General features: G+C 71.3%; 53 protein-coding genes and 1 pseudogene (2 of these 54 running past the window's edge). 17 read left to right on the top strand and 37 right to left on the bottom strand.

The annotated features are described in order from the left end of the window. The 5 genes from ftsH to dacB all read right to left on the bottom strand — a co-directional run. Positions 1–706 carry the 5' portion of an ATP-dependent zinc metalloprotease FtsH gene (ftsH, locus tag ACZ7DL_RS27835; RefSeq protein WP_470778128.1) on the bottom strand. The gene continues 1,334 nt to the left of window position 1, outside the view, so only the first 706 of its 2,040 coding nucleotides appear in the window; its start codon is at positions 704–706; the stop codon falls past the left edge of the window. 195 nt (positions 707–901) lie between these two features. Continuing rightward, entirely contained in the window at positions 902–1,462 is a 561-nt protein-coding gene (gene hpt / locus ACZ7DL_RS27830; protein ID WP_451387580.1) for a hypoxanthine phosphoribosyltransferase, read from the bottom strand. Between the two features lie 87 nt (positions 1,463–1,549). Next, the gene (gene tilS / locus ACZ7DL_RS27825; RefSeq protein WP_470778127.1) at positions 1,550–2,632 is read right to left on the bottom strand and encodes a tRNA lysidine(34) synthetase TilS; all 1,083 of its coding nucleotides are present in this window, start codon (positions 2,630–2,632) and stop codon (positions 1,550–1,552) included. Positions 2,633–2,823: 191 nt separating this feature from the next. Further along, positions 2,824–3,957, bottom strand: a complete 1,134-nt coding sequence (locus tag ACZ7DL_RS27820; protein WP_470778125.1) for a zinc-dependent metalloprotease — start codon at positions 3,955–3,957, stop codon at positions 2,824–2,826. Positions 3,958–4,052: 95 nt separating this feature from the next. Next, a complete protein-coding gene (gene dacB / locus ACZ7DL_RS27815; RefSeq protein WP_470778123.1) occupies positions 4,053–5,618 on the bottom strand; it encodes a D-alanyl-D-alanine carboxypeptidase/D-alanyl-D-alanine endopeptidase in 1,566 nt (521 codons plus the stop codon). 124 nt (positions 5,619–5,742) lie between these two features. On the opposite strand from dacB, the gene ACZ7DL_RS27810 reads away from it, so the two are divergent. Together ACZ7DL_RS27810 and ACZ7DL_RS27805 are read left to right on the top strand one after the other, a co-directional pair. Then, complete coding sequence (locus ACZ7DL_RS27810; protein ID WP_030342671.1) at positions 5,743–6,234, top strand: inorganic diphosphatase; 492 nt, start codon at positions 5,743–5,745, stop codon at positions 6,232–6,234. A gap of 155 nt (positions 6,235–6,389) precedes the next feature. After that, on the top strand, positions 6,390–8,042 hold the full coding sequence (locus tag ACZ7DL_RS27805; protein ID WP_470778238.1) for a threonine/serine exporter family protein: 1,653 nt from the start codon (positions 6,390–6,392) through the stop codon (positions 8,040–8,042). 19 nt (positions 8,043–8,061) lie between these two features. Here the strand turns inward: ACZ7DL_RS27805 and ACZ7DL_RS27800 are convergent, their stop codons facing one another. Beyond that, the gene (locus ACZ7DL_RS27800; RefSeq protein ID WP_470778121.1) at positions 8,062–9,090 is read right to left on the bottom strand and encodes a DedA family protein; all 1,029 of its coding nucleotides are present in this window, start codon (positions 9,088–9,090) and stop codon (positions 8,062–8,064) included. A gap of 142 nt (positions 9,091–9,232) precedes the next feature. On the opposite strand from ACZ7DL_RS27800, the gene ACZ7DL_RS27795 reads away from it, so the two are divergent. Continuing rightward, positions 9,233–9,598, top strand: coding sequence for a YbjQ family protein (locus ACZ7DL_RS27795; protein WP_470778120.1), 366 nt, complete (start codon positions 9,233–9,235; stop codon positions 9,596–9,598). Positions 9,599–9,613: 15 nt separating this feature from the next. On the opposite strand, the gene ACZ7DL_RS27790 is transcribed toward ACZ7DL_RS27795, so the two are convergent. Then, entirely contained in the window at positions 9,614–10,378 is a 765-nt protein-coding gene (locus ACZ7DL_RS27790) for a MerR family transcriptional regulator (RefSeq protein ID WP_470778118.1), read from the bottom strand. 112 nt (positions 10,379–10,490) lie between these two features. Between ACZ7DL_RS27790 and ACZ7DL_RS27785 the strand changes: the two genes are divergently transcribed. Beyond that, a complete protein-coding gene (locus tag ACZ7DL_RS27785) occupies positions 10,491–11,777 on the top strand; it encodes an ion channel protein (protein ID WP_470778116.1) in 1,287 nt (428 codons plus the stop codon). Between the two features lie 25 nt (positions 11,778–11,802). Beyond that, a complete protein-coding gene (locus ACZ7DL_RS27780; RefSeq protein WP_470778114.1) occupies positions 11,803–13,209 on the top strand; it encodes a glutamate decarboxylase in 1,407 nt (468 codons plus the stop codon). A 22-nt stretch (positions 13,210–13,231) separates the two neighbouring features. Here ACZ7DL_RS27780 and ACZ7DL_RS27775 read toward each other — a convergent pair whose 3' ends face one another. From ACZ7DL_RS27775 to ACZ7DL_RS27765, 3 genes are all read right to left on the bottom strand, one after another. Beyond that, positions 13,232–13,780, bottom strand: coding sequence for a DinB family protein (locus ACZ7DL_RS27775; protein WP_470778112.1), 549 nt, complete (start codon positions 13,778–13,780; stop codon positions 13,232–13,234). Positions 13,781–13,902: 122 nt separating this feature from the next. Further along, the gene (locus tag ACZ7DL_RS27770; protein WP_470778110.1) at positions 13,903–15,363 is read right to left on the bottom strand and encodes an aldehyde dehydrogenase family protein; all 1,461 of its coding nucleotides are present in this window, start codon (positions 15,361–15,363) and stop codon (positions 13,903–13,905) included. A gap of 83 nt (positions 15,364–15,446) precedes the next feature. Next, positions 15,447–16,271, bottom strand: a complete 825-nt coding sequence (locus ACZ7DL_RS27765) for a helix-turn-helix domain-containing protein (RefSeq protein WP_470778236.1) — start codon at positions 16,269–16,271, stop codon at positions 15,447–15,449. A 343-nt stretch (positions 16,272–16,614) separates the two neighbouring features. Between ACZ7DL_RS27765 and ACZ7DL_RS27760 the strand changes: the two genes are divergently transcribed. Next, complete coding sequence (locus tag ACZ7DL_RS27760) at positions 16,615–17,112, top strand: ATP-binding protein (RefSeq protein WP_470778108.1); 498 nt, start codon at positions 16,615–16,617, stop codon at positions 17,110–17,112. Positions 17,113–17,225: 113 nt separating this feature from the next. Here ACZ7DL_RS27760 and ACZ7DL_RS27755 read toward each other — a convergent pair whose 3' ends face one another. The 8 genes from ACZ7DL_RS27755 to rpmG all read right to left on the bottom strand — a co-directional run bounded on the left by ACZ7DL_RS27755 (position 17,226) and on the right by rpmG (position 20,757). Further along, positions 17,226–17,495, bottom strand: a complete 270-nt coding sequence (locus ACZ7DL_RS27755) for a DUF397 domain-containing protein (RefSeq protein WP_030781778.1) — start codon at positions 17,493–17,495, stop codon at positions 17,226–17,228. Positions 17,496–17,641: 146 nt separating this feature from the next. Further along, positions 17,642–18,115: an SRPBCC family protein gene (locus ACZ7DL_RS27750; RefSeq protein ID WP_470778105.1), complete on the bottom strand. Its 474-nt coding sequence runs from the start codon at positions 18,113–18,115 to the stop codon at positions 17,642–17,644. Further along, entirely contained in the window at positions 18,112–18,459 is a 348-nt protein-coding gene (locus ACZ7DL_RS27745) for an ArsR/SmtB family transcription factor (RefSeq protein ID WP_470778103.1), read from the bottom strand. Before ACZ7DL_RS27745 ends, ACZ7DL_RS27750 begins: the two co-directional genes overlap by 4 nt. A gap of 7 nt (positions 18,460–18,466) precedes the next feature. Then, positions 18,467–18,841: a VOC family protein gene (locus tag ACZ7DL_RS27740; protein ID WP_470778101.1), complete on the bottom strand. Its 375-nt coding sequence runs from the start codon at positions 18,839–18,841 to the stop codon at positions 18,467–18,469. 64 nt (positions 18,842–18,905) lie between these two features. After that, positions 18,906–19,178, bottom strand: a complete 273-nt coding sequence (rpsR, locus tag ACZ7DL_RS27735; protein ID WP_470778099.1) for a 30S ribosomal protein S18 — start codon at positions 19,176–19,178, stop codon at positions 18,906–18,908. Next, positions 19,178–20,338 (bottom strand): CobW family GTP-binding protein, encoded by a 1,161-nt coding sequence (locus tag ACZ7DL_RS27730; protein WP_470778097.1) that lies wholly within the window; start codon positions 20,336–20,338, stop codon positions 19,178–19,180. The genes rpsR and ACZ7DL_RS27730 overlap by 1 nt, the downstream gene beginning before the upstream one ends. After that, positions 20,338–20,586 (bottom strand): type B 50S ribosomal protein L31, encoded by a 249-nt coding sequence (locus ACZ7DL_RS27725; RefSeq protein WP_470778095.1) that lies wholly within the window; start codon positions 20,584–20,586, stop codon positions 20,338–20,340. Before ACZ7DL_RS27725 ends, ACZ7DL_RS27730 begins: the two co-directional genes overlap by 1 nt. A gap of 6 nt (positions 20,587–20,592) precedes the next feature. Next, complete coding sequence (rpmG, locus tag ACZ7DL_RS27720; protein WP_383267870.1) at positions 20,593–20,757, bottom strand: 50S ribosomal protein L33; 165 nt, start codon at positions 20,755–20,757, stop codon at positions 20,593–20,595. A gap of 61 nt (positions 20,758–20,818) precedes the next feature. Between rpmG and rpmB the strand changes: the two genes are divergently transcribed. From rpmB to ACZ7DL_RS27700, 4 genes are all read left to right on the top strand, one after another. Beyond that, positions 20,819–21,055 carry a 50S ribosomal protein L28 gene (rpmB, locus tag ACZ7DL_RS27715; protein ID WP_470778092.1) on the top strand — a complete coding sequence of 79 codons (237 nt, stop codon included), beginning with the start codon at positions 20,819–20,821 and terminating at the stop codon, positions 21,053–21,055. Then, a complete protein-coding gene (gene rpsN, locus ACZ7DL_RS27710) occupies positions 21,055–21,360 on the top strand; it encodes a 30S ribosomal protein S14 (RefSeq protein ID WP_470778090.1) in 306 nt (101 codons plus the stop codon). The genes rpmB and rpsN overlap by 1 nt, the downstream gene beginning before the upstream one ends. Positions 21,361–21,524: 164 nt before the next feature. Beyond that, positions 21,525–21,977, top strand: coding sequence for a hypothetical protein (locus ACZ7DL_RS27705; RefSeq protein ID WP_470778234.1), 453 nt, complete (start codon positions 21,525–21,527; stop codon positions 21,975–21,977). Positions 21,978–22,084: 107 nt separating this feature from the next. After that, positions 22,085–22,597, top strand: coding sequence for a DUF4232 domain-containing protein (locus ACZ7DL_RS27700; RefSeq protein WP_470778232.1), 513 nt, complete (start codon positions 22,085–22,087; stop codon positions 22,595–22,597). A 34-nt stretch (positions 22,598–22,631) separates the two neighbouring features. On the opposite strand, the gene ACZ7DL_RS27695 is transcribed toward ACZ7DL_RS27700, so the two are convergent. Next, positions 22,632–23,738: a DUF2786 domain-containing protein gene (locus ACZ7DL_RS27695; protein ID WP_470778088.1), complete on the bottom strand. Its 1,107-nt coding sequence runs from the start codon at positions 23,736–23,738 to the stop codon at positions 22,632–22,634. 73 nt (positions 23,739–23,811) lie between these two features. After that, positions 23,812–24,726 (bottom strand): S41 family peptidase, encoded by a 915-nt coding sequence (locus ACZ7DL_RS27690; protein WP_470778086.1) that lies wholly within the window; start codon positions 24,724–24,726, stop codon positions 23,812–23,814. Positions 24,727–24,860: 134 nt separating this feature from the next. Between ACZ7DL_RS27690 and ACZ7DL_RS27685 the strand changes: the two genes are divergently transcribed. Next, complete coding sequence (locus ACZ7DL_RS27685) at positions 24,861–25,607, top strand: Clp protease N-terminal domain-containing protein (protein ID WP_470778084.1); 747 nt, start codon at positions 24,861–24,863, stop codon at positions 25,605–25,607. A 48-nt stretch (positions 25,608–25,655) separates the two neighbouring features. Next, a complete protein-coding gene (locus ACZ7DL_RS27680; protein ID WP_470778082.1) occupies positions 25,656–27,344 on the top strand; it encodes a bifunctional 3'-5' exonuclease/DNA polymerase in 1,689 nt (562 codons plus the stop codon). Positions 27,345–27,383: 39 nt separating this feature from the next. Here the strand turns inward: ACZ7DL_RS27680 and ACZ7DL_RS27675 are convergent, their stop codons facing one another. Together ACZ7DL_RS27675 and ACZ7DL_RS27670 are read right to left on the bottom strand one after the other, a co-directional pair. After that, the gene (locus tag ACZ7DL_RS27675; protein ID WP_470778079.1) at positions 27,384–30,764 is read right to left on the bottom strand and encodes an AfsR/SARP family transcriptional regulator; all 3,381 of its coding nucleotides are present in this window, start codon (positions 30,762–30,764) and stop codon (positions 27,384–27,386) included. Positions 30,765–31,222: 458 nt separating this feature from the next. Continuing rightward, a pseudogene (locus tag ACZ7DL_RS27670) lies at positions 31,223–31,378 on the bottom strand (glycosyltransferase family 2 protein); the annotation flags it as partial. A 284-nt stretch (positions 31,379–31,662) separates the two neighbouring features. Here ACZ7DL_RS27670 and ACZ7DL_RS27665 point away from each other — a divergent pair. After that, positions 31,663–33,387, top strand: a complete 1,725-nt coding sequence (locus ACZ7DL_RS27665; protein ID WP_470778077.1) for a SpoIIE family protein phosphatase — start codon at positions 31,663–31,665, stop codon at positions 33,385–33,387. Here the strand turns inward: ACZ7DL_RS27665 and ACZ7DL_RS27660 are convergent. From ACZ7DL_RS27660 to ACZ7DL_RS27625, 8 genes are all read right to left on the bottom strand, one after another. Further along, entirely contained in the window at positions 33,378–34,256 is an 879-nt protein-coding gene (locus tag ACZ7DL_RS27660; protein WP_470778075.1) for an NAD(P)-dependent oxidoreductase, read from the bottom strand. The genes ACZ7DL_RS27665 and ACZ7DL_RS27660 overlap by 10 nt on opposite strands. Continuing rightward, positions 34,253–34,978, bottom strand: coding sequence for a hypothetical protein (locus tag ACZ7DL_RS27655; protein ID WP_470778073.1), 726 nt, complete (start codon positions 34,976–34,978; stop codon positions 34,253–34,255). The genes ACZ7DL_RS27660 and ACZ7DL_RS27655 overlap by 4 nt, the downstream gene beginning before the upstream one ends. Before the next feature lie 88 nt (positions 34,979–35,066). Further along, a complete protein-coding gene (locus tag ACZ7DL_RS27650; RefSeq protein ID WP_470778071.1) occupies positions 35,067–36,281 on the bottom strand; it encodes an ATP-grasp domain-containing protein in 1,215 nt (404 codons plus the stop codon). Continuing rightward, positions 36,278–37,750: a CysS/YqeB C-terminal domain-containing protein gene (locus ACZ7DL_RS27645; RefSeq protein WP_470778069.1), complete on the bottom strand. Its 1,473-nt coding sequence runs from the start codon at positions 37,748–37,750 to the stop codon at positions 36,278–36,280. Before ACZ7DL_RS27645 ends, ACZ7DL_RS27650 begins: the two co-directional genes overlap by 4 nt. After that, positions 37,747–39,369, bottom strand: coding sequence for a class I adenylate-forming enzyme family protein (locus tag ACZ7DL_RS27640; RefSeq protein WP_470778067.1), 1,623 nt, complete (start codon positions 39,367–39,369; stop codon positions 37,747–37,749). The genes ACZ7DL_RS27645 and ACZ7DL_RS27640 overlap by 4 nt, the downstream gene beginning before the upstream one ends. Beyond that, entirely contained in the window at positions 39,366–39,647 is a 282-nt protein-coding gene (locus ACZ7DL_RS27635) for an acyl carrier protein (protein ID WP_470778065.1), read from the bottom strand. The genes ACZ7DL_RS27640 and ACZ7DL_RS27635 overlap by 4 nt, the downstream gene beginning before the upstream one ends. A 162-nt stretch (positions 39,648–39,809) precedes the next feature. Then, positions 39,810–41,375, bottom strand: a complete 1,566-nt coding sequence (locus tag ACZ7DL_RS27630; protein ID WP_470778063.1) for a pyridoxal phosphate-dependent aminotransferase — start codon at positions 41,373–41,375, stop codon at positions 39,810–39,812. Positions 41,376–41,404: 29 nt separating this feature from the next. Further along, complete coding sequence (locus tag ACZ7DL_RS27625; RefSeq protein WP_470778061.1) at positions 41,405–42,298, bottom strand: TauD/TfdA family dioxygenase; 894 nt, start codon at positions 42,296–42,298, stop codon at positions 41,405–41,407. A 309-nt stretch (positions 42,299–42,607) separates the two neighbouring features. Here ACZ7DL_RS27625 and ACZ7DL_RS27620 point away from each other — a divergent pair, with 309 nt between their 5' ends. Beyond that, positions 42,608–43,534, top strand: coding sequence for a 2OG-Fe(II) oxygenase family protein (locus ACZ7DL_RS27620; RefSeq protein ID WP_470778059.1), 927 nt, complete (start codon positions 42,608–42,610; stop codon positions 43,532–43,534). On the opposite strand, the gene ACZ7DL_RS27615 is transcribed toward ACZ7DL_RS27620, so the two are convergent. Beyond that, on the bottom strand, positions 43,531–44,487 hold the full coding sequence (locus ACZ7DL_RS27615; protein ID WP_470778056.1) for an LLM class flavin-dependent oxidoreductase: 957 nt from the start codon (positions 44,485–44,487) through the stop codon (positions 43,531–43,533). The genes ACZ7DL_RS27620 and ACZ7DL_RS27615 overlap by 4 nt on opposite strands. Positions 44,488–44,552: 65 nt before the next feature. On the opposite strand from ACZ7DL_RS27615, the gene ACZ7DL_RS27610 reads away from it, so the two are divergent. Then, a complete protein-coding gene (locus tag ACZ7DL_RS27610; RefSeq protein ID WP_470778054.1) occupies positions 44,553–45,551 on the top strand; it encodes an aldose epimerase family protein in 999 nt (332 codons plus the stop codon). A gap of 6 nt (positions 45,552–45,557) precedes the next feature. On the opposite strand, the gene ACZ7DL_RS27605 is transcribed toward ACZ7DL_RS27610, so the two are convergent. Further along, on the bottom strand, positions 45,558–46,115 hold the full coding sequence (locus ACZ7DL_RS27605; protein WP_470778052.1) for a Type 1 glutamine amidotransferase-like domain-containing protein: 558 nt from the start codon (positions 46,113–46,115) through the stop codon (positions 45,558–45,560). A gap of 127 nt (positions 46,116–46,242) precedes the next feature. Here ACZ7DL_RS27605 and ACZ7DL_RS27600 point away from each other — a divergent pair, with 127 nt between their 5' ends. Continuing rightward, positions 46,243–47,052, top strand: a complete 810-nt coding sequence (locus ACZ7DL_RS27600) for a BtpA/SgcQ family protein (RefSeq protein ID WP_470778051.1) — start codon at positions 46,243–46,245, stop codon at positions 47,050–47,052. Further along, entirely contained in the window at positions 47,049–48,113 is a 1,065-nt protein-coding gene (locus ACZ7DL_RS27595; protein WP_470778050.1) for an SIS domain-containing protein, read from the top strand. Before ACZ7DL_RS27600 ends, ACZ7DL_RS27595 begins: the two co-directional genes overlap by 4 nt. Positions 48,114–48,186: 73 nt before the next feature. On the opposite strand, the gene ACZ7DL_RS27590 is transcribed toward ACZ7DL_RS27595, so the two are convergent. The 5 genes in view from ACZ7DL_RS27590 to ACZ7DL_RS27570 are tightly spaced (at most 51 nt apart) and all read right to left on the bottom strand, a layout consistent with a single transcriptional unit that may run on beyond the window. After that, positions 48,187–49,449, bottom strand: a complete 1,263-nt coding sequence (locus tag ACZ7DL_RS27590) for an ATP-grasp domain-containing protein (RefSeq protein WP_470778049.1) — start codon at positions 49,447–49,449, stop codon at positions 48,187–48,189. Then, positions 49,446–50,408: an NAD(P)/FAD-dependent oxidoreductase gene (locus ACZ7DL_RS27585; RefSeq protein WP_470778048.1), complete on the bottom strand. Its 963-nt coding sequence runs from the start codon at positions 50,406–50,408 to the stop codon at positions 49,446–49,448. Before ACZ7DL_RS27585 ends, ACZ7DL_RS27590 begins: the two co-directional genes overlap by 4 nt. A 51-nt stretch (positions 50,409–50,459) precedes the next feature. Then, entirely contained in the window at positions 50,460–52,244 is a 1,785-nt protein-coding gene (locus tag ACZ7DL_RS27580) for an ABC transporter ATP-binding protein (RefSeq protein WP_470778047.1), read from the bottom strand. Continuing rightward, entirely contained in the window at positions 52,241–54,205 is a 1,965-nt protein-coding gene (locus tag ACZ7DL_RS27575; protein WP_470778045.1) for an ABC transporter ATP-binding protein, read from the bottom strand. The genes ACZ7DL_RS27580 and ACZ7DL_RS27575 overlap by 4 nt, the downstream gene beginning before the upstream one ends. A 2-nt stretch (positions 54,206–54,207) precedes the next feature. Then, on the bottom strand, positions 54,208–54,627 hold the 3' portion of the coding sequence (locus ACZ7DL_RS27570; RefSeq protein ID WP_470778043.1) for a GNAT family N-acetyltransferase. 108 nt of this gene lie beyond the right edge of the window; 420 of the gene's 528 nt are visible here — the last part of the coding sequence; its start codon lies off the right edge, out of view — the gene reads right to left on this strand; its stop codon occupies positions 54,208–54,210.

Below are 54,627 nucleotides of genomic sequence, written 5' to 3'. Positions count from 1 at the left end.
AGATCGAGTAGAACGGGACGCCCGCCTCGCCCGCGACGGCACGCGCGAGCAGGGTCTTGCCCGTACCCGGGCGGCCGTAGAGGAGCACGCCCTTGGGGATCTTGGCGCCGACGGCCTGGAACTTGGCGGGCTCCTGGAGGAACTCCTTGATCTCCTGGAGCTCTTCGACGGCCTCGTCGCAGCCCGCGACGTCGGAGAAGGTCGTCTTCGGGGTGTCCTTGGTGATGAGCTTCGCCTTGGACTTGCCGAAGTTCATGACCCGGGAGCCGCCGCCCTGCATCTGATTCATCAGGAACAGGAAGACGACCACGATCAGAACGAAGGGAAGCAGCGAGAGCAGGACACCGACGAACGGGTTCTGCTTGGACGGCGAGACTGTGTAGCCGTCCGGGATCTGCTTCTCCTGGTACTTGGTCTGGAGCGTGGCGGCGAGGGCCACGCCCTGGTCGCCGATGTAGCTCGCCTGGATCTTCGAGCTGCCCTCGACCTTGCTGCCGTCCTTGAGCGTGACCTTGATGCTCTGTTCGTCACCGGTGGTGAGCTTGGCCGACTCGACCTTGTTGTCGTTGATCGCCGCCACGACCTGGCCGGTGTCCACCGTCTTGTAGCCGCCGGACGAGCCGACGACCTGCATCAACACGACCACGGCAAGGACGGCCAGCACGATCCACATGACCGGCCCACGGAAGTATCGCTTCACGTCCATCCATACGGAGCGGTGCCGCCCCGTCCCTCCTGCCATAGTGAGTTTGATAAGACAGTTCTTCTGACGGTACCCCAGCATTGTTGCCCGAAGCCGCACGGAGCCGGTTCGACGGCTGGGAAACCCGTCTCTGCTTGCTTCAACGGCACGGAACCCGCTGGGGTTCCCGATCGTCCTACCGGGCTTGGGCCGACTGGCTCAGCCGCCGTAGACGTGAGGCGCGAGCGTACCGACGAACGGCAGGTTGCGGTACTTCTCGGCGTAGTCGAGGCCGTAGCCGACGACGAACTCGTTCGGGATGTCGAAGCCGACCCATTCCACCTCGATGGCGACCTTGGCGGCGTCCGGCTTGCGCAGCAGCGTGCACACCTTCAGGGAGGCGGGCTCGCGGGAGCCGAGGTTGTTGATCAGCCAGGACAGGGTCAGGCCGGAGTCGATGATGTCCTCGACGATCAGGACGTGCTTGCCCTTGATGTCGGTGTCGAGGTCCTTGAGGATGCGGACGACACCGGAGGACTGGGTGCCCGCGCCGTAGGAGGACACGGCCATCCAGTCCATGGTGACGGGGGTGGACAGCGCCCGGGCGAGGTCTGCCATGACCATCACCGCGCCCTTGAGGACGCCGACGATCAGCAGGTCCTTGCCCGCGTATTCCGCATCGATCTTCGCGGCCAGCTCGGCCAGCTTCGCGTCGATCTCTTCCTTGGTGATGAGTACCTGCTGAAGGTCGGCACCCATGTCTTTCGCGTCCACCCGCATCACTTTCGGTCGTCCCGCACTTACGGCCGTCATCACGGCCTCCGGCCGCCCGGCCCGCCGGAGGGTCGCTCCGGGAAGGGTCGGGAATCAGCCTTGCCGAATCACCAGTCTGCCACCCTGACGCTGGGCGACGACTTTGCCCGGGAGATTGATGGCTCCCTGGCCGCGCCAGCCGGTGATCAGGCGGTCGACTTCCTCGATGTGGCGGGCGAAGAGTGCGCCGGCCGGCGCCCCGGCCTCGATGGCCGCGCGGCGCAGGATCCGGCGGCGCACGGCGGGCGGGAGGGCGTACAGCTTGGCGCACTCCAGCAGGCCGGCGGCGTCCCGTACGGCGGCCTCGGCCTGCCTGGCCCAGGCGTCCAGGGCGTCGGCGTCGTCGCGGGAGAGCTGGGCGGTGCGGGCGAGCGCCTCCACGACGCCTTTGCCGAGTGCCTTCTCCAGGGCGGGCAGGCCCTCGTGCCGGAGCCGGGAGCGGGTGTAGGCGGGGTCGGCGTTGTGGGGGTCGTCCCAGACGGGCAGGGACTGCACCATGCAGGCCTTGCGGGCGGTCTGCCGGTCCAGGTGCAGGAAGGGCCGCCGGTAGCGGCCGCCGGCCCCCGAGACCGCGGCCATGCCGGACAGGGAGCGGATGCCGGAGCCGCGGGCGAGGCCCAGCAGGACGGTTTCGGCCTGGTCGTCGCGAGTGTGGCCGAGCAGGACCGCGGCGGCGCCGTGACGTTCGGCGGCGGCGTCCAGGGCGGTGTAGCGGGCGTCGCGGGCGGCGGCTTCGGGGCCGCCCGCGCGGCCGACGGTCACGGCGACGGACTCGACCGGGTCGAGGCCGAGTTGGCGCAGCCGCAAGGCGACTTCGTCGGCGCGGAGGTCGGAGCCGGGCTGGAGCCCGTGGTCGACGGTGACTCCGCCGGCGCGGATGCCGAGTTTGGGGGCCTCGAAGGCGAGGGCCGAGGCGAGGGCCATGGAGTCGGCGCCGCCGGAGCATGCGACGAGGACGAGCGGGGAGGGGGGCCGCTCGACCGTCTGGTCCGGGTGCCGGTCCGGGTGCGCGCGGGAGGCGTCGCGGCCGAGGTGTTCGTGGCCGGTCTGGTGGCCGGTCTGATGGTCGTTCAGGATGTCGTGGAGGACGCGGCGGACCGCCAGGCGTATCGCCGCGACCGCAGGATGGGGACCCATGTCCGGTTCCCTTCATGAAGTTTTCGGGGGGTGAACCCGAGACGGTCACTCAGAGTGTGTAGATGGTGACAGAAGCGGGCCGTTCCCCGAGCATTGCACGCCTACGCATGGCTCACGGTCCCTCGGACGGGTGATTGGAGGGGCGTTCGCCTGCCGTCGGCCGGATTCGTTTCACGACTGGCCGGCGGGGTTCACGACTCCGTCCTGCGGTGCACCCGTGCGATCCAGTCCGCCGGTTTGCCGATCTCCGCTTTGGTGGGCAGGGTGTTGGGCGAGGTCCACACGCGGTTGAAGCCGTCGATGCCGACCTCGTCCACGACGGCCCGCACGAAGCGTTCGCCGTCCCGGTACTGCCGCAGCTTGGCGTCCAGGCCGAGCAGCTTGCGCAGGGCGAGGTCCAGGCGGGAGGCGCCCTTCGCGCGACGCTGCTGGAACTTCTCGCGGATCTCGGCGACGGTCGGTACGACGCTCGGGCCGACGCCGTCCATGACGTAGTCGGCGTGGCCTTCCAGCAGGGACATCACGGCGGTGAGGCGGCCGAGGATCTCCCGTTGGGCGGGGGTCTGCACGAGTTCCACGAAGGAGCGTCCGCCGTCCTCCTCCTCGCCTTCGGGGCGGCCGCCGACGAGGGACTGGGCGGCTTCCCGCATGCGCTCCAGGAAGGTCATGGGGTCCACGTCGGTCTCCGCCAAGAACGACTGGATCTCGCCCTCCAGGTGGTCCCGCAGCCAGGGCACGGCGGTGAACTGCGTGCGGTGGGTCTCCTCGTGCAGGCAGACCCACAGGCGGAAGTCGTGGGGCTCGACGTCGAGTTCGCGCTCGACGTGGACGATGTTGGGCGCGACGAGCAGCAGCCGGCCGCCGCCGTTCTCGCCGGCGGGGAGGTCGCGGGTGACGGGGGCGAAGGTCTCGTACTGGCCGAGGACGCGGGAGGACAGGAACGACAGCAGCATGCCGAGTTCCACGCCGGTGACCTTGCCGCCTACGGCGCCGAGGACCGCGCTGCCCGGGTTGTTGCCGCGGCGTTCCTGCATCTTCTGCAGGAGCGGTTTGAGGATCTCCCGGAAGCCGGCGACGTTGGCGCGGACCCAGCCGGGGCGGTCGACCACGAGGACGGGGGTGTCGTGGATCTCCTCGGTGCCCATACGAGTGAAGCCCCGGACGTGTCCCTCCGAGGCCTTGGCGTGCCGGCGCAGCTCGGCGACGACCGCCCTGGCCTCGTCGCGGCTGACGTCGGGGCCGGGTCGCACGAGCCGTGTCGCGGTTGCCACCGCGAGGTTCCAGTCGACCATCCCGGGAGATGCGGTGCCACCGAAGCTCGTCATGTTGTCAACCGTACGTGAGCGTTCCCCGCAGGGGCAGGCCGTGGGGGCGGGCGGGGGCCGGTCGGTGTTTCCCGGTAGACCGTACGGCGGGGCGGTTACCGGCAGCCGCATCCCGCCAGCGCCGTCGCCGCTTCGTCCAGGGTCGACTGGGCCTCCAGGGGGTTCGTCGTGTCGGAGGCGAGGAAGGCGAAGGCGAGGAGGTGGCCGTCCTGGTCGACGACTGTGCCGGCGAGGGTGTTCACACCGGTCAGGGTGCCTGTCTTGGCGCGTACGAGGCCGGAGGCGCCGTCGGTGTAGCGGGTGCTCAGGGTGCCGGTGAAGCCGGCCACGGGGAGGCCGGTGAGGACGGGGCGGAGGCCGGGGCGATCGGGGTCGCCGGCCTTGGCCAGGAGAACGGTGAGCAGGTCGGCCGTCAGCCGGTCGGCGCGGTCGAGGCCGCTGCCGTCGTGGAAGGAGGCGCCGGACATCGGTACGCCGAGCTTGCGCAGCTGCGTGCCGATCGCCCGGGCGCCGCCGGCGAAGCTCGCGGGTTCGCCGCTCGCCAGGGCCGTGTGCCGGGCGAGGGCCTCCGCGATGTCGTTGTCGCTGTTGGTCAGCATCCGCTCGACCAGGGCGGACAGCGGAGGCGAGGAGACGGTGGCGAGGGTCTGCGCGCGCGTGCCGGCCTTGGAGGGGCCCGGGGAGGTGGTCGTGATGCCGGCGTCCTCCAGGAAGCCCGCGAATCTGGCCGCCGCGTCCGCGGCCGGGTCGCTCACGCGGGTCGCGGGGCCGCCGGCGGAGTCGTCGGTGCGGCCCTCGTCGGCCATCAGGGCGCCGACCGGTGCGAGGTTGTCGTTGACGCCGATGGGGTGCAGGGCGGGGCCGGTGAACAGGCTGGCGTCGTAGGAGAGGGTGATCGTGCGGATGCCGCGTTTTTTCAGGGCCCGCGCGGTGTCGGTGGCCAGGGTGCGCAGGCTGGCCCAGCCCTCGGCCTGGGCGTGTGCGGTGAGGGTGGGGTCGCCGCCGCCGACCAGGACGAGTTCGCGGGTGTCGGGTTCGAGGGCGGCGCGGGTGGTGAGCCGGTGGTCGGGGCCGAGGGCGGACAGGGCGGCGACGGCGGTGGCGATCTTGGTGGTGGAGGCGGGGGTGAGGGCCTCGCCGGCGTTGTTGTCGTACAGGCGTTCGCCGGTCGTGACGTCGACGACGGCCGCCGCGTGGCGGTCGCCCAGCGCCGAGGCGTCCAGAAGGGGTTCCAGGACGTCCGAGAGCGTCTTTTCGTCCGGGGAGGTCTTCCTGGTGCCGACGGCGCCCGTGGTGCCGCCCAGGCCCGCGAGGACCGGCGGGGCGCTCGGCGCGGCCCGGGACGCCTCCGCGGACGTACCGGAGCGACCGTGATCTGCGCCACCCGGCCGCTCCAGGGCGGCCGCCCGGTCCCGCTCGGCCGTACGCTGACCGTTGGCGTCCCAGGGACCGGCCACGGTCACCACGCCGGCGGCCAGCGCCAGGCCGGCGGTGGCGGCGCCCGCGGTGTACTGCCAGGTCCTGACGGTCCGCGAACGGGGGAGCCGGGGGAGGTGCGCAGGCCCGACCCGCACGGCCTTCGCCAGCCGCGCGATCCGCGGCCCGGCGGCCGTCACGGCGCCCGCCAGACGCGGTCGTACGGCGTTCGCGAGCCGCGCCACCTGCGGTCTCGCGGCTCGCCAAGGCCTCAGCTCTGGCACGACCACCAGCCCCTTTCGCGATCACACACCTGCGTGAGGGACACTTAACCACCAGAACTATGTGCTGATCATGGAGGAGCCACCGGTGGAGTTCGACGTCACGATCGAGATCCCGAAGGGTTCGCGGAACAAGTACGAGGTGGACCACGAGACCGGTCGGATCCGCCTGGACCGTCGTCTCTTCACCTCGACCGCCTACCCGACCGACTACGGATTCGTCGAGAACACCCTCGGCGAGGACGGCGACCCGCTGGACGCGCTGGTCATCCTGGACGAGCCGACCTTCCCGGGCTGCCTGATCCGCTGCCGCGCGATCGGCATGTTCCGGATGACGGACGAGGCCGGCGGCGACGACAAGCTGCTGTGCGTTCCGGCCACCGACCCGCGTGTGGAGCACCTGCGCGACATCCACCACGTGTCGGAGTTCGACCGCCTGGAGATCCAGCACTTCTTCGAGGTGTACAAGGACCTGGAGCCCGGCAAGTCGGTCGAGGGTGCCAACTGGGTGGGCCGCACGGACGCCGAGGTGGAGATCGAGCGGTCGTACAAGCGCTTCAAGGAGCAGGGCGGTCACTGAACCCTGATTCCGTGACGGGCCGCACGCATGCGCGTGCGGCCCGTTCGCGTACTCCGCCGATCCGCCACTCCACTACTCCGCACGGGTGCGGCTCGTCGGGGTACGTGTGCGCATACTGATGCTTGCGGAAGGTGTCGTTCAGGAAGCGGTGCGAGGTGACGGAGGCGGAGGACCGCAAGCCCCGGTCGGACGAGGCGCGGTACGACCCGGAGATCACGTCCGAGTTCGCCATTCCGGTGGGTCTCGACGTCCCCAAGGGCGGGGAGCAGGAGACGACCTCCGAGTTCGCGGTGCCGGAGGGGCTGCCGACGCCGCAGCCGCCGAGCGTCGAGCCGGAGGTGTCGGCGTTCAGCACACCGAGCACCTATAGCGCCAAGGAGGCACCGGCGGCGTTCACGCCGGCCGCCGGGGTGCCGCTGGTGAGCCTGGTCAAGGACGCGCCCTGGCAGGACCGGATGCGCACGATGCTGCGCATGCCGGTGACCGAGCGGCCGGCGCCGGAGCCGGTGCAGCGCGTGGAGGAGGGCGGCCCGGCCGTCCCGCGCGTGCTGGACCTGACCCTGCGTATCGGCGAGCTGCTGCTGGCCGGCGGTGAGGGCGCGGAGGACGTCGAGGCCGCGATGTTCGCGGTGTGCCGGTCCTACGGCCTGGACCGGTGCGAGCCGAACGTCACCTTCACGCTGCTGTCGATCTCGTACCAGCCGTCCCTGGTGGACGACCCGGTGACGGCCTCCCGGACGGTACGGCGGCGGGGCACCGACTACACGCGGCTGGCGGCCGTGTTCCGGCTCGTGGACGATCTGACCGACCCGGAGGCGCATGTCTCCCTGGAGGAGGCCTACCGGCGCCTGGTGGAGATCCGCCGCAACCGGCACCCCTACCCCGGCTGGGCACTGACCCTGGCGAGCGGGCTGCTGGCCGGCGCGGCCTCGATGCTGGTCGGCGGCGATCTGATCGTGTTCGTGGCGGCCGCGGTGGGCGCGATGCTCGGCGACCGGCTGGCGTGGCTGTGCGCGGGGCGCGGACTGCCGGAGTTCTACCAGTTCACGGTGGCGGCGATGCCGCCCGCGGCGATCGGGGTGGGGTTCGCGCTGGCGCACGTGGACGTGAAGGCGTCCGCCGTGGTCACCGGTGGGCTGTTCGCGCTGCTGCCCGGGCGGGCGCTGGTGGCGGGCGTGCAGGACGGGCTGACGGGTTTCTACATCACCGCGTCGGCACGTCTGCTGGAGGTCCTGTACTTCTTCGTGGGCATCGTCACCGGCGTGCTGATCGTCCTGTATTTCGGCGTGAAGCTCGGCGGCAAGCTCAACCCGGACGCGGCGCTGCACATCACCCAGCGGCCGCTGATCCAGATCGCGGCCTCCATGCTGCTGTCGCTGACGTTCGCGATCCTGCTCCAGCAGGAACGGTCCACCGTGCTGTGGGTGACCCTCAACGGAGGCGTCGCATGGTCGGTGTACGGCGCGATGCGCTATGTCGCCGACATCTCGCCGGTGGCGTCCACGGCGGTGGCGGCGGGGCTGGTGGGGCTGTTCGGACAGCTGCTGTCGCGGTACCGGTTCGCCTCCGCGCTGCCGTACACGACGGCGGCGATCGGTCCGCTGCTGCCTGGTTCCGCCACCTACTTCGGGTTGCTGAGCATGGCCCAGAACGAGGTGGACAAGGGGCTGGTGTCGCTGGCCGGTGCGGCGTCCTTGGCGATGGCCATCGCGATCGGGGTGAATCTGGGGTCGGAGGTCTTCCGGCTCTTCCTGCGGGTCGGCTCGGCCGGCAAGCGCCGCGCCGCCAAGCGGACCAGGGGGTTCTGAGCCGGCCCCGCGCCCCCGCCTACTGCTGGCGGTAGCCGTAGGGGGACTGGTTCGGGTCGTACTGGTTCGGGTCGTACTGGTCCTGGCGGTACTCGTCCTGGCCGTACTGGTTCGGGTCGTACTGCGGCTGCGGCTGCGGCTGGGGGTGCTGCTGCTGGTCGTAGTGCTGACCGTTCCAGTCCTGCTGCTGCGGGTACTGCTGGTAGGGCTGCTCGAACTGGTCGCCGTACTGATTGCCGTGCTGGTCGCCGTACTGGTTGCCGTACTGATTGCCGTACTGCTGTTCGTAGGCCTGCTCGTACGGCTGGTCCGGCTCGATGCGGCGCAGCTGGGTGGTCGAGGTGTCCATGGCCGGCGGGTACGGGTACTGCGCGCTCTGGGGCTGCGGGCTCCGGGGCTGCTGCGCGGAGGCGGGTTCGGCCGGGGCGTTGCGCTGTTCCCTGCGGGCCTTCAGTACCTCGAAGATCACCGGAATGACCGAGATCAGGACGATCAGGACGAGAATCGACTCGACGTTGTTCTTGATGAGGTCGATCTGCCCGAGGAAGTAGCCCGCGACCGTGACGCCGGTCCCCCACAGGGCGCCGCCGAGGATGTTGTAGGTCAGGAAGGTGCGGTACTTCATGCGGCCGGCACCGACGATGATCGGGGCGAACGTGCGCACGATCGGCACGAAGCGGGCCAGCACGATGGCCTTGGGGCCGTACTTCTCGACGAACTCGTGGGCCTTCTCCAGATTCTCCTGCTTGAAGATCTTGGAGTTGGGCCGGTTGAAGAGCTTGGGCCCGAAGAACTTGCCGATCAGGTATCCGACCTGGTCACCGAGGACCGCGGCCGCGACGATCAGCGTGCACACCAGCCACAGGGGCTGGTGGATCCACTTGCCGTCGGCGACCAGCAGGCCCGCCGTGAACAGCAGGGAGTCGCCGGGCAGGAAGGCGAACAGACCCGACTCGGCGAAGACGATGACCAGGATGCCGACCAGACCGAACGTCGAGATCAGATAGTCCGGTGTGAGCCAGGTGGGGCCGAGGGCGAGGGTCATCACGGGTCCGGGCTCCTGAAGGGGGTGAGGGCGGCTACGGCATCCGGGTACGGCCGCACAAAGCTATCAACGTGATGCGACCGCCCCGGGTTCCACCGGCGCCTCCAGGATGCACTGTGGGACGACTGGGAGAAAGCTGTGACGCATGGGACTCGATGACTACGGCGGCGGCCAGGGGCCCCAGCCGGACGTACTGGTCGTGACGACGAACGACGCGCCCGGATACCGGGTGCAGGAGGTGCTCGGCGAGGTGTTCGGGCTGACCGTCCGCTCGCGGCACCTCGGCAGCCAGATCGGCGCCGGGCTCAAGTCGATGATCGGCGGCGAGCTGAAGGGCCTCACCAAGACGCTCGTGCAGACCCGCGGCCAGGCGATGGAGCGCCTGGTGGAGCAGGCACGCGCGCGCGGGGCCAACGCGGTGCTCGCGTTCCGGTTCGACGTGACCGACGCCGCCGACGTGGGCACCGAGGTGTGCGCGTACGGCACGGCGGTGGTCCTGGCCCGGGAGTGACCCCGGGCCAGGACGTCAGGACGAGGTGTGCCGGGCCGTGTTCGCCACGATGGCGTCCCGCAGGTACCCGGCCAGCCCCGGCCGGATGGCCTCGTACGTCGCGGTGAAGCGCGCGTCGGCGACGTACATCTCACCGAGGCAGGAGTGCATCGCGTGCGGGCAGTCGTAGTACGCGCGCGTGATGAACCGGCGGTGCTCCTCGGCGACGTCCATGGCCGCCGCGGAGTCCGCGGGCACGCCCTCGGTGAGCAGCCCCGCCATGCGCTGGTGGAGGGCGTCCATCTCCTCGTTGAGTCGCTTCCAGTCCTCCTTGGTGTACGAGGCGGTCCGGCGCTGCGACTGCCGGTATGCCTCGGTGTCGCCCCAGCGCTCCTGGACCTCGTCCGCGTACTGGTCCGGGTCGAAGTCGCCGAAGACCTCGAACTTCTCCTCGGGCGTGAGGTTGATGCCCATCGTGCGTGCCTCCATGGCGTGCTCCACGGCCGCGGCCATCTTCTGGAGCTTCTCGATCCGGGCGGTCAGCAGTCCGTGCTGACGGCGCAGGTGTGTGCGCGGGTCCGCGTCCGGGTCGTCGAGCAGGACCGCGACCTCGTCGAGCGGGAAGCCGAGCTCCCGGTAGAACAGGATCTGCTGGAGCCGGTCGAGGTCGGCGTCGGTGTAGCGCCGGTGGCCGGCGTGTGTGCGCTCGCCGGGCACCAGCAGGCCGATCTCGTCGTAGTGGTGCAGGGTGCGCACCGTGATTCCGGTGAACCCCGCGACCTGCCCCACGGAGTAGCTCACTTTCCGCTCCTTCGTTCGGTACGCCCTCCACGCTGAGGCCTCACGCCGCGTGAGGTGCAAGCCGGATTCCGCCCGGGATGTTGTATGCGTTTTGTCCGTTTATGGTGAGCGCGTGGCCCAGGAGACGACGCAGCAGGCACCCTCGAGCGCTCCGACCGCCCCCGCACGGGCTCTGCTGCCGTTCATCCTGCCCGCCGTCGCCGTGGGCGTGGCCGCGAGCCTGCTCCTCCTCGGGGTGAGCGCGGCGGCGGAGCGGCTCCAGCACGTGCTGTGGGGGCCGCTGCCGGACGCGCTCGGGGTGGGCCGTTACAGCGTGCTGTGGATGTCCGTGGTGCTCGTGGCGACCGGGATCGCCGTGGGGCTGGTGGTCTGGAAGGTCCCGGGGCATGCCGGGCCGGACCCCGCCACCCTGGGCCTGGACGCGCCGGTCCTGCCGCCGGCCGTGCTGCCGGGGCTGGTGCTGGCGACCGCGCTGATGCTCGCGGGCGGCCCGAGCCTCGGCCCGGAGAACCCGATCATCGCCGTGAACGTCGGTCTCGCGGCCTGGCTCGGCGCGCGCTTGATGCCCCGGGCGCCGGGCGCGCTGTGGCCGGTGCTGGCGGAGGCGGCGACGATCGGCGCGCTGTTCGGCACCCCGGTGGCGGCGGCGCTGGTCATCTCCGAGGCACTGGCCGGGCGGCCGATGCGGGGGCGGCTGTGGGACAACCTGCTCGCGCCGCTGACCGCCGGTGCGTGCGGGGCCATGACGACCACCCTGGTGGCCCGTCCGACCTTCGACCTGGGTCTGCCGCCCATGGGCCACCCGCACGCGAAGGACCTGGTGGCGGCCCTCGTGATCGCCTCGGCGGCCGCGCTGCTCGGCATGTGCGCCGTCTACGCCTTCCCGTACGTCCACGCGGGCTTCCGGCGGCTGCGGCACCCGATGCTGATGCTCCCGGCGGGCGGGGCCGTGCTGGGGGCTCTGGCGGCTCTGGGCGGCCATCTGACGCTCTTCAAGGGGCTGTCGGAGATCGGTGAGCTGGCCCGCGATCCACAGGGCTGGTCGGCGGGGCAGTTCGCGACGATGACGGTGGTGAAACTGGCCGCGCTGCTCGTCGCCGCGTCCTGCGGCTTCCGGGGCGGCCGGATCTTCCCCGCGGTCTTCGTCGGCACCGCCCTCGGCCTGTGCGCCCATGCGCTCGTTCCGGCCGTGCATCCCTCGCTCGGCGTGGCGACAGCCGTCCTGGGCATGCTCCTGGCGATCACCCGGCAGGGCTGGGTGAGCCTGTTCACCGCCGCCGTCCTGGTCGCCTCGCCCGCCCTCCTCGCCCTGCTGTGCGTCGCCTCGCTGCCGGCCTGGCTGCTGGTGACCGGCCGCCCGCAGATGCAGCTGCGCGAGGACGGCACCCCCGCCCGCTGACTCCCGTCCCCCTGGAGGCACGCCCATGGCCCTGCACAAAGGTTCCGCGAAGCACGAGGAGCGGACGGTGTCGGTCAACCCGTTCTTCGGAGCCGCCGACCCGGTCGGCGGCATGACCGAGGCCCCGCCCACCCACCGCCTCCCGGACGCTCCGCTGGCCCCCTCCACGGCCTACCAGCTGGTGCACGACGAGCTGATGCTGGACGGCAACTCCCGGCTGAACCTGGCCACCTTCGTCACCACCTGGATGGAGCCGCAGGCCGGGGTGCTGATGGCGGAGTGCCGGGACAAGAACATGATCGACAAGGACGAGTACCCGCGCACGGCCGAGCTGGAGCGGCGCTGCGTGGCGATGCTGGCCGATCTGTGGAACGCGCCGGACCCGGCGGCCGTGGTGGGCTGTTCGACGACCGGGTCGAGCGAGGCGTGCATGCTCGCCGGGATGGCCCTCAAGCGGCGGTGGGCGAAGCGGAACGCCGACCGGTACCCGGGCGCGCGGCCCAATCTGGTCATGGGCATCAACGTCCAGGTGTGCTGGGAGAAGTTCTGCACCTTCTGGGAGGTGGAGGCCCGGCTGGTCCCGATGGAGGGCGACCGCTTCCACCTGGATCCGCAGGCCGCCGCCGAGCTGTGCGACGAGAACACCATCGGGGTGGTCGGCATCCTCGGCTCCACCTTCGACGGCTCCTACGAGCCGATCGCCGACCTGTGCGCGGCTTTGGACGCCCTCCAGGAGCGCACCGGGCTGGACATCCCGGTGCACGTGGACGGCGCGTCGGGCGGGATGGTGGCGCCCTTCCTGGACGAGGACCTGGTGTGGGACTTCCGCCTGCCGCGCGTGGCCTCGATCAACACCTCCGGGCACAAGTACGGGCTGGTCTACCCGGGCGTCGGCTGGGCCCTGTGGCGGGACAAGGAGGCGCTGCCCGAGGAACTGGTCTTCCGGGTCAACTACCTGGGCGGGGACATGCCGACCTTCGCGCTGAACTTCTCCCGGCCCGGCGCCCAGGTGGTGGCGCAGTACTACACGTTCCTGCGGCTGGGCCGGGCGGGCTATCGCGCGGTGCAGCAGTCCACCCGGGACGTCGCGCGCTCGCTCGCCGACCGGATCGCGGCGCTCGGCGACTTCCGGCTGCTCACGCGCGGGGACCAGCTTCCGGTGTTCGCGCTGACCACCGCCGAGGACGTCACGGCGTACGACGTCTTCGACGTCTCCCGGCGGCTGCGCGAGGGCGGCTGGCTGGTGCCGGCCTACACCTTCCCGGCGAACCGTCAGGACCTGTCCGTGCTGCGGGTCGTGTGCCGCAACGGCTTCTCGCACGACCTGGCCGACCTGTTCCTGGACGACCTGAGCCGGCTGCTGCCGGAGCTGCGCCGGCAGCCGCACCCGCTGACCCGGGACAAGGACGCGGCGACCGGGTTCCACCACTAGCCGGTCGCGCGGGCCCCCGCGATCACCCCCAGGAGCCGCCCTGCTCCAGTGCCACCAGCTCGAACGCCGTCTTGCCGTCCAGCGATTCGCGGATGATGTCGGCGTGGCCGGCGTGCCGGGCCGTCTCGCGGATCAGGTGCAGACACAGCCAGCGCAGCGAGACCCGGCCCTCCGGCGGGAACCAGGGGTCGGGCGGCAGCGGGAAGGTGTCGTCCAGGCTGGGCGCGGAGCGGATGAACTTCTCCGTCTCGGCGGCCACCTGCGCCCAGTACGCCAGCTGCGAGGCGACCGTCTCGCCCCCGACCAGCTGGTGGGTCTCGTGCCAGTTCGACTCGTCGCGCGCGATCGCCGGCGGCTCCTGCTTCGCCCGGGCGAGCCAGCTCTGCTCGACCTCGGCGACGTGCTTGAGCAGCCCGCCCAGGGACAGCTCGCTGGCGCTGGGGCGGGTGCGCGCCTGCTCCTCGGTCAGCCCGAGCAGCGCCCGGCGGATCCCGCCGCGCTGCTCCTCGATGAACGCGAGCAGCGCTCCCCGCTCGTCGCCCTTCGCCTCCGCCGGAACGTGCGTGACCATGGCGTGCCGCCTTTCGTCGGGCCGTGCGCCGGGGCTGTTTCCCCGACACCGACGACGCTACGGCCCATTGCGGTCAGCTTCTGTCCGCAATGGGCCGGGGCGCGCCGGAAAGGGTGAGGAGCCTAGAAGGGGAATCCGCTGCGGCCGTGCTGCACCGAGATCCACTTGACCGTGGTGAACGCCTCCAGGGTGGTCTCGCCGTTGAGGCGGCCGACTCCGGAGTGCTTCTCACCGCCGAAGGGCACGATCGGCTCGTCGTGGACGGTGCCGTCGTTCACGTGGAACATCCCGGAGTCGATCCGCTTGGCGAAGGCCACGCCCCGCTCGATGTCACCGGTGTGGACGGCGCCGCTGAGGCCGTAGGGGGTGTCGTTGACGATCCGGACCGCATCCTCCTCGCCGTCGAACGGGACGAGGAAGACGACCGGGCCGAAGATCTCCTGCTGGAGCAGCGCGGAGTCGGCCGGGACGCCGGTCAGTACGGTGGGCTCCACCAGGTTGTCGGTCGTGGTGCCGTGCACCAGGGCGGTGGCGCCCTCGGCGAGCGCCTGTTCGACGGCGGTCGAGATCGCGCCCGCCTGCGCGGAGTTGATCACCGGGCCGATGACGGTCTGCGGGTCGCGCGGGTCACCGACCTTGAGCGTCCGGACCTTGGCGACGAACTTCTCGGTGAACTCGTCGGCGACCGAGCGGTCCACCAGGACCCGGTTGGCGGCCATGCAGACCTGGCCCTGGTGCACGAACCGGCTGAAGACCGCCGCGTCGACGGCGTAGTCGATGTCGGCGTCGTCCAGGACCACCAGGGCGCTGTTGCCGCCCAGTTCCAGGATCGAGCGCTTGAAGTTCCGGGCGCAGACGGTGGCGACGTGCCGGCCGACCTTGTCGGAGCCGGTGAAGGAGATGACCTTCGGGACCGGGTGCTCGATGAACGCGTCGCCGATCTCGGCGATGTCGGTGACGACCACGTTGAGCAGGCCGCCGGGCAGTCCGGCCTCCTCGAAGATCTTCCCGAGCAGGGTGCCGCCGGCGATCGGGGTGTTCTGGTGCGGCTTGAGGACCACGGCGTTGCCGAGCGCGAGGGCCGGGGCGACCGACTTCAGCGACAGCAGGAACGGGAAGTTGAAGGGGCTGATCACACCGACGACGCCGACCGGCACCCGGTAGACGCGGTTCTCCTTGCCCTCGGTCGGGGAGGGCAGGATCTTCCCCTCGGGGCGCAGCGCCAGGTGGATCGACTCGCGCAGGAACTCCTTGGCGAGGTGCAGCTCGAAGGCGGCCTTCACGCGCGTGCCGCCCAGTTCCGCGATGATCAGGTCGGCTATCTCCTGCTCACGGTCCTCTATCAGGCGCAGCGCCCGCTCGAAGACCGCGCGCCGGGTGTAGGCGTTGGTCTCGGCCCACTTTCTCTGGGCGCGGGCGGCGGCCCGGTAGGCCTGGTCCACCTCGTCGACCGTGGCCACCGTGATCGAGGCCAGCTTCTCGTCGTCGTACGGGTTGAAGTCGATGACGTCCCAGGAGCCGGTGCCCGGACGCCACTCGCCGTCGATGTACTGCTGGGCCAGGTCGGTGAAGTAGGACGACATGTGATCTCTCAATCGCTAGCGGACACCAGATCTGCGCCAGGTCTGATCGAGCGTCATCGTACTTGCGACAAGGGGGAGTTGGGTCAGGAGAGCTGGAGGAGACCGCGGAGCAGGTCCCGGCTTTCGCCAGGGCCGGGGCTGTCCTGCTGGAGCTCCTTCAGCGCCTGCTCGTACTGGGCGACGTCCTCGCGCTTGTCCAGGTAGAGGGCGCTGGTCAGCTGCTCCAGGTAGACCACGTCGGACAGGTCCGCGTCGGGGAAGCTGAGGATGGTGAAGGCGCCGCTCTCGCCGGAGTGCCCGCCGAAGCTGAACGGCATGACCTGAAGCCGTACGTTGGGCCGCTCGGAGATGTCGATCAGGTGCTGGAGCTGTCCGCGCATCACCTGGCGGTCCCCGTAGGGGCGGCGCAGGGCGGCCTCGTCCAGGACGATGTGGAACTCGGGGGCGTTGTCGGACAGCAGGTACTTCTGCCGCTCCAGGCGCAGCGCGACCCGGCGCTCGACGTCGGCGGTGCTCGCGCCCTTCATGCCGCGCCGGACCACCGCGCGGGCGTACTCCTCGGTCTGGAGCAGGCCGTGCACGAACTGCACCTCGTAGACGCGGATCAGCGAGGCGGCGCCCTCCAGGCCCACGTAGGTGGGGAACCAGCTGGGCAGGACGTCGGTGTAACTGTGCCACCAGCCCGCGACGTTGGCCTCCCGGGCGAGGGAGAGCAGCGACTCGCGCTCCGCCTCGTCGGTGATGCCGTAGAGCGTCAGCAGGTCTTCCACGTCCCTCGTCTTGAAGCTCACCCGGCCCAGCTCCATCCGGCTGATCTTCGACTCGGAAGCGCGGATGGAGTACCCCGCAGCCTCGCGCGTGATCCCCCGCGCTTCACGCAGTCGCCTGAGTTGCGAGCCGAGCAGCATGCGCCGCACCACCGATCCGGGCTCTCCCGCGCTCACGTTCGCCAGCCTCCCCAACCGTCCTCAGGGCCCGAAGTCTGCCACTAAAACACTCCGAGCAGTACTCGTGCAGTTACGGAAACGGAAAGAGCCCGGCCGTTTCTGCCGGGTCCGGACGCGAAGAGGTCCGGACCTCTGGCGGGAGTGTCATGAAGATGGCAGAAAAAATGGCCAAGAAGCGGTACGGGCAGTGCCATTTCGGTCGCGTGCACGTGCATCTGCCCTTGCATCTGCTCTGCGCATCCGAAACCATGGTGCCGCGCCACCGCTGCATCGCAACGACCGCGAATTCCCGGGAGTGCCTCGCATGGGGACGAATGGATCGACCATGCTCAAGCCGTTACGGCAGGGCCTTCCGCCGTTGGACCCCGCGGCCGCGTCCGATGCCGCCTCCTGCGCCCTCCCCGCCCGCTACGAGGCGGTGCGCGAGGCTCGGCGCTTCGCCCGGAACACCCTGGAACAGTGGGATGTCGGCGACCGTTTCGACGACATATGTCTCGTCGTCTCCGAACTCGTCACCAACGCGCTGCGCCATGCGGTGCCGGCCGACCAGGGCCACGCCGACGGGCACGCTCCGTGCGTGCGGCTGCATCTGATGCGCTGGACCGAGCGGTTGGTGTGCGCGGTGCGCGACCCGAGCCACGAGACCCCGGTCCCACGCGACTCGGACGACTTCTCCGCCGAGTCGGGCCGGGGGCTGTTTCTGGTCGACTCCTTCGCCGACAGCTGGGGCTGGCATCCGCTCGCCGGCACGCTCCAGGGCAAGGTGGTCTGGGCGCTGTTCCGGCTCAAGACGGCCGGCTGATCAGGGCGGGCACTGACGGGCGGCCGGTTTCTACGCGCGTAAACCGGCCGAGCGCACCGCCACACGGGCGTCCGACATCGTTGCCACCGTCCGCAGCGACCCGCCCCAGCCGGTCAGCTCGCTATCAGATGGTCGAACTCGCCGTCCTTCACGCCGAGGAGCATCGCCTCGATCTCCGCGCGCGTGTAGACGAGCGCCGGGCCGTCCGGGAAGCGCGAGTTGCGGACGGCGACGTCACCGCCCGGCAGCCGCGCGAACTCCACGCAGGAACCCTGCGAGTTGCTGTGCCTGCTCTTCTGCCAGGCCACTCCGTCCAGCTGCGTGGCAGCCATGCCGTTGTACACGTCGTACCCCCCGTACACGCCGTCAACGTCGCGGTCCACAGGTCGCTCCCCGGTGGTGCACTGGCTGATGTGGCCATAGATGCTGTGGTCAACTGACCCGGATCATAACTCTGTTCACGTGCAGATGCGTGAGCAGATGCACGTGCACACGGGGTGGTCCTGCGGTTACAGCTTTGACGACCGCTTTACCCGAGCAGATCGAGCACCTGCCCCAGAGCAGGCAGGACATGTCCCCGCCAGCCCCCGCCCATGACCGTGCGCGCCATCATCTGCGCCGGGTCGTCCGGGTCGAATCCCTCGTGCACTAGGAAGAGACGCGTACCGCGCCCTTCCTGTTCCAGGGTCCAGGTGACGGTCCAGTCCGCGGGGTTGGCCGGATCGGCGTCCGCCCACCGGAGGGACAGCATCCGCTCGATGTCGTAGGCGAGCACCCGCACTTCCACGACTCCGGAGAAACGGGAGTTGGGACGCGGGACGGACGTCATCCGGTACCGGTGGCCGACCTCCAGCCGGAAGTCCTCGGCGCCGGGCATCTGCCAGCGGGCGAGCAGCTCGGGGTCGGTCAGGGCGCGCCAGACCTTGGCGGGCGGATGCGGGAAGAACTGGTCGACGCGGATCGTGGTGAGGTCGTCCGCGTCGCTCTCATGGTCCGGGTTCATGACGGGCCATCGTCGGGCATCCGGTCGAGCAGATCACCGAGCCCCTTCAGCCGCTCGCGCCAGAACCGCTCGTACGGATGGAGCCAGTCCTGCACCTCGGCGAGCGGGGCGGCCTCGAGGCGGTAGATGCGCTGCCGCCCGGAGCGCTGTTCGGAGACGAGACCGGCCTCCCGGAGCACCTTGAGGTGTTCCGAGAGGCTCGGGCGGCGCATGTCGAAGTGGTCGGCCAGGGCCTGCACGGGCTGCGGCCCGCTCTCGCGCAGCAGCCGCAGCACCTCGCGGCGGGTGGCGTTGGCCAGCGCGGCGAAGACGCGGTCCTCGGCGGCGGTACCCGTCCCGTTCATGGAGCGGTCAGAAGCCTTCCTTCTCCGTCAGCAGCATCAGACCGTTGCCGTCGGGATCCGTGAAGGAGGCCATCCGCCCCCAGGGGAGCTCGTCCGGTCCCTGCACGGGGATGCCGGCCGCGGTGAGCCGGGCGCAGTCCGCGTCGACGTCGGTCGTGACCAACATGATCCCCCGGGCCGAACCGGGCCCGAAACCGCCCATCCCCGGGCCGGAGAGCGTGAAGACGGTCTGCGCACCCCTGGGGGCCACCTGGAGCCAGCGGCCCGGGGGCATCTCCCGGTCGGCGGTGACCTCGAAGCCGAGGACCTCCGTGTAGAAGCGCAGGGCGCGGTCCTGGTCGGAGACGGGGAGGGTGACGAAGGAGGCGTGGGTGATGGTCATACCCCCAACATAGGTAGGCAACCTCCTACGCGTCAACCGTAGGAAATTACCTACCTATGCGTCTTCACCTGCTGGAGTACGGCAGCAGCGCCATCTCCCGGGCGTTCTTGACCGCCCGGGCGAGCAGCCGCTGCTGCTGGGCCGTGATCCGGGTGACCCGGCGGCTGCGGATGTTGCCGCGGTCGGAGATGAACTTCCGCAGCAGGTCGGTGTCCTTGTAGTCGATGTAGGTGATCCCGGCCTGGTCGATGGGACCTCTCCTGTTCGAGTGAAGCCGAGAACTCGGGAAAAGGCCGGGGCGGTTCCGGACCGGCTTGCGGTCGCTCTTACGAGGCATCAGACCTCCAGCAGGGTGTCGAAGGCGGGCGGGAGCCGGCGCCAGGACTCCCGCCCGGCGGCGTACTCGGCGTCGGTGAGCAGGCAGGACTCCAGCAGGTGCACGAGCCCGTCGCGGTCGAGGGCGGGCGAGGTGAAGACAAGGTGGTTGCACCGGTCGCCGTGCTCGGGGTGCCAGTCCAGCGCGGCGGCGGCGCGGCGGACGGGCGGGACCATCTCCCAGGCCGCGTCCGGCAGCGCGGCGAGCCAGGGCCCCGCGCTCTCCACGCACAGCGCCCCGCCGGCCGCGTCCCAGTGCAGCAGCGTGTCGGGCTTGTCAGCGAGCCAGAACCGGCCCCGGCTGCGCGCGGCGGCGCAGGTCAGGTCCTCCAGCGCCGCGTAGAGCCGCTCCGGGTGGAAGGGCCGGCGGCGGCGCCAGACCAGGGTGGCGACGCCGTGCCGGTCGGTCTCCTGGGGCAGCAGGGCGCAGGCCGGGTGCTGGGCGGCCGCGGCGGCTTCCACGTCGAAGCCGGCCAGCGCGGCCTCGGCCAGCGGCCCGGGGGCGCCGGAGGTGTCCGCGCCCGCCGGGCCGCCGTGGCCGATCGGGATCCGGCGGGCCGTCGGGTGGAGCTGCGCGAGCAGCTCGCGGTCCTCGTCGTCGGCCTCCGGGGAGTCGGCGACGGCGAGCACGGGGGCGTACTCCAGCTGCCGGGCGAAGGTGTCGGCGACCGTGCGCCGGTCGGTGGCCGCCGCGGCGAGCCCGGCCTCGGCGAGGTCGTCGCCGTTGCCGAGGCAGGGCAGCACCAGCGCCGGGTCGACGGCGGTGATCACGGACGTGACGGTCAGGCCGCCGGCCGCGATCACTTCGGCCATCGCCCTGGGCTCGACCGAGTCCCACAGCTCGACGATCGCGAGCCGGGGCGTGCCGCTCTCGGCGAGCCGGCGCAGCTCGGGCACCAGGTCCTCGCGCAGGGCACAGCAGGCACAGTCGTCGACCAGTGGCGTCTCGCCCGTGGACCGCAGGCCGTGGCGGTCGCGGACCGTCCGCACGACCGTGCCGGCGGCGGCCGTCGCAAGGTCGTGGTGGAGTACGACGCTGCCCGGGACGTCGGCGAGCAGCCGGTCGACGGCCGCCTGGCGGGCGTCGGCGTGCAGCCCGCCGACGATCACGACGGAGAGCATCAGCCCTTCTTTCCGTACCGGCGCTCGAAGCGCTCCACGCGCCCGGCGGCGTCCAGCACGCGCGCGGTACCGGTGTAGAAGGGGTGGCTGACGTTCGAGATCTCGACGTCGACGACGGGGTAGGTGTGGCCGTCCTCCCACTCGATCGTCCGGTCGCTCGTCATCGTCGAACGGGTCAGGAAGGCGTGGTTCGCGGCACGGTCACGGAACACGACGGGCCCGTACGCGGGGTGGATTCCCTGACGCATGGCGGTTCAGCGCTCCTCTCGGAAGTCGACGTGCCGGCCGACGACCGGGTCGTACTTGCGCAGCGTCACGCGGTCCGGGTCGTTACGGCGGTTCTTGCGGGTCACGTAGGTGTAGCCGGTGCCGGCGGTGGACCGGAGCTTGATGACCGGGCGGAGTTCGTTGCGTGCCATGCTGCTACCTTACTGAAAATGAATTCCATTAGCATTAGCGTCTGAGGAGAGCTACGTCACCATGTCCGCGCACTGCATGCTCACCGGGGCCCGGCCGGGCTTCGGCAACCGCATCTCCCACTCCCACCGGCGCACCTCCCGCCGCTTCGACCCGAACATCCAGACCAAGCGCTACTGGCTGCCCGGCGAGGGCCGCTACGTCCGGCTGCGGCTGAGCGCCAAGGCCGTCAGGACGGTGGACGCGATCGGCGTCGAGGCGGCCGTCGCCCGTATCCGCGCGCGGGGGGTGCGGGTCTGATGGCGAAGAAGAGCAAGATCGCGAAGAACGAGCGGCGCAAGGAGACCGTCGCCCGGTACGCCGAGCGCCGCGCGGAGCTGAAGGAGATCGTCCGCCGGCCCTCCAGCACCCCCGCCGAACGGCTCGCCGCCCAGCGGGAGCTGCGCAAACAGCCGCGGGACGCCGGCGCCACCCGCGTCCGCAACCGGGACCGGATCGACGGCCGCCCGCGGGGCTGTCTGCGTGCGTTCGGCCTGTCCCGGCTGAACCTGCGGGCCCAGGCCCACCTCGGACATCTGCCCGGCGTCCGGAAGGCCTCCTGGTAACTGCTGGTAGCTTGCGCTGCGGGCCGTCCGGGGAGGGCGGCCGGCCGCTACCGCATGGGAGCTCGACGGTGACTACTGCGCCTGCTTCGACTGCTTCGGACACCGCGTCCGCCTCGGGTCCGGCTACCGCTCCGGCACCGGGGCGGAGGCGGCGGGCCGCGGCACTGGCCGCCGCCGGGCTGGTGGGCGCGCTGACGCTGACGGCGTGCAGTGGCGGCGGCTCCGAGGACAAGGACGGCTCGTCGTCCGCGCCGGGTGCGGCCCACTCGGCGAGCACCGCCTCCCCGGCCGTGACCGGTGCTTCGGCCAAGCTCCAGGGCAGCTGGATCACCACCGCCGACGGAAAGGTCGTGGCGTTGGTGATCACCGGGAAGGAGGCCGGGATCTTCGCGACCGGCGGGACCGTGTGCGGCGGGACCGCGGGCGCCGAGGACGGCATGCAGATGATCCACCTGACCTGCGCCGACGGCGGCAAGGACCGGACCACCGGCATGGTCGACTCGGTGGACGGCGAGACGCTGAAGGTGACCTGGTCGGGCAAGGCGGGCCAGGAGACCTTCACCAAGGCGGAGGGCGGGAAGCTGCCGTCGGGGCTGCCGACCGGCCTGCGGCAGTGACGCGGGCGGCCGGGAACAGTCGTCCGTCCGGAGGGGCGCGCGAGCGGGTCCGGACCGTTCGGGCCATGATGCTGGAGCACCGTCACGACATCGACAGGAACCAGCCCATGCGCGCCATTCCGCTCACCGTCACCGCCCTCGCCGCCGCCCTCGTCCTGACCGCCTGCACCGACGGCGGCGGAGGCGGGGACAAGAACAGTGCCGCGTGCAGGATCGGCGAGCTCTCGGTGCAGGTGGGCCCGGCGAGCGTGGCCCCGGCCGCCGGTGACACGGGCGAGGTGCCCGTCAGCATCACCAACCAGACCGCGCCGTGCACCCTGGACCAGTTCCCCGGCGTGCTGCTGGAGTCGGGCCACACCGAGACCTCGCTGTCGCCGCAGCAGGGTGCGAAGGCCCAGAAGATCAAGCTCGCCAAGGGCGACTCCGCGTCCTTCACCATCACCTACGTACGCGGCAAGGCGGGCGACAAGGCCAGCCTGGAGGCGACGGCCGTGAGGATCTCCCTCCCCGGCTCCACCGCCACCCGCAGCTACCCGTGGAAGTACGGCCCGGTCGCGGGCAAGGGCACGGTGAACGAGCCGAACGCCTCGGTCAGCGCCTTCCAGCGGGCCGGGGACTGATCCTCTGCCCCAACCGGGGCCGGAGGCCGATCCCCTACCCCAGCCGGGGCCGGGCTCTGACCTGTGCCCGGTCCGCCGCGCGCGCGCCCTCGGTCCAGCCGGCCGCGTCGCTGACCCCGCGCAGCCGGGTGGTGGTGGTCTCCGGGAACATGCGCTCCAGCCGGCCGGTGACGGCTATCGCGCGCGTGGCCAGCACGGGCAGGAGGTCCTGGGTCACCTGTGTCTCGGCGGCGGCCGCGAGCCGGTCGCCCACGCGGTGGGCGTAGGCCGCGAGGAACGACTGCCGGAAGGTCTTGGTGCGCTTGCGCCCGCCGGCTCGCTGAGCTGCCTCGGCCTTGGTCATCGCGTGCGTGGCCTGCACCAGCAGGGAGGTGTAGAGCAGCTCGACCACCTCCAGGTCCGCCTCGAAGCCGACGACCGTGGAGAAGCAGAGCGGTTCGTTCCACACCGCGCGGCAGTGGTTCGCCGTGGCCACCGCGTCCAGCAGGACGGCCTTGGCCTGCTCGTACGGCGGCTCGACCCCGATGCGGCAGGCACCGGGCGCGTCCGGCGCGGGCGCCTCGGCGGCGAGCAGCGCCTCGTCGACGCTGTGCCGGGCCATCAGCTCCTGCGCCTTGGCGCTGAGCGCCTCCGCCTCCTCCGGGTAGCTTGTCGCCTCGGCCTTGGCGAGCAGCGCGCGGATGCGGGTGAGCATGCGTGAGGCGGCCGGACCGTGCTGCCGACGGGGCTCCTCCAGCGGCTCCAGCGGGGGCAGGCGCAGCAGCAGGCGGTACAGCTTCAGGACGGCGGTGGCGTGCGAGAAGCGGTCGCTTCCGCGCGCGGGGTCCTTTGGCAGGGCCTCCAGCTGAGCGGCCCAGCGGCGCCCGCGGGGGCGGTCCCGCCCGGCCTGCGCCCGGATCAGCCCCGCGGCGAGGCGGACGTGGACGTCGTCCAGCTCCCGCCGTACGAGCCGTACGACGTCGGCGGGCTGCCAGCCGCGCTGCCAGCCCGCCGCGAGGAGCTCCTCGCCCCGCCGCCCGAGCTCGGCGTCCACGGCGGGGTCGGCGGCGAGCAGGGAGGCGCCCGTGTCGAGTCCGGTGTCGGTGTCGTCGTACAGGGCGGCCCGGAAGGCTCGCTCGACGGTGCTGGCAGCGCTGGTCACACCCTCGATCGTGCCATGCGGCACTGACACGGGGCGGGGCCGTCCACACCCTGTGGACAGTGGCCCGGCGTGCTCAGGTGCGGGTGGCCAGTTCCAGGGCCCGGTCGAGGGCGTCGGCGGCCGGGCAGGGGACGTCGGGGGTGACGCCTGTGCCCTCCCAGTTGGTGCCGGAGACCGGGTTGACCGAGCGGCCGACGGGGATGGAGGCCTCCAGATGCGGATGGACGGTCCAGCCCCTGCGGGGGTGCGCTCCGCCGCGGGTGGTTTCCCCCACGATCACCGCGCGGCCCAACTGCTGGAGGTTGTAGGCGAGTTCTTCCCCGGCGGAGAAGGTGCGGCCGCTGGTGAGGACGTACACCGGTTTGGTGCCGCCGAACCGGGCGCCGGGGACGTGGGGCAGGGTCCAGAACTGGTCGTACCGGTCGTCCGCGCGCGAGTACTGGGTGTTCAGATGGGTCCGCTCGTCCAGGAGGTAACTGCACACGAACGCCACCGCGTCCGGGTCGCCGCCGGCGTTGTCCCTGAGGTCCAGGATCAGCATGTGCGCACGCGCGACCAGGGTGAGCGCGGCCGAAAGGGGCTCGGCCGACCAGGCGAGCGGGAAGAGATTCGGGGCGAGTTGGAGCAGGGCGGCCCCGCCGTCCAGCAGGCGCACCTGCGGGACTCCGCCCAGGGAGGCGGCGAACTCCCGGCGCATCGCGACGAGAGTTGCCTCGCCCTGCTCCTGCGGGACCTTCTCCGGGTGGAACTTCAGGCGCAGATGTGGATCGCCGTTCTCCGCCTGAAGGTCCGCGGTGACGCGAGCGCCGAGGTCCGCCGGGTCGGCGGTGTCGTAAGCACCCTCGGTCAGCCGGCGGCGCAGCCGGGCGGCGAGCCGGTCCGCCACCTCCGGGAACACGTAGTGCTCGGCGAGGAGCCGGGCGGTTTCCTCGACGACCGCACGAACGTCGGTCTCCGGCAACGAAGTTGGGTGCGTCAGGGTGGTCATGGCACGGAGTACAGCAGCACACGCACGAAAGCGTCAAGAAAGTTAGACACTTGCGGCACGACCGACGGCCTGAAGGCGAGGGCACCGTCAACCGACGGTTGACAGTAAGGGATAGGCAACCTACGGTTGACAGTATGGCGACCAACCCGAACATCTCGGCATCCGTGCGCCTCGACGACCTCATCGAGGCGATCAAGAAAGCCCACAGCGAACCCCTCGAGCAGCTTCAGGACGCGGTGATCGCCGGCGATCACCTCGGTGACGTGGCCGACCACCTGATCGGTCACTTCGTCGACCAGGCCCGCCGGTCGGGTGCGTCCTGGACCGACATCGGGCGGAGCATGGGCGTGACCCGGCAGGCCGCACAGAAGCGGTTCGTGCCCAAGGAGTCCGTCGACCTCGACCCCAGCCAGGGCTTCAGCCGCTACACCCCGCGCGCGCGGCAGGTGGTCATGGCCGCGCACAACGAGGCGCTGGCCGCCCGCAACGCCGAGGGCCGCCCCGAGCACCTGGTGCTCGGCCTGCTGGCCGAGCCGGAGGGCCTGGCCGCGAAGGCGATCGCCGCGCAGGGCGTCCCGCTGGACGCCGTACGCCAGGCCGCGTCCGCCGCGCTTCCGCCCGCCGCCGAGGACGTCCCCGACCTCGTCCCCTACGGCCCCGAGGCCAAGAAGGTCCTGGAACTCACCTTCCGCGAAGCCCTCCGGCTCGGCCACAACTACATCGGCACCGAGCACCTCCTGCTGGCCCTGCTGGAGCACGAGAACGGCCAGGGCCTCCTCAACGGCCTCGGCATCACCAAGCCGGCCACCGAGGAGTACGTCGCCGAGGTGCTGGCGCTGCTGCTGGAGCAGAAGCCCGAGGCAGGCGGCGCACAGGAGTAGAGCAGCAGGTCAGGGCGATTGTCAGACCCCCCTGCCACACTCGCACTCATGACCGACCGGTGGGCGCTCGCACCGGCCGAGGACGGTGGCGTGGACGTCGCCCCCCTCGGCCCGGACGGGCTGCCCGCCGGACCGGTGCGGCGGGAGAGCGATCTCGCCGGGGCGGTCCGGAGCCGCCCGGAGGTGACACGCTGGGTGTGGCGGTCGACCCCCGAGGTCTATCCGCGTCTGCTCGCCACGGGGGTGCGAGTGGAGCGGTGCTACGACATCGAGGACGCCGAAACACTCCTGCTGGGCCACGAGGGCCGGTACGGCGAGCCACGCTCGGCCGCCGCCGCCCTGGCCCGCCTCCGCGGCGGCCCCGTACCACCCGATCCACCGCAGCGCGCCGCCCAGCCGGGCGCCCAGTCCCCCCTGTTCGAGCCGTCCGGCACCCACCTGGCCCTGCCGGACCTGCTCGCGGTCTACGCCGACCAGCTGCGGCGGCACGAGAAGACCGCCCGCCCCGACCGGATGCGTCTGCTGACCGCCGCCGAGTCGGCCGGGATGCTGGTGGCCGCCGAGATGAACCACGCCGGCCTGCCCTGGAGCGCCGAGGTCCACCGCGAGCTGCTGCACGACCTGCTCGGCGAGCGGTACGCGGGCGGTGGCGAGCCGCGCCGCCTGGCCGAGCTGGCCGACGAGGTGTCCGCGGCCTTCGGGCGCCGGGTGCGGCCGGACCTGCCCGCCGATGTGATCAAGGCTTTCGCGCAGGCCGGGATCAAGGTGAAGTCCACCCGCCGCTGGGAGATCCAGTCCGTCGACCACCCGGCCGTGGAGCCCCTGCTGGCGTACAAGAAGCTGTACCGCATCTGGGTGGCGCACGGCTGGTCCTGGCTTCAGGACTGGGTGCGCGACGGCCGCTTCCGCCCCGAGTTCCTCGCCGGCGGCACGGTCACCGGCCGCTGGGTGACGAACGGCGGGGGTGGCCTCCAGATCCCCAAGGTGATCCGCCGGGCCGTGGTCGCCGACCCCGGCTGGCGGCTGGTGGTGGCCGACGCCGATCAGATGGAGCCGCGCGTGCTGGCCGCGATCTCCCGCGACCCCGGCCTGATGGAGGTGGCGGGCCGGGAGAGCGACCTCTACCAGTCCGTCTCCGACCGCGCTTTCTCCGGCGACCGGAACCAGGCCAAGCTCGCCGTGCTCGGCGCGATCTACGGCCAGACCTCCGGTGACGGCCTGAAGAACCTCGCCGCACTCCGCCGCCGCTTCCCGAAGGCCGTCGCCTATGTCGACGAGGCCGCCCGCGCGGGCGAGGAGGGCCGGCTGGTGCGCACCTGGCTGGGCCGCACCTGTCCGCCGGCCGCCGGGGTGGGCGAGGACGCGTCGGAGGAGGCGGGCATCCCGGTCGGCGAGGAGGAGCCGGAGGGCCAGACCGGCTGGGTCCCCGGATACGCCTCCGGCAACTCCCGCGCGCGCGGCCGCTTCGCGCGGAACTTCGTCGTCCAGGGCAGCGCCGCCGACTGGGCCCTGCTGCTGCTCGCCGCGCTGCGCCGGGCCTGCGCGGAGCTGAAGGCCGAGCTGGTCTTCTTCCAGCACGACGAGGTGATCGTGCACTGCCCGGCCGAGGAGGCCGACACCGTCGCCCGGGCCATCCGCGAGTCCGCCGCGCTCGCCGGCCGGCTGACCTTCGGGGAGACACCGGTGCGGTTCCCGTTCACGACAGCGGTGGTGGAGTGCTATGCCGACGCCAAGTGAGCGGCTCGAAGCGGCGGTTCACCCGTTCCTGTCGGCGGCTCATGAAGCGGCCGAACCGCCGTCCAGCAGAGTGCGCAGCTCCGCCAGGACCGCCTGCTCGTCCGTGCCGTCCAGCGCCGTGCACGCCCGGCGCCAGGCGTCGTACGCCTCCGCTTCCCGCCCCCGCTCGCGCAGCAGCAGCCCGTGCTGGTGCAGAGCCAGCCCGCCCATGTAGCGGTCGGCGCGGGCGTCGGCCCGGCGCAGCAGCTCGGCGCACTCGCCGCCCGCCCGCTCGGTCTCCCCGAGTCGGCGCAGCGCGCGGACCAGGCCGAGCCGGGTCTGGGACTCGCCGTGCCAGTCGCCGTGGCCGCCGAGGATGCGCAGGCTCTCCTCGAAGTGCCGGGCGGCGGCGGCCGGTTCGCCGAGGGCGAGATGGGCGTAGCCGATGTTGCAGTGCGCCGAGTGCTGCACGATGACCGCGCCGATCGCGTCCCCGATCGCCAGCGAGCGCCGGTGCTGCTCGATGGCGGCGCGCGGGTCGGTGTGCTCGTAGAGGTTGCCGAGGTGGCTGTGGGTGACGGCCTCGCCGTAGGGGTCGTTCAGCAGCCGCGAGTAGGCGAGGCTCTGCCGCAGCGCCTCCCCCGACTCCTCGAACCGGCCGAGCCCCTCCAGCAGCAGCCCGCGGTTGTTCAGACAGCGCCGGATCCGGGAGGCCGTACCCAGCCGCCCCCAGATCTCCAGGGCCCGGTCGGTCAGGGCGAGAGCGTCGTTCTGCCGGCCGGTCAGGAAGTGCAGGCCCGCGAGATCGCCCAGCGCGTACGCCTCGGCCGCCGCATCCCCGAGCCGCCGCGTCGCACCGAGCGCGGCCCGCCCCAGCACCTCCATCTCGGCGACCCGGCCGCCGCGCTGCGCATAGGGGAAGAGCAGCCGGGCGAGCACGGAGAGAGCGGCCGCGGTGGGCGTGTCATCGGTGCCGGCGTTCCGCGCCACCAGAGCGACGACGTTCTCCAGCTCCACCTCGCCCCAGGCGAAGGCGTCCTCGGCCGACTCGAAGGGCGCCAGGGCGGCCACCTCGGTGGCGTGCTCCGCGGGCTGCGCGGCGGTCGGCCGCCGCCGGTCGTCCTGGTCGAGCCCGGGCTCCACGACGGCCGTCAGCACCCGCTCGGCCATGGCGGCGTACCAGCGGAGGGCGGTGAGGTCCGAGGTGCCGGCACGGCCGGGGGCGCGTCGGGTGCTGGAGGCGCCTGAGGTGTCGGGGGCCCCTGGGGTGCCATCGGCGCCGGGGCCGGTCGGGTGGGCGGCGGCGTCGGCCAGCTCGCGGGCGAAGTCGCGGACCAGGGCGTGCGGGACGTAGCGGCCGTAGGCCGTTTCCTCCAGGAGGGCGACGTCGACCAGACGGTCCAGGGCGGCCTCGGCGCGCCGCTCGTCGATGCCGGTGAGGCGGCCGATCAGCGAGGCGCCGTACGTCGGCAGGTCGAGCGCGCCGATGTGGCGCAGGGCGAGGGCCGCGTCCCGGTCGGCCTCGCGCTCGGCGGCGGCGAGCGCGTCGTGGGCGACCGCAAGGGAGCGGCGGACGCTCAGGTCGTCGTACTCCAGGTGGTGCAGCCGTCCGCCGGTGTCCGCCAGTTGGGCGGCGAGGACGTCCGGGGTGAGGGCGCGGCGGGCGGCCAGCCGGGCGGCGACCACGCGCAGCGCCAGCGGGAGCCGGCCGGTCAGCTCCACCAGCGCATGGCCGGCGTCCAGTCCCGCGCGGCCGCTCACCGCGCGTAGCAGGGCGGCACTGTCCTCGCCGGTCAGCGGGGAGAGCGGGAAGCGCCGGGCGCCGTCGAGCGCGGTGAGCGGCGAGCGGCTGGTGACGATCACCGCGCAGCCGGGCCCGGCCGGCAGCAGGGGCCGTACCTGGGCCGCGTTCGCCGCGTCGTCCAGCACCAGCAGGATGCGGGCGGGCGCGAGCAGCGAGCGGAGCAACGCGGCGGCGGCGTCCGGGTGTTCGGGGATGTTCCGGGGCTCGGTACCGAGATCCCGCAGCAGCGCGGCGAGCGCCTGCGGCGCGGTCATCGGGGTCCTGCCGGGGGTGGCGCCGTGCAGGTTGACGTAGAGCTGGCCGTCGGTGAACCGTTCCCGCAGCTCATGGGCGACGTACAGGGCGAGCGCGCTCTTGCCGACGCCCGCCATCCCGCTGATCACCGCGACGGCCGGGGCCGGGGCGAGCGGCTCGGCCAGCGCGCGCCGCAGCTCACGGCGCACGTCGGAACGGCCGGTGAAGTGGGCCGGCGGGGCCGGCAGCTGGGCCGGACGCGGGGTCTGCCGCGCGCCGGCCGGTCCGTCGCCGTCCCGCGGGGACGCGGGAGACGCGGAGGGTGCGGGGGCCCCGGAAGCCTCGGGAGTCGTGTGAGTCCCGAGGGTCCCGTGAGTCGCGGAACCCCCGGCCGTGCCGTCGGACACGCCGTTCTCCCGCCGACGCGGTGCGTCCTGGCCGGCCGGCTGCGGATCGCCGTGCTCCGCGTCCCGCCGCCGCTCACCGCTCCCCCGCAACACCTCGACATGCGCGTCCCGGACCGCCGGGCCGGGTTCGATGCCGAGTTCCTCCACCAGGCGGGCCCGCAGGTCGCGGTGGACGGCGAGGGCCTCGGCCTGGCGGCCGGTGCGGTGCAGGGCGAGCATCAGCTGACGGTGGTACGCCTCGCGCAGCGGATACTCCGCGACCAGGGCCGCCAACTCGGGGACGAGTGCGGCCAACCGGGCGCCGCCGAGCGCGAGTTCGGCGTCGTAGCGCCACTCCAGCAGGAGCAGCCGGGCCTCCTCCAGGCGCTGCACGAGGGCGTAACCGCCGAGGTCGGCGGGGAGCCCGCTGAGCGGTGTGCCGCGCCAGAGCGCGAGCGCGGCGGCGCAGGCCCGCACGACGCCCGGCCAGTCCCGCCGGGCATGCGCGGCCCGCGCCTCGGCGACCCGGACGTCGAAGACGTGCACGTCCAGCTCGCCGTGGTCGACCCGCAGCAGGTATCCCGGCGGTACGGCCCTGAGCCGCTCGGGGTCGTCCAGCAGGCGGCGCAGCCGGGCGACGTGGTTGTGCAGGGACGCCTGCGCGGAGGCGGGCGGCGCGCCGCCCCACAGCGCGTCCTTCAGCGACTCGACCGACACGACCCGGCCGGGCTCCAGCAGCAACGCGGCCAGCAGAGCACGGACTTTGGGGCTGCCGATGGCCCGCACGCCGTTGTCGTCGGTGTCGTCGCCGGACCACTCGGCCGGGCGGCCGGGGAAGGGGGCGGCGGGGGTTCCGTCGGGAGTGAGACAGAAGGGGCTGCCGGACGTGGTGTAGGAGGTCTTGCCGGAAGCGGTGCAGGAGGCTGCGCCGGAGCGGCCGCCCGAGGTGTCGTAAAGCGATCGGTCATAGAGGACCGGCGGTCCCAGCAGTCCGAAGCGCAGCTCGCACCGCCGCATCACGCCGCTCCACTGCCTTCCCGCCCGGTCGGGGCCGACCGCGCTCCGCAGCGGGCGAGTGCCCGCCGTTGTCTGGCGGAAATCCGCCCCTGTCCCCACGGTTTCCTGTCACCGTCCGCTCGTCGGCCCGGCAGCGAAATCCGCCCGTCCGCCGGGCTGTTCCCCGCTGGCACCGGACGAGTTACGGCCAACCGGCCCGCGACTTGCCGACGAACCGTTGGCCACATGTTAGCGATCCGTTGGCGAATCCTGATGTGATCATTCCATCGGATCTGGCCCTACGGTGCGCGCGTATGTCGCGTAACTCGGGGGAGTGTCGCCGCAGGCTGGGTCCGGGGACGTGAAGGGCCCCGGCCGGCGGAGGTGAACGACCGGGGCCCCGTCCCGTTTCCCATCTCTCCCCCGGCTCGCTCGTCCGCTCCTGCGCCGCTTCGTGCCGGCCGGTCCCACCACCCGGCTCAGATCACCGGCGGCCGCCCCAGCCGGGTGAGCCGCCACACGGTGCGCCAGCACATCGGCCGACGCTCGCCGGCCGGCTCCCGCAGCCCCTCCACAAAGCCGCCGAACCAGGCCCTGAGGGCCGCCGGGGAGCGGGTGCGGGCGAGCGTGAGCAGCATCCTCTTCGCGTCCCCTTTGCTCCGGTTTTGTCACCGCGTCTCCCTCGACCCCACGCCCCCCGGAATCCCGCCCACTCATTGAATCGACAACCACCACGGCGGCCGAGAGGATCACCCCGGCAGCCGAGGCGATCACCACGACAGCCGAGATGCGTCGAATCTGTCGCCCCCACACGATGGGAAGGGGCCAACCGCCCGGACCGCTGGAGAAGAAGGTGAATGCTGAACGACTCCCGCCGTCGTGGCTCTTTCCCGAAGTTCAGGCCCAGGCGCCGAGAACCATGGGAACCGAAACCTTTCTACCGTCGGTCGACGGCGCGCGGACGCCCTGCGAGTGCGGATTCCTGCGCGGGATCATCGAAAGCACCTCCGCTCCCGTGGTCATCCTGGACCGCCACCTGCGCTGTCTCTACGTCAATCCGGCCTGGTCCTGGGTCACCGGTGTCCCTGCGGCCGCGTTCCTCGGCAAGACGTTCGGCGAGGTGCTGCCTCAGGTGCAGACACCCGACGACGTGCTGATCGAGGTACTCGCCGACGGACGGCCCCGGGACGTCACCCTGACCGGCACCACCCGCGTCCCCTCGCCCGTGGGACGCAGGCTCTGGCGCGCCGTCTTCCACCGGCTGCAGATACAGGGGCAGGTCGTCGGCGTGTGCGGGATCGCCGTGGAGGTCAGCAATCTGCGCCAGTACCTGGACGACCTGGAGAACGCCCACCAGCGGCTCGCTCTCCTGGACGCCGCGACCACCCGCGTCGGCACCACCCTCGACGTGGAGGCCACCTGCGCCGAGCTGGCCGACTTCCTCGCACCCTCGCTCGCCGACGTCGCCGCGGTCGGGATCGTCGAGGAGGAGTTCTTCGGTATGCCGCCACCGGCTCCCGGCATGCTCCGGGTGCGCAAGATGAAGCTGACGGGGCCGCCCGAACTCCAGCGGCACCTGAGCGATCTCGGCGGGCCCAAGCCCTACGTCGACCTCCCGCGCGGCTCGGCGCCCCGGCGCTGCATCGACAGCGGCCGGCCCTGGCTGGGCAACATGGCCTCCGACGAGCTGTTCCAGAAGGTCGTCGTGGACCCCGAACGCGTACGGATCTTCCGGACGGCCGGGGTGCACTCGGCGCTCATCGTCCCCCTCCCCACGGCCGGCCGCAGCGTCGGCATCGTCATCCTGATGCGGATCGGGGAGTCCCCGCCGTTCAGCAACGACGACATCCTGACCGCGCAGGGCGTCGCCGCGCGGGCGGCCGTCTCCATCGACAGCGCCCACCGGTACAGCCACGAGCACACGATGACGCTGGAACTCCAGCGCGCCCTGCTGTCCGAACCCGACCGCCCGCACCCCACGGTCGAGGTGGCCACCCGCTACCTGCCCTCCGGCCGCAGCGCCCTCGTCGGCGGCGACTGGTACGACTCCATCGCGCTCCCGGACAGCCGCACCCTGCTGGTCATGGGCGACGTGATGGGACACGGCTTCCAGGCGGCGGTGGCCATGAGCCAGTACCGCTCGGTCCTGCGCAGCGTGGCCGCCGCCGGACTGGCCGTGGACGCCATGCTCACCGAAGCCGACCGCACGGCCGCCCGCATCGGCCTCGACCGCGTCGCCACCTGCCTGCTCGTCCTCCTGGACACCGAGGCCGGCACCTGTACGGCGGCCACGGCCGGGCACCTGCCGCCCCTGGTCATCCGCCCGAACGGCAGCGCCGGCCTCATGCACCTCCCGGCCGGCCCGCCCATCGGCACGGAACTCGGCGACTACGAGATGACGACGTTCGCGTTCGAGCCGGGCTCCGTGCTCCTGCTCTACACGGACGGCCTGGTGGAACAGCGGGGCGTGGACATCGACGAATCCATGAACGTCCTCACCGGGATGGGCCTGTCGCCCGACGACTCGCTCGAGCATCTGCTGGACACCTGCCTGAGCCGGCTGACCAACGGCATGTGCGACGACGACATCGCCCTCCTGGCCGCCCGCCGACGCCCACCGCCGGACACCGGGACCTACGCATGACGAGGGCTCGCGGGAGCGTGACGAGCCGTGCCGGACGCTCCTTCACGCGCCTTCTCCAGCCGTTTCGCCAGCCGGGTGAAGTTCTCCTCACCGTGTCCGGAGTCGACGACCTCCTTCAGGCGTTCCTCGACCATGGCCGCGACGGGGAGGTCGGGCGACAGCCGCAGAGCGTTGCCGATGTCCTTGCGGGCCAGCCGTGCACTGAACTGGCGCGGATACAGGTCGTTCAGCATGTGCCGGCCGAACCTCTCCAGCATGCGACTGGAACCCGAGGACGCCAGCAGCGCCTCCAGCACGGTTTCCGGCTCCAGCCCCAGCTGATGTGCCAGCTCGAAGCCCTCACCCATGACCAGCACGTTCCCCAGATGGATGACCTGGTTGACCAGCTTCATCGCCTGCCCCTGGCCGAGGCCGCCGGTCAGGAACACGTTGCTGCACAGGGTGTCGACCAGCTCACGGACATCCTCGGCAAGGTCACCCGTGCGCGCTCCGAGGTATCCCGTCAACCGGCCCTCGCGGGCGAGCTCCACACTCCCCGACACGGGGCAGTCGACGTATCCGATCCCGCGCCCGCGCAGCAGCTCGGCCGCCTTCTTGGCCGACAGCGGATCGTGCGAGGAGAAGTCCACCACACAGACCGCCGTCCCAAGATCCCGGACGACGTCCATGACCTCGGTGGCCGACGGCAGGCAGAGCGCCACGACCGGGAGGGCCTGCACCTCCGCCGTGGAGTTCAAGCCGCCGGCCCGGACGAACTCGGCGACGTTGCCGCGCTCGCTCCCCGCGCGCACCGTGTAACCGGACGCGATGCAGCGACATGCCATCGGGAGGCCGAAGGCTCCCAGCCCGTACCAATCGACCACCCTCATCGGCGCAGCTCTCCGCCACAGTCCTCCACTGCCGGGAAGCCGTCCGACAGGAATACCGTCTGTGCCATCATCCGCAGTCCGGACATCTTCTCCCGGAAGGCTTCGATCGTCTCCTCCGGATGAATGGTGTCGATCACCGCGTTGTCCCCGAAGGAATTGAACTGGTGCGAGGTCCCGCGCGGGATCTGCATGTCCACGATCGATGATTCCGGCACCCAGAAGCTGTATCGGTTGCGCGCGCTGTCGGGCATCTGGTCGCACTCCACCTCCAGCTTGAACGGTGTCACCCCGTCGACATAGGTGTAGTGGAAGGGGGACAGCGCGGACACCCGGATGGTCGTGTCCTCCCCCGTGATCAGCCGTACCATCCGCGCACCCGTGTGGTAATGCATACGCGAACACGAGCCCCGGTCGCCGACGTTGAAAAGATCCATGCAGTAGCGGCTTGCGGAGTACCCGTCCATGGGTTTGGCCAGCATGTACACGTGGCCTTCTTCGAAGTACTGCGCGCGTATGACCCCGTCGTTGTCGGGAGCCAACGCCGCTTCCGCCGCATGACCGTTTCTGACGACCTTCGCCAATGCGCTCACCAACGCATTCGCCGCCACCGCCGGCAGCGATGCGACCGGCGTGACGATGCAGGCTCCCGCATCCTGGAAGCCGTCGAGGTCATGGACCTCGTTCTCGTCGTCAGGATTGTTCTTCAGAGTTTCGGAAGCCATGGGCTCTCCCTTTCTGTTGTCGGTGCAGCCTGACGATGGCAAGCGCCGGGACGAGAAGACCTGCGAGCGCGCGGGGTGAGGTCGCCGGTCACAGCGCCTCTCCCTCGACCACGACGGCCGCCTCGACAGCGGCGCGGCGCGCCAGGCACTCCGCCCGGTCCGCGCCGGTGATCACCGCGTAACCGACCCGGGAGCGGAAGCCGTTCGGTGGCAGCCGGACCTGCCGGCCCTCGGGCACGATGGTCTCGAAGCGCTCCAGGCCGGGAAACCGATCGGGATCCCCGTCGAGACGCAAGCGCCGGAACGTCATGTCATGGGGCGGATAGATCATGTGGACGGCGGCCACCCGGGAGCGATCCGCCGCAAGCCGCGGTTCCCGCCCGACAGCGACGTCGGCGGTGGCCGCCGACAGGTCGACGCCGGTGGCCAGCCGGCCGAGGTGGGGAATCAGGTCCCCGCCGAGCCGGACGTTGACCTCGATGATGCGCGGGCCGCGGCCGGTCAGCCGGAACTCGGTGTGCGTGGCCAGGTCGTCCAGGCCGGCCGCTCGGTGCGCCGCGCGCACCAGGCGCAGGGCCTCGTCCAGGTCCGGGTGTGGCGCGGCCGGCACGATGTGGCCGACCTCCTCGAAGTACGGCGGGGGCCCCAGGACCTTCTCCGCCACGAACAGCGGGTGCGTGACGCCCTGCCAGGTGAGGCAGTCGACGCTGAACTCGGGCCCGTCCAGGTACTCCTCGACCAGGACGCCGGCCGGTCCGTCGATCTCGCTGAACCGGGCCCGGGTGCCGGCCGTCATGGCGTACCCGGTGAGGAGCTGGTCCTTGTCGTTCGCCCGTACGACGCCGATGCTCCCGCCCAGATCACGGGGTTTGAGCACCACGGGGTAGCCGATGTCCTCCGCGGCCGCGAGAGCCTCCTGCTCGTCGGTCGCGACCGCGAACCGCACGGGCCCGATCCCGGCCGCGTCGAGGCAGGCCCGCAGCGACGCCTTGTCCTTGCAGCGTCGTACGGCATCGGGCGCGGCCTGGGGCAGCCCCAGTTCGGCGGCCAGGTCCGCCACCATCTCGACCAACGCGTCATCGTAGGTGACCAGCCCGTCGGGCGCCTCCGCGCGCGCGATCCGGGAGACGGCGACCGGATCCCGGGGATCGGCCTGGTGGAACCGGCTGACGTACGGCTCCTGCCAGGACAGATCCCGGTCGTCGACGAGGATCAGGTCCACGACCGCACTCATGTCGGCCAGGATGTACTCGCGGAAGGGCCGTCCGGTGCTGGCGACCATCATCAGGCGTTTTCTGGTCATGCGCGTGTCTCGCTTTCCGTCGCGGGGCGGCCGCCCTGGCGCAGGCTCCAGGTCGAGTGGTCACCGGTGTCGGTGACTTCGATGCCCATCCCGGACAGCTGCGAGCGGATCGCGTCGGCCTGCTCCCAGTCCTGGCGGGCGCGTGCGGCGGTGCGGTCGGCGATCAGCCGGTCGATGAGGTGCCGCTGCCCGTGGGACGGTTCACCGGCGGAGGGCCGGTGGGCGAGTTCCCCGGGGTCGAGTGCGGTCAGCCGTAGTCCGAGGATGCTGTCGGCGGCTGCGAGGACGACGCGCAGGCCGGGGTCGGTGATGTCCGGGGAGCGGACGGCCTGCTGGAGCGTGGCCAGGACTTGTGCGGTGTTCAGGTCCGCGCAGATCGCGGCGTCCATGGCGTCGAGGAGCCGGTGGGCGGCGGTGTCGTCGGAGGGCAGCAGCCGCTTGGCGTCCGCGTAGGTCTCGAGGTGCGGGTAGGACGCGGTGGGCCGGCGCCGGGTCAGCAGGCGGCGGAGCGTGGCCTGGGCGGCGACCACACCGTCGTGGGTGTAGGCCAGGTCCCGGTGGTAGTGGCCGCGCAGCAGGAGCAGGCGGAACGCCATGGGGTGGAGCCCCGCGTCCGCCAGGTCGCCCAGCAGGGGTGCCCGGTTTCTGACCATCGGCTGGTTGGCGGTGGTCAGCGCGCCGTGGTGCAGCCACTGCCTCACCCAGGGGCGCCGGTCGGCGAGGTAGGCCTGGCTCTGCGCGATCTCGTTGACGTGGTGCAGGGAGCGGTGGTGGCGGCCACCGGTGTGGATGTCGGGGTGCGGGCCCAGCAGTGCCATGCTCGCGGCGGTGCAGGGCAGGTGACTGCCCGGCAGGCCGCGGCCCCACGGGGAGTCCCAGACCGCCCCGGTGCCTCCCGGGGCGGTGTCGGGGCTGATGAGCCGCCACAGGGCGAAGTCGTTCTTGTTGCGCCGGCCCGGGATGCTCTCCGCACTGGCGCCGTCGCGCTGGCCGTCCAGGTCCATCCCGGCGAGCTGTCCGTAACCCGGTGAGCGGGAGGTGTCGAAGTACAGCCCCGAGCCGAGTCGGTAGGCGAAGCCGCGTCGCTCCAGCTCGCCCGCCATGCGGATCATTTCGTCGACGTGCTCCGAGGCCCGGGGATAGTGCGCGGCGGGCAGGACGTTCAGATCCGCCAGATGGCCGAGGAACTCCTTGATGTGGAACTCGGGGTCGGTGCCCTGCGGCACGTCGGCCCGGACCACGTCGGTGATCATCATGGCGTGGCGGACGGAGAGCCCCTTCCAGCGCAACGCCCGCCGGAGCAGGTCCACACACACGGAGCCACGCAGAATGCCCAGGTGGGCGGAGGAGAAGGCAACCGGTCCGCAGCTGTACACGCGCACCTCGTGCCCGTCCGGCCCGGCCGGCTCGAACACCTCGGGCCGGCGGCTCAGCGAGTTGTACAGGCGAAGCCCCGCGCCGGTGTTCACGGCCGCTCCCCGTGGCCCGTGTCCACCTCGTCGGCGAGCCGCCGCCGGATGATCTTCCCCGTGCTCGTCCTGGGAATCCGCTCGGCGAAGACGATCCGCCGGGGCAGCGCGTTCACGGAGAACGCGGCCTTCAGATGCTGGAAGACCTCGTCCTGACCCCGCTGCGGTGACACCACGACCGCGACGACGGCCTCCCCGTCCACGGCGTCGGAGACAGCGACGCACGCGGCGTCCCGCACGCCGTCGAGCCGCAGCAGGACGCGCTCCATCTCCTCCAGGGAGACCGCCTCTCCCCGCACCTTCGCCATGTTCTTGGTACGGCCGCTGATGACCAGGAGGTTGCCGGGGCTCTCGGCGGACTCCACCTCGTAGCCCAGGTCACCGGAGTGGAACCATCCGCCCCGGAAGGCCTCTTCGGTGGCTTCGGGGTTCCTCGCGTACCGGGACATGACGTTGTACCCGCGCATACGGATCTCGCCGATCTCACCGGGCCGGGCACGTGCGCCGGAATCCGTGAACACCGCGACCTCGTTGCCGTACACGGCGGTGCCGATGGAGGGGATGTCCGTGTCGAGCATGAGACGCCGGTACTCGTCCTCCGAGAGGTCGACCGGCAGTGTGGTGGAGAAGTTGGTCGTCTCGGTCAGCCCGTACCCCTGGACGATCCGGACGCCGAATGTGCGCCGTACCTCGGCACACGTCCGTGCGGACAGCGGTGCGGCCGCGGTCAGGAAGTAGCCGAAGTCGGAGGGGAGTTCCGGCTCGCGCCAGGTGTGCAGCAGCGAGTCGAGCACACTGGGCACCGTGCTGGCGATCCGCGGGCGGTACCGCTCGACCAGCCCCGGGTACTGGAAGGGACTGAACGCACTGGCCAGCACCGTGTGGGCGCCCGAGAACAGCGGCGAGAGCAGTGTGGTGTGCACGCCGTTCGCGTGGTGGATCGGCAGGAAGCCCAGGATGCGCTCGCCGGGCCGGACTCGGTGGTGGCGCCGGAACGCCTCGGCGTTGGCGGCGGCGTTGCGATGGGTCTGTGCCACGATCTTGGACGCCGCCGTGGAACCGGAGGTGCCGAAGAGCAGCGCGTCGGCGTCGGGCCGCACCTCGGTGGCGTGGTGCCCGGCCACCTCGTCCGGGCCGTCCGGCAGCAGCGACGGGTCCGGCACGGTGACGGCGCCCGGCAGCGGATCCCGGTCGCGCAGTACCGCCGGCGTGTACAGGACCCGCACCGCCGACTGACTGCCGCTCTGCTGGAGCGCCCGCTCGGCCGGATCGCCGGGGTTGATCAGCAGGCAGGCGGCACCCGTGCGCAGGACGCCGAAGAGGGTGGCGATGGAGACCGGCTCGTTGAGCGGCATGAGCGCCACCACGTCGCCCGGGCTGATCGCCAGCTCATGCCGCAGCCAGCGGGCCAGCCGGGCGCTCCATATGTCGAGCAGCCCGAAGGTCAGGACGGTCTCGGTGCCGTCGGCGGCGACAGCGGTCAGATAGGGCGCGTCGGGCATGTCGCGGGCGCGGGCCGCCAGCGCCGCCAGGACGGTGGGGTGGCGGCCGGCGAACCCGGCCGAGGGCTCGCCCAGGTAGGTGTGGACGGCCGCGTGGTCCCGCTCGGCGCCGGTCATGCGTCGTCCCGGCGCCGGGGCTCGACCGCGCCGTCCTCGGTGAGGCCGCGGACGGCGGAGGCCACCGTGCGCACGGACACGAACGTGTCCTGCGTGATCAGGCCCGAGGGAAAGCGGACGCCGAAGGTCCGCTCGATGTCCACGATCAGTGCGGCGATTGACAGCGAGTCCACGCCGCGATCCTTCAGCGGGGTGTCGAGGTCCGCGGGCTCGCCTGCCGCTCCCGCCTTGAGCTGCCGGATGACCAGCTCCTCGACCGCCTGCGTCACGTCGTTCATCCGCGCGCTCTCTTCCTCTCTCGGGTTGCCTGGCTGTGTCTTGCGTACTGGGGGCGGGCCACACGTCTCTCCCCGGGAGCCGCCGTGCCCGGTCGCGGCATCGCCCACTGCCCGCTGTACGAAGGTGGGTGAGCGTCCTCGCACGTGTCGGAAACCGTTCGACTACGGATCCGATGCGGTCGAACGACTGGTGCTCCGGACGCGCTTCTGCCGTTCCGCCACCCGGTCCAGGGCGGCGGAGAGTTCCTCCCACCGGCGGGCGGTGGTGATGCGCACGGTGCCGCCGGACAGACCGAAGGTCAGCAGGCCGGGAAAGACGGACACGCCCGTCTCGCGGAGCAGATCCCGGAAGCAGAGGTAGGAGTCGGCGTAGTCGTCGAAGGTCAGGGCCAGGTTGATGGAGTACGCGGCGGGCATGACCGAGATGCCCGGCAGATCGAGGCCGGCGGTCACCGCGTCGCGCAGCGCCATCAGGGCGTCCTGCCGGACCAGCCGGTCGGAGCGATAGGCGCGGTAGGCCGCGGCCAGGGCACGCGGTCGGACGCCGTAACCCGGCTCGAACTCGCCGCACTGCTCCGGGCCCGGCTCCTCGACTCCCGTGACCATCCATCGTTCCATCCGCGCCAGCACCTCGACGAGGGTGTAGAAGAACGAAGGCGGGCCACCGAAGGTCGTGGACGCGTACTCGTAGTACTCGTCCACGAAGGTGCGGTCGGCGATGATCCAGCCGACCTTGAGGCCGGGGGCGGACCAGTTCTTCGACAGGCTGTTCACGCGGATGACATTGGGTGCCGCGCGCAGTTTGGACAGGGAGACCGGCCGGCCCAGCCACTCGTGGCACTCGTCCAGCACGATGGTCGTGTTCGGAGACGCCGCCTGGATCAGTTCGTCGAGCCCCTCCTCGGAGACCAGGGCGCCGGTCGGGTTCGCCGCGGTCTGGAGCAACACCAGCGGGGTGTCCGGGCGCAGTCGGTCGATCAGCGGGCGCAGCGACGTCGTGCCGTCCCGGGCGGGCAGCGGCACCAGCCGCACCTCGGCGCGCCGGGCCACGGACTCGACGAGCGGCGGGTAGTTGGGAATGGCGCACAGGGCGGGCGCGGTGCCGGTGGCGCCGTGCAGCAGGAAGTCGGCGAGGCTGCTGATGGCAAAGGTCGCCCCCATCGTCAGCGCGATGTTCTCCGCCTCGTACGCGGAGAAGCCCAGCCGGGCCGACTCGTACTCGGCGACCGCCTCGCGCGACGCCTCCCGGCCGCGGGAATCGGAGTAGCCGTACCAGTCCCGTGTCAGCGCATAGCCGACGCACTCCTTGAGGACCCCGGGCAGCCCCCACGCCTCCTCGTCCACGGAGCCGCCGGAGAGGATGACGTCGGCGGTGGGGCGCAGGTCGCCGTAGAGGTCGTCGCGGAAGTAGTAGTTGAACATCTCCTTGACGAAGCGGACCGTGGCCCGCGAGGACAGTATCTCCTCGCTGCTGAACCGGCGGCGCACCGCCGACTCCCGCCAGCGGGCGGCGAGTTCCGGACGTGTGCTGTGCCGGCCGAGCTCGGCCTCCATCCGGCCGAGGTACAGGTCGCGCAGTTCCATGGGGTCCGCCGGATCGGCGGCCCGCCGGAAGATCTCGGTCATCCGGTCGTCCGGCGAGGGGTCCAGGAAACGCCCCGCGGACCGCGGAACGGCGCTCGCCCTGCGGGCGACTTCCTCCGGCACCGCGAGAGGTGCGCTGCTCACCCTGCCCGAGAACAACCCCGGTCCTGTGCTCATCGGTCCCCCGTGTGCCGTGCCGTACTGATCCGCAGCCGCTTCAGGTGGCGGCGGGATCCGGGCAGATGGGCCGCGCCGGACGTGCGGCCGTGGAAGAAGTGGGTGTTGTCGATGGCGGCGACGGTGCCGGGCGCCCAGTGGACGGCCCCGGCCGTCTCCCGCGCGTACATGGCCGCGAGCAGGGCGCGGAAGGCGTCGTTCACATCGGACTCGGAGGCGCCATGGGCGTCGCTGACCCAGTGCAGCGCCGCGGTACCGAAGTCGCGGAACGAGAAGACGGGCCTGCCGTCGATCTCGCGCAGCACGGTGGGTACGGACTGGCTGGTGCGATAGCGGGTGACGCGCAGGATGTCGCGCTCGGCCGGGGTCAGCGCCTCGTGCACGTCGGCCATCGGCGCCAGGACCGTCTGTGCCGGGACGAGTTCACGGCCGTCGGCAGTGACGGCGGGCTTTCCGGGGTCGCAGCACATCAGCACGATGTACCGGGGCTGGCCGGCGGCGGGGCGGCCACTGCCCTCCGAGTGCAGGGTCAGCGCCCCGGTCGCGAAGGGCTGAAGCGACACGTCGTCGGTCTCCGGGTGGACGCTGACCAGGTTGAGCAGGACCTCGTCGGAGACATGGGCCTGAACCGCCGGGTCGGTCTCCGGTATCAGCTCCCCCAAGGTCCTGCCGAGGGCGATGAAGTCGTCGTCCACGGGGAGGGTGTCGAGGGCGCCGAGGAAGAGACCGTCCGCGTCCAGTTGACGGGCGGTCTCGGCGACCAGGTCACCCGCCGGCACCGTCGGCACGGTCTCGCGCAGCGCGGGCAGCCGCCGGCCGTCGTTCAGCAGGGAGTGGCGCAGGGCGACATGGGGATCCGAGTCCCGTTCGACGAAGGTGCCGTGCACCATCACTCCAGGTTCCCGCCGGCCACCGGTGCGTGGCCCACGGACGTCCGTATGCGACTACACACGTAATCAAAGAATTCCCTGTCATTCAGGGAGTCTGAACGAGTCACAAGAAAGCCTCCGCGGCTCGAAAACGAATCGCCTCCGACTGGACCGGCCAGAAAGCGTAAGGGCCCTTTCCGGCAATGACAACGGGGGCCGGTCGTTCGCTCGAACATCTGAAAGCAACGGCTGTGGACTCAAACGCGACACGTGGCATACCGTCTGACAGCCAAGATCCGCAGGCCGGACCTTTGGGGAGAGTTGGAGGCCATGCACATAGCAACCGTTGACTACACCCACCCGCATGCACCGGCCGAGCTCGCCACGTCCATGCATGTGACCGGTTTCGGCGTCATCGTCGACCATCCCCTGGCCGAGACGGGCCTGGTCGACGAGATCCACCAGGAATGGTCGGAATTCTTCGCCACCGACGCCAAGTGGAAGTACCGGAACTCCGGGGGTCAGGACGGTTTTTTTCCACCGCCGGTGAACAGCGGGCCCGACGCCCCGAAACTCGATCGCAAGGAATTCTTTCAGGTCCTGCGCGACGGCAGTTATCCGGAAGAGGTGTCGGATGCCGCACTGCGGTACTTCGACGCGGCCGGGCGGCTCGCGGCCACGATCCTCGGCTGGCTCGGCGACGCCGCACCGGCCGACGTCTCCGGCCGGTTCGCCATGCCGCTGCCACGCATGCTGGAGGGCTCCTTCAGTACGACCCTGCGGATCCAGCACTACTTCCCGGCGACGGGCGAGGAGACCGCGGACTCGATGCGGGGACTGGCCCACACCGATCTGAACCTCATCACCGTGCTGCCCGCCCCTCGAGTGCCGGGGCTGCAAGTGCGCGACGGCGCGGGCGAGTGGCACGACGTGCCCTGCGACCCCGGAGCCTTCGTGATCAATGCCGGGGAGATGCTGGAGCAGATCAGCGGCGGGCACTACCGGGCCACCGAACACCGGGTGCGGTTTCCCGCCGGCGGGGACGGCGGGCGCTCGCGCTTCTCCCTGCCGATGTTCCTGCATCCGGCCGCCGACACCCGGCTGAACGAGCAGTACACGGCGGCCTCCTTCCTGCGCAAGCGGGTCGACGACCTGCGCAGGATGGGCTGGCGCCCGGCACCCGGCGGGCGGGTGGACGACGGCGACCGGGCGGCCGGCGCCGGAGCGGACGGCGCCCCCGTGCCCGTACGGGCTTAGCCCCGGGTGCGAAGTGCGGGGATCACGTCGGTCGCGAACAGCTCGATGGTCCGCCAGTCCAGAGGTGGACGGGAGCCCAGCAGGAAGTCCCGCACACCGAGTTCGAGATAGGGCTTCAGTCGCTCCACGCACTCCTCGGGGGTGCCGAACACGAGGTACTCCGACCACAACGGCGAGTCCGGCGGCAGGATCCGGGCCACGGTCTTTCTGCGCTCTTCGACTTCCTTCCGGTCCTCGCCGAGGATGGCCCGGAAGGTCATCGACTGCCGGATCTCGCCCGGATCCCGGCCGACGGCGGCGGCATGGCCGGCCAGCGCACCGAGCCTGCGCCGGTAGACCTCCGGCTCGGCCACGAGCGTGTTCCAGATGTCGGCGTGCTCGGCGACGATGCGCAGCATCCGGCGCGCGCCCTCGCCGCCTATCACCAGGGGGAGCCGCTGCTGCACCGGTTTGGGCTCCAGGTGCGCGGCGGAGAGCCTGAAGTGCTTCCCCTCGAAGTCCGTCCTTTCCTCGTCCCACAGTCCGCGCAGCACCCGGCACGCTTCGTCCAGCATGTCCAGCCGCTGTCCGGCGGGCGGGAAGGGGATTCCGTACTGCTCGTAGCCGAGGTCGTCACCGGCGGCGCCGACGCCGAATTCCAGACGCCCGCCGGAGACATGGTCGATGGTGGCGGCGGCTGCCGCGGCCACCGCGGGGTGCCGCCAGGTGACCGCCGAGACGAGCAGGGCGCAGCGGATACGGCTGGTACGCGCGGCCAGCGCGGACAGCAGCGTGGTGCCCTCGAAACAGGGCCCGCCGGGGCCGCCGATGGGCGGACGGAAATGGTCGAAACAGGAAATCCAGTCGTACCCCATTTCCTCTGCCCGCTGCCAGAGATCGACCATTTCCGAAAAGGACGTGTACTGCTGCCCGGAGTGAATTCCGAACCGGATCACGTCGCCATAGATACGCATGCTCCAAGCGCTCCCGAGGGTCTCGCCGAACATCGTGTGCGGCCATATATTCCGTGGAGGGAACCGTGAAAATCCAGAGACAGCTCGTCGGACGGACGAACACCCCGCAGGGATCCGGCCTGCCGGTCGACGCGTACACACTCGACAACGGCGACGGTCTGGCGATCACCGTCTGGACCTACGGGGCCACCCTGGTCGAGGTCCTCACGCCCGGCCGGGACAACCGGACCGGCAACGTGGTGGTGCGACTGCCCTCGCTGGGCGACTACGAGGACCGCGGGCGCAATCCGTACGTCGGATCCACGGTGGGGCGGTACTGCCGCTGTGTCCGGGACGGCCGGATCGTGCTCGACGGCGTGGCGCACCAGCTCACCCGCAACGAGGGGCCGCACCACATCCACGGCGGCGGCGAGGGCTTCGACCGCAGGGTGTGGGCGGCCGAGGCGGGCCGTGACGGCGACGACCTGGTGCTGCGGCTGCGGCTGGACAGCCCCGACGGCGACCAGGGCTATCCCGGCGCGGTCACGGCGGAGACGGTCTATCGGGTGGACCGTGAGGCCCAGCTGACCATCGAGTTCAGTGGTACGACGACAGCGCCGACCGTCTTCGGCCTCACCAACCACGCCTTCTGGAATCTGGCCGGCCACGGCACGATCGACGGGCACCGGCTGGCGGTCAACTCGAGCAGCGGCGTGCTCTTCGACGACGAGCAGATGCCGCTCACCGGACCGCCCGCGGACATCCGGGGGACCCGGCTGGACTACCAGAGCGCGCGCCCGATCGGGGACGAGGAGCTCGACAACTTCTTCGTGCTCGACGATCCCTGGCTGTGGGCTGCGCAACTGCACGATCCGGGGAGCGGCCGGCTGCTGGAGATCCGCACCGAGGGGCCGGGGATGGGCGTGTACTCCGGTGACAAGATGCTCACCCCGCGGGCCGGCCTGGCACTGGAGCCGGGTTGTTTCCCGGACGCACCCAACCGGCCCGACTACCCGTCGGTGCGCCTGGACCCGGGCGAGAGGCGCACCGAGAGCACGCTCTACCGTTTCTCGGTCGCTCCCTAGAGCCGGTCAGCCGACCACCCGTACGTCGTCACCGTCAACGACGATCGCCTGACCGTCCCGCAGCGCCATGAAGGGCTCGTGATGGTCGATGTAGTACTGGACGGTGTGCTCGATCTCCTCGGTCTCGGGGTGGTCGGAGCGGTAGTGCGGCGCGACCGCGAAGGGCAGCAGGCCGAGCCCGTCCCACAGCGCAGGGCCCTCGGGGTAGCCCGCGGGAATGTGGTCCGGGTCGTCCACGTAGCCGGCGATGCCGCGCAGGGTGGTGCCGGCTACGGCCGCGGCGGCGCTGTAGCCGCCGAAGACCAGGGTGTCGGCGGCCAGGAACTCCTGGAGCAGTTCGTCCGCGCCGCTGTACCGCAGGGCACGGCGCAGGACGAACGTGTTTCCGCCCCGCACATAGACCAGATCGAAGCTTTCCAGAGTTTTCCGGAGTGCGCGTCCATCACTGAAAAAGTCACGGAGGTCGAGTTCCTCCGGAGCCAGACCCACCGATTTCAGTTCGGTGAGCTCTCGCTCCGTGGAAGCGGCCCTGGTGTCCGCATCCTGGAAATCATAGGCATTCATCACGAGAGCCGTGCGCGTGCGCCCGTCGAGCAGGCGCCGCAGCTCATCGGGCCGATTCCCGATGCGAAAAGAAGAAAGATAAAGACGCATAACGCGCAGTATACGAGGTGATCCGTTGAGTCAGGTTGTGAAACGTGAAACGGCCGGTGGCCGGCCGGGCAAGGTGTGCCTCGGCGTCGTCCACCTCGATCCGCTGCCCGGCACCCCCTTCCACGAGGCCGGGTCCTTCGAGCGGATCCTCGACGACGCCGTGGCGTCCGTGCGGGCTCTGCACGAGGGCGGCGCGCACGGCGCCCTCCTGCAGACCGTCGACCGCGTCTACAGCCCGCGCGACGAGTCCGACCCGGCCCGGATCACGGCGATGGCCCTGATCGCCCGGGCGGCCCGGGAGGCCACCGGCGACGGCTTCCGGATCGGGGTGCAACTCATGCGGCATGCCACGAAAGCGTCGCTCGCGGTGGCGAAGATCTGCGGGGGCGACTTCGTGCGGGCGACCGCGATCGTGGGCGCCACCGTCAGCGCCCACGGCCTGGTGCAGGCGGACCCGCTCGACGTGATGGAGTACCGGCGGAAGATCGACGCATGGGACGTCCAGATCATCGCCGACGTGGACTCGATGCACTTCCGGTGGCTCGGCGGCGACGTCCCGACGGAGTCGACGGCCCGTCAGGCCGCGTTCGTCGGCGCGGACGCGGTGTGCCTGGGCAGCAAGGACGAGGAACGGACCGTCCGGACCATCGCGGCGGTCCGGCGGACGGCGCCCGACGTGCCGGTCTTCCTCGCGGGCCACACCGACCACGAGAACGCGGCGCGGCTCATGGCACACGCCGACGGGGCGTTCGTGAGTACCTGCCTCAACGGCTGGAAGGGCCGGATCCAGGTCGAGAAGGTCGCCGCCTACATGGACATCCTGCGCTCACTGGAGGAGACCGAGTGACCGGACGTCAGCCCTACACGACCGAGGAGATGCGGCGCCAGTCCCGCGCCCTGGCGGACGAGCTCACGCAGGTGGTCGACCGCCTTGCCCGGACGACCGCGGACGGGCCGCTCGGCGGGGCGGCCCGCGGCATACGCCGGGTGGTCCTCACCGGCAACGGCGACTCCTACCACGCGGCCAGGGCAGCGGAGCTGGCCTTCGCGAGCATGTCCGGCCTGATCTGCGAGCCGCTGAACTCCCAGCGGCTCCTCGACTACGGCGCGGTCGGGCCCGGCGGCGACGGGCGGGACACCCTGGTCGTCGGGATCTCCGCGTCCGGCGGCAGCAGGGCCGTGACCCGTGCGCTGGAGGAGGCCGCGCACCGGGGTTCACCGACCGTCGCGGTGACCGTGTCGGAGGGCAGCCCGGTGACGCGGGTGGCAGACATCGGTGTGATCGCCCCGACCGGCCCGCGGCAGCCCTCGCCGGGCATCGTCACCTACCAGGCCTGTCTGGCCGCACTCCTCGTCATCGCCATCCGCCTCGGCGCCGGACGGCAGCCCGCCGAGCCGCTGTTGGACGAGCTGCGCGCCGCCGCCGATGCGGTGGCGGCGACAGCCGGCGCGTTGGAGGGGCCGTGCCGTGAGCTGGCCCAGGAGGTGGCCGCGGATCCCGGTCCGCTGATGGTGACGGGTACCGGACCCCAGGCGGGCACCGCCAAGTACGCGGCGGCGAAGGTGGTGGAGGCGTGCGGGCTGCCCGCGTTCGCGCAGGATCTCGAGGAGTGGTGGCACGTGGAGCGCTTCGCGCATCCCGGCGACAGCCCGCTGCTCGTGCTGGCCCCGCCCGGCCGCAGTCACGCCCGCGCCGTCGACCTGGTCGTACGCGCCACGGAGATCGGGCGACGGGTCGTCGCCGTCGCCCGGCACGACGATCTCGCCGTGCGCTCCGCGCATCGGGTACTGCCGACGTACGGCGGGCTGCGCGAGGAGTGGAACCCGCTGGTCGACCACATCTTCGCGGGCCTCTTCGGTGCCGCGCTCGCGGACGCGCTGGGCCGGGTCCCGTTCTCCACTCGCTGAGGCGACGCACGCCCGCCCTGTGCGGCCCGCGGTGTCCGCCCCCGTCCTGGGCGGACACCGCGGGCACGGTCGGCTACTCGACCTCGACCGGGTGGGCCCGAGCCAGTTCGGTGCCGATCTTCAGCAGGTCGTCCTCGCTGTCGGCGCCGTAGATGACCATGACGCAGACGCTGGCGGAGGACTGTCCCAGTGTCACCTCGGCACCGATGCCGGGGCCGATGGAGACGTCGAGGACATGGTCGTGGGCGAGCAGATCGTCGCGGGCCGGTATCCGGGTCACGCGGCCGGAGCGGCGGGGGATGATGTTGAGCATGCCGACGTACCGGAACGGACTGTCCCGGAGCGGCAGTTCGGAGAGGTCACCGTCGAGCAGCTCGTGCGCGGCGATCTCCCGCTCGTCGACACCCACGCCGGCGCCGACCAGCTGGGCCACCGTGAGCCCGCCGAGACGGCTGGCGATCTCGGAGAACACCAGCCGGCCCGTGCCGCGCTCACGAAAGAACTCCAGGTGCGTCGGGCCCCGCGTCAGGCCGAGCTGTTCGTTGAGCCGCCGGTGCAGCTCCCGGACCTCGGCGTACAGGGCGGCGTGGTCGTCCTCGTCGAGCAGGACCGACAGGCCCGGGCCGGCACCCTCGCGCAGCCGGAGCGGTGGGGTGACGTAGCGGCTGACGCAGAAGACCCAGGGTTCGCCGTCCCGCCAGACGGCGTCGACGTGGAACTCCTCGCCCTCGATGTACTCCTCGACCAGCAGCTGCTGGGACCGCAGTTCGGGCGCGTAGCGGAAATCCTTGAGGGCGGCCCGGAGTTCCTCGCGGTCGCGGGCGACCGTCGTCGACACGGTGCCCCAGCCGTTGGCGGGCTTGACGACGGCCGGGTAGCCGATGGTGTTCTCCAGCTCCGCGAGCGCATCGTCACCGCCGTCCACGAGCGAGGCCGGGTCGGGTACGGACCGGGTACGGGCGGTGTGCAGGCCCGCCTCTCGGGCCTGCCGCTTCATCAGCCGCTTGTCGCGCGTGGCGAGCACCACGGACGTCGAGGGCTGGTCCACGGAGAGCAGGTGCGCCAGGTAGGCGGCCGCGTACTGGCTGAACTCGTTGGAGGACATCACCTTGTCGATGCCGACGCCCTCACTGATGAGGTCCGCCGCGACGGCACTGAGCTCCTCCAGCGCGTCGAAGGAGGAGACGTAGTAGACCTTCTCGAAGCGCGCCAGGGCGTCGGCGGCCAGGCCCTGCGGGGTCCGCTCCTGCACGACGTGGAGAGTGACGTCGTCGCGGTCGAGTAGGGGAGCCGCCCAGTACGGGCTGTACCTCACCAACAGAACGTTCATGGTCATGCTTTCTGTCCCTGTTCGCCGGGAGTCTTCTTCACCTGGGCCCAGTACGAGTCGAGGAGCGGCCCGAAGGCGATGTCCTCGCAGATGGAGCGGGCCGCGTTGATGCCGCTGGCGGCCGCTCCGGTCCACATGAAGTACGGCCCGTTGCCGGATCCGTTGCCGGCGCACCACACGCGGGGATTCGAGGTCTGGCCGAGCGTCGTCGTGCTGATGCCGCCGTTCTCGTTCAGTTCCAGGCCGAGTTGCGGAACGAAGCGGAGGTTGTGCTTCTTCACGCCGGGAATCAGCAAGGCCCCCGCGGCGACCTCGGTGCCGCCCTTGGTGTACAGAGTCAGCGCTCCGTCCGCCTCCCGCTCGGCCGCGGTGACCTCGTCGACGAGGACGGTTCCGCCGGCTTGGCGCAGCCGCTCGGCCATGGGGGTAGCGGCGGCGTTCTCGTCAGAGACGACGGCGGTCATGGTCGTCGCGTACTGGATCGACATCAGGGCCATGCCGATCGCTTCCAGTCCCGTGCCGACCGACGCGAACGGCTTTCCGTCGTGCTCGTGGGTGTGACAGAAGGGGCATTCGAAGACGGTCTTGCCCCAGACGCCCTCCGGCAGCCAGGAGGGCAGCTCGTCGATCGGCCCGGTCGCGAGCAGCAGACGGTCGGCCGTGTACCGGGTACCGCCACGGGTGCGTACGGCCACACCGGACTCACCCGCCTCGGCCTCGAGCACCTCGTCCCACACGAGCGTGACGCCGTACTCCCGGGCGGTCTCCTCCATCGTGCCGTACAGCTGCGCCGGTGGGACCCCCTCCGCATACGGCACGTTGTGCACCGCGTCGACGCACGAGTTGCGCCGGTTCGCCGTCGACACCACCAACACCCGCAGCTTGGCGCGGGCGAGCATGACCGACGCCGTGAGTCCCGCGGCTCCCGCGCCGATCACAACCACATCCTGATGAGGGGATGACACCGCTTCTCCTTCTCTAGCCGCGCGGGCGATCCGGTACTGCCCGCAGCCCGTTCAACCGTTCCGGAAGGCGGCCGCCTGCATGCGGAACAGGTCGGCGTAGATACCGCCCAGCGCCATCAGTTCCTCGTGGTCGCCCATTTCCGCCACGGAGCCGCCCTCGACGACCACGATCAGATCCGCCATCTGAACGGTGGAGAACCGGTGGGAGACCACCAAGGTGACCGTTCCGCATCGCTCGCCGAAGGACTTCGCCAGCGCCATCTGCCGCCGGTAGACCGCGTACTCACTGCGCGGGTCCAGGGAGGCGGTCGGCTCGTCGATGACGCACAGCAGCGGTGAGGTCCGCATGTGGGCGCGGCTCAGGGCCACCCGCTGCCACTGGCCGGTCGACAGCTCCTCGCCGTCGAACATGCGGCCGAGCTGCGTGTCCAGACCGTCCGGGAGTCCGGCGACGATCTCCTCCGCGTCCCCGTCCGCGACCGCCCGGGCCAGCCGGTCGGGCCGGTCGGCGGCGGTGAGGTCACCCACGCCGACCGACTCACGCATGAGGAACAGGAACCGGGCGAAGTCCTGGAAGTTGGCGGTCATCCGGGACCACCAGTGCTCGGCGGGGATGTCGGCCAGCCGGACGCCGTCGACGACGACGGCGCCCTCGGTCGGTTCGTAGAACTTGGACAGCAGCTTGACGAGGCTGGTCTTTCCCGCCCCGTGCTCCCCCACGACCGCGACGGTCGACCCGGCCGGCAGATGCAGGTCGACTCCCTTGAGTACCCAGGTGTCCGTGCCCGGGTACCGGAACGACACCCCGGTCAGCGTGATGCCGTCGGTCAGCCGGTCCGGCACACGGGCCGCGGCCTGGCCCGTGCGGTGGGCCGCCGCATGGTCCTCCAGCCACAGGAAGGCGTCCAGCGCACTCATCCCGTCGGTCGTGCGCTGCAAGGACCGTACGACGCCCTCGGCCTGGGCCCGAAGCGTGTTGGTGAGAGTGACCAGCAGCAGTACGTCACCGGGCTGCGCCCGCCCGGAGGCCACGTCGTGCACGATGAGCAGCAGGGCGGCGACATACCCCAGTGAGAAGACCGCCCACCCCGCGATGCCGAGTCCGGCATTCACCCACTGCGCCCGGGCCTGTGTGCGGATGATCCGGTCCCACACGTCCTGGCCATGGCTGCGCAGCCGCGGCCCCGCCCCGGCGATCCGCACCTCCATGTTCGGCGTCGCCTCGGTCAGCAGGGCCTGGACGTGCTCCGCCTGCCGGACGTCCTGTGCGACCGCGACGGCCGCCTTCCGGATCCCGCGCTGCCCTCGGCGCGGCAACCACAGCGCCGGTACGAGCAGCAGCGCGAGGACGAGCAGGACCGGGGCTGTCAGCGCCAGGATGGCGAGCACCACGGACAGTCTGACCAGCATGGTCACACCGTCCAGGAGCACCCATCCGGCCCGGGCGATGACGTCCCCGCTGCCGCGCACCATTGCTATCCGGTCCGCGTACTCCGGGCGCTCGAGGTGCTCGATGCCGTCCAGTCCGGCGATGAGGCTCAGGATCCGCTCGTCCAGGTCCACCCCGATGGCCTCGTCGAGCAGATTGACGACGTTCAGCCGGGCCGAGGCCCCGACCACAGTCACCGCGTAACTGATCGCGGCGCCCGCCGTGGCGATCAGCGCGTCCTGCATGCGCTCGTGCAGCGCGCTCTGGATCAGCATGCGCAAGGTGAGGGCGAAGGCCCCGGTGGCCAGTACGTCGGCCACCGCGAGGACAGCGAACGCCAGGACCCAGCCGCGGTGCCGCTGCCACGAGAGGCCGAACAGCCGACGCAGCGCCTGTCCGCGGGTCATGGGGAGGTCACCTCGCTGTTGCGATCGGCGGCGCCGGGCTCCGTGAGGGCGCCGGGCTCCGTGAGGGCGCCGGGCTCCGTGTCGGCGTCGGCGAACCGGGCGGCCTGAAGCTGGAACATGCCGGCGTACTGGCCGCCGAAGGCCATCAGTTCGTCGTGCGTGCCCGTCTCGACCACCCGGCCGCCGTCGAGCACGGCGATCCGGTCCGCCTTGCGGACGGTGGACAGCCGGTGCGAGATCAGCAGGACGCTCGCTTGCCTGGCGTGCTTCATGACCCGTGAGAAGACGTCGAGTTCGGCCCGGACGTCGAGGTGCGCGGTCGGCTCGTCGAGCACGAGCAGCCGGGCACCGCACGCGACGGCATACAGCGCCCGCGCCAGCGCGACACGCTGCCACTGCCCGCCGGAGAGGTCGATGCCGTTCGTGTACCCACGTGCCAGCGGGGTGTCCCAGCCCGAAGGGGCACGGGCGACCAGGTCGGTGATGCCCGCCTGGTCCGCGATGTCCTCCAGCAGCCGCTCCGGCGCGGGGCACCCGGGTGCGCCGTGGACCACGTTGTCCCGCAGGGACATCTCGTAGCGTGTGAACTCCTGGAACACGACGGTGATCTGCCGCTGCCAGGCCGCCGGATCGACCTTCGTCAGCGGCACCCCGTCCACGGTGACCGTTCCCGCCGTGGGCTGGTACAGGCCGGCCAGCAGCTTGGTCAGCGTGGTCTTCCCGGCCCCGTTGACGCCGACCAGGGCCAGCAGTTCTCCCGGCCTGATCTCGAGGTCCAGGCCGCGCAGGGTACGGCGTTGAGCGCCGTCGTACTGGAAGTCCACCCCTTCGAACCGCACCAGAGGCGGTGGGGCGGCTGTCGCCTCCTCCGCACGTACGTCACCGCCGGGCTCCTCATGCGGGGGGACGAGCGTCCCCGGCGCGCCGTCCCGCGCCGTGAGCCGCTCGGCGAGTCGGTCCGCCGCCTGAAGCGCCGGCATGCCGGCGAACTCCACGTCGTAGGCCTCCGTGTCCCAGCGGCTGACCGCGAGCACGCCCCAGAACGCGCCCAGGTAGACGGCCAGTTGCCCAGGGGATATATGCCCGGCGGCCGCCGACAGCCCGAGTCGGGCGAGCCCGGCCCCCGTGGCAGCGGCGAGCAGCACGAAGTGCCACCGCAGGCGCAGCAGAAGGCGCCGGCGCACTGACGCCGTTCCGTGCACCCTGTGGCCGGTGACCTTGCGGTACCGGCCGATCGCCCATGCGGCGAGCCCGAAGACGCGTAGTTCCTTCGCGGCCCACGGAGCCGCGGCGACCTGGGTGAAGTAGTCCTCCCGGCGCATCTCGGGCGCCCACCCGCGCACCACGGCGTGCTGCCGCATCCATTGCCGGCGGGTGGAGGCCCGTACGAACAGCGAAACCGTCAGCATGCACAGGGCCAGGGGCCAGGAGAAGAACGCGAGTACGCCGGCCGCCGCGCAGGCTCCGACCGTCCGCGTCATGATCGTGAGCTGGCCGGCCGCTCCCGTGCCCACGGTGTAGAACACCCAGTTCGGGAGTCCTTTCATCACCGCCAGGGCGAGATCGTCCTGAATGGTCGGGTCCTCCAGGCGTGCGATGCCGTCGGACCGTGTCGCCAGGTCGCCCAGACGCAGCCGCTGGTGGGCGTTGACCCGCTGGGCCGCCACGACACGCAGTGCCGAGTGCAGGAACTCGAACGCCTGCGACGCGAAGATCAGCACGCCGAGGGCCAGGGTCAGCAAGGTGAGCGTGTGCCCGTCGTCCGGATCGGACACGAGGCGGGAGACCAGGGCTCCCGTCATCAGGCCCGTGGCCGTGGGGAGCAGCGCGAGCGAGAGGTCCACGACGGTCAGCGCCGCGAAGGTCGGCAGACCCGCCGCGCGGAGCATTCCGGCCAGACGCCACAGGTCTCGCAGCCTGATCGCAGCGTCCCGGACCGCCTTCGGTCGGTGTCGTTCCATCACTACGCGGGTATCTCAAGGTCGTTCTGGAGATAAATACGACGCACCCCGCCGTGGGCGAGGACGGGGCCATAGGGCCGAAACCCGAATCGCTGGATGAGACGGAGCGTGTTCGTGAGATCGGGATTGGTCTCCGCCCGAATGGCCGTCGCCCCGTAATCGAGCGCGACTTCCATGGCCCGGCGCACGCACATCAGGCCGGTCAATTCACCACTGGCCATACGGTCCGGCAGCACAGCCAGCCGCTGCATGTAAATCGGCTTGTCCGTGTCCGGGAAGATGTCCGTGCTGGTGGTGAACGACGGTGCCCACGTCAGGGTGAACATGCCTGTCGCCGTGCCCTCTTGCCGGAGAAGATGCACGGCTCCTGAGGACACCAGCCCTTCGGTGCTTTCCCGATTGCGCTGCGGCACTGGAGTTCC

Source organism: Streptomyces sp. NPDC036984 (assembly GCF_055607665.1).
Note: the sequence above shows the minus strand (reverse complement) of the source record. Positions and strands in the feature narration are given on the sequence as shown.

What these genes read in the sequence shown, in the direction of transcription:
- hpt (WP_451387580.1), bottom strand. Translation starts at nt 1,462, where the DNA reads ATGCGGGTGGACGCGAAAGACATGGGTGCCGACCTTCAGCAGGTACTC.
- tilS (WP_470778127.1), bottom strand. Translation starts at nt 2,632, where the DNA reads ATGGGTCCCCATCCTGCGGTCGCGGCGATACGCCTGGCGGTCCGCCGC.
- ACZ7DL_RS27820 (WP_470778125.1), bottom strand. Translation starts at nt 3,957, where the DNA reads ATGACGAGCTTCGGTGGCACCGCATCTCCCGGGATGGTCGACTGGAAC.
- ACZ7DL_RS27795 (WP_470778120.1), top strand. Translation starts at nt 9,233, where the DNA reads ATGGGACTCGATGACTACGGCGGCGGCCAGGGGCCCCAGCCGGACGTA.
- ACZ7DL_RS27780 (WP_470778114.1), top strand. Translation starts at nt 11,803, where the DNA reads ATGGCCCTGCACAAAGGTTCCGCGAAGCACGAGGAGCGGACGGTGTCG.
- ACZ7DL_RS27775 (WP_470778112.1), bottom strand. Translation starts at nt 13,780, where the DNA reads ATGGTCACGCACGTTCCGGCGGAGGCGAAGGGCGACGAGCGGGGAGCG.
- ACZ7DL_RS27770 (WP_470778110.1), bottom strand. Translation starts at nt 15,363, where the DNA reads ATGTCGTCCTACTTCACCGACCTGGCCCAGCAGTACATCGACGGCGAG.
- ACZ7DL_RS27765 (WP_470778236.1), bottom strand. Translation starts at nt 16,271, where the DNA reads ATGCTGCTCGGCTCGCAACTCAGGCGACTGCGTGAAGCGCGGGGGATC.
- ACZ7DL_RS27760 (WP_470778108.1), top strand. Translation starts at nt 16,615, where the DNA reads ATGGGGACGAATGGATCGACCATGCTCAAGCCGTTACGGCAGGGCCTT.
- ACZ7DL_RS27750 (WP_470778105.1), bottom strand. Translation starts at nt 18,115, where the DNA reads ATGAACCCGGACCATGAGAGCGACGCGGACGACCTCACCACGATCCGC.
- ACZ7DL_RS27745 (WP_470778103.1), bottom strand. Translation starts at nt 18,459, where the DNA reads ATGAACGGGACGGGTACCGCCGCCGAGGACCGCGTCTTCGCCGCGCTG.
- ACZ7DL_RS27740 (WP_470778101.1), bottom strand. Translation starts at nt 18,841, where the DNA reads ATGACCATCACCCACGCCTCCTTCGTCACCCTCCCCGTCTCCGACCAG.
- rpsR (WP_470778099.1), bottom strand. Translation starts at nt 19,178, where the DNA reads ATGCCTCGTAAGAGCGACCGCAAGCCGGTCCGGAACCGCCCCGGCCTT.
- ACZ7DL_RS27730 (WP_470778097.1), bottom strand. Translation starts at nt 20,338, where the DNA reads ATGCTCTCCGTCGTGATCGTCGGCGGGCTGCACGCCGACGCCCGCCAG.
- ACZ7DL_RS27725 (WP_470778095.1), bottom strand. Translation starts at nt 20,586, where the DNA reads ATGCGTCAGGGAATCCACCCCGCGTACGGGCCCGTCGTGTTCCGTGAC.
- rpmG (WP_383267870.1), bottom strand. Translation starts at nt 20,757, where the DNA reads ATGGCACGCAACGAACTCCGCCCGGTCATCAAGCTCCGGTCCACCGCC.
- rpmB (WP_470778092.1), top strand. Translation starts at nt 20,819, where the DNA reads ATGTCCGCGCACTGCATGCTCACCGGGGCCCGGCCGGGCTTCGGCAAC.
- rpsN (WP_470778090.1), top strand. Translation starts at nt 21,055, where the DNA reads ATGGCGAAGAAGAGCAAGATCGCGAAGAACGAGCGGCGCAAGGAGACC.
- ACZ7DL_RS27700 (WP_470778232.1), top strand. Translation starts at nt 22,085, where the DNA reads ATGCGCGCCATTCCGCTCACCGTCACCGCCCTCGCCGCCGCCCTCGTC.
- ACZ7DL_RS27690 (WP_470778086.1), bottom strand. Translation starts at nt 24,726, where the DNA reads ATGACCACCCTGACGCACCCAACTTCGTTGCCGGAGACCGACGTTCGT.
- ACZ7DL_RS27685 (WP_470778084.1), top strand. Translation starts at nt 24,861, where the DNA reads ATGGCGACCAACCCGAACATCTCGGCATCCGTGCGCCTCGACGACCTC.
- ACZ7DL_RS27680 (WP_470778082.1), top strand. Translation starts at nt 25,656, where the DNA reads ATGACCGACCGGTGGGCGCTCGCACCGGCCGAGGACGGTGGCGTGGAC.
- ACZ7DL_RS27675 (WP_470778079.1), bottom strand. Translation starts at nt 30,764, where the DNA reads ATGCGGCGGTGCGAGCTGCGCTTCGGACTGCTGGGACCGCCGGTCCTC.
- ACZ7DL_RS27665 (WP_470778077.1), top strand. Translation starts at nt 31,663, where the DNA reads ATGGGAACCGAAACCTTTCTACCGTCGGTCGACGGCGCGCGGACGCCC.
- ACZ7DL_RS27660 (WP_470778075.1), bottom strand. Translation starts at nt 34,256, where the DNA reads ATGAGGGTGGTCGATTGGTACGGGCTGGGAGCCTTCGGCCTCCCGATG.
- ACZ7DL_RS27655 (WP_470778073.1), bottom strand. Translation starts at nt 34,978, where the DNA reads ATGGCTTCCGAAACTCTGAAGAACAATCCTGACGACGAGAACGAGGTC.
- ACZ7DL_RS27650 (WP_470778071.1), bottom strand. Translation starts at nt 36,281, where the DNA reads ATGACCAGAAAACGCCTGATGATGGTCGCCAGCACCGGACGGCCCTTC.
- ACZ7DL_RS27640 (WP_470778067.1), bottom strand. Translation starts at nt 39,369, where the DNA reads ATGACCGGCGCCGAGCGGGACCACGCGGCCGTCCACACCTACCTGGGC.
- ACZ7DL_RS27635 (WP_470778065.1), bottom strand. Translation starts at nt 39,647, where the DNA reads ATGAACGACGTGACGCAGGCGGTCGAGGAGCTGGTCATCCGGCAGCTC.
- ACZ7DL_RS27625 (WP_470778061.1), bottom strand. Translation starts at nt 42,298, where the DNA reads ATGGTGCACGGCACCTTCGTCGAACGGGACTCGGATCCCCATGTCGCC.
- ACZ7DL_RS27620 (WP_470778059.1), top strand. Translation starts at nt 42,608, where the DNA reads ATGCACATAGCAACCGTTGACTACACCCACCCGCATGCACCGGCCGAG.
- ACZ7DL_RS27615 (WP_470778056.1), bottom strand. Translation starts at nt 44,487, where the DNA reads ATGCGTATCTATGGCGACGTGATCCGGTTCGGAATTCACTCCGGGCAG.
- ACZ7DL_RS27605 (WP_470778052.1), bottom strand. Translation starts at nt 46,115, where the DNA reads ATGAATGCCTATGATTTCCAGGATGCGGACACCAGGGCCGCTTCCACG.
- ACZ7DL_RS27590 (WP_470778049.1), bottom strand. Translation starts at nt 49,449, where the DNA reads ATGACCATGAACGTTCTGTTGGTGAGGTACAGCCCGTACTGGGCGGCT.
- ACZ7DL_RS27580 (WP_470778047.1), bottom strand. Translation starts at nt 52,244, where the DNA reads ATGACCCGCGGACAGGCGCTGCGTCGGCTGTTCGGCCTCTCGTGGCAG.
- ACZ7DL_RS27575 (WP_470778045.1), bottom strand. Translation starts at nt 54,205, where the DNA reads ATGGAACGACACCGACCGAAGGCGGTCCGGGACGCTGCGATCAGGCTG.